This window comes from Pseudomonas sp. GW821-FHT01C01, assembly GCF_059422645.1.
Window position 1 is genome coordinate 1 of the sequence record NZ_JBWKXF010000015.1, and the last position, 55,737, is coordinate 55,737.

At 60.9% G+C, this 55,737-nt stretch carries 55 protein-coding genes (1 of these 55 only partly in view); 32 read left to right on the forward strand and 23 right to left on the reverse strand.

Annotated elements, in window-relative coordinates; translation table 11 throughout:
- Positions 1-65: 65 nt before the first annotated feature.
- Together AC07XF_RS12170 and AC07XF_RS12175 are read right to left on the reverse strand one after the other, a co-directional pair.
- A complete protein-coding gene (locus AC07XF_RS12170; RefSeq protein WP_495026675.1) occupies positions 66-1,640 on the reverse strand; it encodes a phospholipase D family protein in 1,575 nt (524 codons plus the stop codon).
- Positions 1,641-1,700: 60 nt separating this feature from the next.
- On the reverse strand, positions 1,701-3,134 hold the full coding sequence (locus tag AC07XF_RS12175) for an aminotransferase-like domain-containing protein (RefSeq protein WP_495026676.1): 1,434 nt from the start codon (positions 3,132-3,134) through the stop codon (positions 1,701-1,703).
- A 179-nt stretch (positions 3,135-3,313) separates the two neighbouring features.
- Between AC07XF_RS12175 and AC07XF_RS12180 the strand changes: the two genes are divergently transcribed.
- The gene (locus tag AC07XF_RS12180) at positions 3,314-3,559 is read left to right on the forward strand and encodes a DUF1127 domain-containing protein (protein ID WP_495026677.1); all 246 of its coding nucleotides are present in this window, start codon (positions 3,314-3,316) and stop codon (positions 3,557-3,559) included.
- Between the two features lie 144 nt (positions 3,560-3,703).
- On the opposite strand, the gene AC07XF_RS12185 is transcribed toward AC07XF_RS12180, so the two are convergent.
- Positions 3,704-5,008: an NAD(P)/FAD-dependent oxidoreductase gene (locus tag AC07XF_RS12185; protein ID WP_495026678.1), complete on the reverse strand. Its 1,305-nt coding sequence runs from the start codon at positions 5,006-5,008 to the stop codon at positions 3,704-3,706.
- 147 nt (positions 5,009-5,155) lie between these two features.
- Here AC07XF_RS12185 and AC07XF_RS12190 point away from each other — a divergent pair, with 147 nt between their 5' ends.
- A complete protein-coding gene (locus AC07XF_RS12190) occupies positions 5,156-5,509 on the forward strand; it encodes a YkgJ family cysteine cluster protein (protein WP_007975156.1) in 354 nt (117 codons plus the stop codon).
- A 136-nt stretch (positions 5,510-5,645) separates the two neighbouring features.
- Here the strand turns inward: AC07XF_RS12190 and AC07XF_RS12195 are convergent, their stop codons facing one another.
- Positions 5,646-6,134, reverse strand: coding sequence for an Lrp/AsnC ligand binding domain-containing protein (locus AC07XF_RS12195; RefSeq protein WP_007975155.1), 489 nt, complete (start codon positions 6,132-6,134; stop codon positions 5,646-5,648).
- 157 nt (positions 6,135-6,291) lie between these two features.
- Between AC07XF_RS12195 and dadA the strand changes: the two genes are divergently transcribed.
- The 6 genes from dadA to AC07XF_RS12225 all read left to right on the forward strand — a co-directional run bounded on the left by dadA (position 6,292) and on the right by AC07XF_RS12225 (position 12,585).
- The gene (gene dadA / locus AC07XF_RS12200; protein WP_495026679.1) at positions 6,292-7,596 is read left to right on the forward strand and encodes a D-amino acid dehydrogenase; all 1,305 of its coding nucleotides are present in this window, start codon (positions 6,292-6,294) and stop codon (positions 7,594-7,596) included.
- Positions 7,568-7,921 (forward strand): RidA family protein, encoded by a 354-nt coding sequence (locus AC07XF_RS12205; RefSeq protein ID WP_495026680.1) that lies wholly within the window; start codon positions 7,568-7,570, stop codon positions 7,919-7,921. The genes dadA and AC07XF_RS12205 overlap by 29 nt, the downstream gene beginning before the upstream one ends.
- 98 nt (positions 7,922-8,019) lie before the next feature.
- On the forward strand, positions 8,020-9,093 hold the full coding sequence (gene alr / locus AC07XF_RS12210) for an alanine racemase (protein WP_495026681.1): 1,074 nt from the start codon (positions 8,020-8,022) through the stop codon (positions 9,091-9,093).
- A gap of 128 nt (positions 9,094-9,221) precedes the next feature.
- The gene (locus AC07XF_RS12215; RefSeq protein WP_204929726.1) at positions 9,222-9,770 is read left to right on the forward strand and encodes a cupin domain-containing protein; all 549 of its coding nucleotides are present in this window, start codon (positions 9,222-9,224) and stop codon (positions 9,768-9,770) included.
- Between the two features lie 182 nt (positions 9,771-9,952).
- Positions 9,953-10,375, forward strand: coding sequence for a c-type cytochrome (locus AC07XF_RS12220; RefSeq protein WP_495026746.1), 423 nt, complete (start codon positions 9,953-9,955; stop codon positions 10,373-10,375).
- Between the two features lie 278 nt (positions 10,376-10,653).
- Complete coding sequence (locus tag AC07XF_RS12225; protein ID WP_495026682.1) at positions 10,654-12,585, forward strand: acetyl-CoA hydrolase/transferase C-terminal domain-containing protein; 1,932 nt, start codon at positions 10,654-10,656, stop codon at positions 12,583-12,585.
- A 104-nt stretch (positions 12,586-12,689) separates the two neighbouring features.
- Here the strand turns inward: AC07XF_RS12225 and AC07XF_RS12230 are convergent, their stop codons facing one another.
- Together AC07XF_RS12230 and rep are read right to left on the reverse strand one after the other, a co-directional pair.
- A complete protein-coding gene (locus AC07XF_RS12230; RefSeq protein WP_007975145.1) occupies positions 12,690-13,262 on the reverse strand; it encodes a xanthine phosphoribosyltransferase in 573 nt (190 codons plus the stop codon).
- A gap of 55 nt (positions 13,263-13,317) precedes the next feature.
- On the reverse strand, positions 13,318-15,327 hold the full coding sequence (gene rep, locus AC07XF_RS12235) for a DNA helicase Rep (protein ID WP_495026683.1): 2,010 nt from the start codon (positions 15,325-15,327) through the stop codon (positions 13,318-13,320).
- A gap of 265 nt (positions 15,328-15,592) precedes the next feature.
- Between rep and AC07XF_RS12240 the strand changes: the two genes are divergently transcribed.
- Positions 15,593-17,254, forward strand: coding sequence for a putative bifunctional diguanylate cyclase/phosphodiesterase (locus AC07XF_RS12240; protein WP_495026684.1), 1,662 nt, complete (start codon positions 15,593-15,595; stop codon positions 17,252-17,254).
- A gap of 91 nt (positions 17,255-17,345) precedes the next feature.
- Here the strand turns inward: AC07XF_RS12240 and AC07XF_RS12245 are convergent, their stop codons facing one another.
- Entirely contained in the window at positions 17,346-18,740 is a 1,395-nt protein-coding gene (locus AC07XF_RS12245) for a NorM family multidrug efflux MATE transporter (protein WP_495026685.1), read from the reverse strand.
- 158 nt (positions 18,741-18,898) lie between these two features.
- Between AC07XF_RS12245 and AC07XF_RS12250 the strand changes: the two genes are divergently transcribed.
- Positions 18,899-19,819, forward strand: a complete 921-nt coding sequence (locus tag AC07XF_RS12250; RefSeq protein WP_495026686.1) for a LysR substrate-binding domain-containing protein — start codon at positions 18,899-18,901, stop codon at positions 19,817-19,819.
- A gap of 171 nt (positions 19,820-19,990) precedes the next feature.
- Here the strand turns inward: AC07XF_RS12250 and AC07XF_RS12255 are convergent, their stop codons facing one another.
- Both AC07XF_RS12255 and AC07XF_RS12260 read right to left on the reverse strand, forming a co-directional pair.
- Positions 19,991-21,484, reverse strand: a complete 1,494-nt coding sequence (locus AC07XF_RS12255) for a YifB family Mg chelatase-like AAA ATPase (protein WP_495026687.1) — start codon at positions 21,482-21,484, stop codon at positions 19,991-19,993.
- A gap of 241 nt (positions 21,485-21,725) precedes the next feature.
- Entirely contained in the window at positions 21,726-21,986 is a 261-nt protein-coding gene (locus AC07XF_RS12260) for an accessory factor UbiK family protein (protein WP_495026688.1), read from the reverse strand.
- 419 nt (positions 21,987-22,405) lie between these two features.
- Here AC07XF_RS12260 and glnK point away from each other — a divergent pair, with 419 nt between their 5' ends.
- The 4 genes from glnK (at position 22,406) to sutA (ending at position 25,182) form a co-directional block, all read left to right on the forward strand.
- Positions 22,406-22,744: a P-II family nitrogen regulator gene (glnK, locus tag AC07XF_RS12265; protein WP_002555808.1), complete on the forward strand. Its 339-nt coding sequence runs from the start codon at positions 22,406-22,408 to the stop codon at positions 22,742-22,744.
- Positions 22,745-22,779: 35 nt separating this feature from the next.
- Positions 22,780-24,117 carry an ammonium transporter gene (locus AC07XF_RS12270; protein ID WP_116262310.1) on the forward strand — a complete coding sequence of 446 codons (1,338 nt, stop codon included), beginning with the start codon at positions 22,780-22,782 and terminating at the stop codon, positions 24,115-24,117.
- 214 nt (positions 24,118-24,331) lie between these two features.
- A complete protein-coding gene (locus AC07XF_RS12275; protein WP_007989493.1) occupies positions 24,332-24,757 on the forward strand; it encodes a secondary thiamine-phosphate synthase enzyme YjbQ in 426 nt (141 codons plus the stop codon).
- A gap of 101 nt (positions 24,758-24,858) precedes the next feature.
- Entirely contained in the window at positions 24,859-25,182 is a 324-nt protein-coding gene (gene sutA, locus AC07XF_RS12280; RefSeq protein ID WP_150772975.1) for a dormancy-specific transcriptional regulator SutA, read from the forward strand.
- 182 nt (positions 25,183-25,364) lie between these two features.
- Here sutA and AC07XF_RS12285 read toward each other — a convergent pair whose 3' ends face one another.
- Genes AC07XF_RS12285 through lptM form a run of 6 tightly spaced genes read right to left on the reverse strand, consistent with a single transcriptional unit; the run spans position 25,365 to position 29,978 of the window.
- Positions 25,365-26,072: an HAD family hydrolase gene (locus AC07XF_RS12285; protein ID WP_495026689.1), complete on the reverse strand. Its 708-nt coding sequence runs from the start codon at positions 26,070-26,072 to the stop codon at positions 25,365-25,367.
- The gene (gene xerC, locus AC07XF_RS12290) at positions 26,069-26,968 is read right to left on the reverse strand and encodes a tyrosine recombinase XerC (protein ID WP_008015515.1); all 900 of its coding nucleotides are present in this window, start codon (positions 26,966-26,968) and stop codon (positions 26,069-26,071) included. The genes AC07XF_RS12285 and xerC overlap by 4 nt, the downstream gene beginning before the upstream one ends.
- Before the next feature lie 2 nt (positions 26,969-26,970).
- Positions 26,971-27,696 carry a DUF484 family protein gene (locus AC07XF_RS12295; RefSeq protein ID WP_429370613.1) on the reverse strand — a complete coding sequence of 242 codons (726 nt, stop codon included), beginning with the start codon at positions 27,694-27,696 and terminating at the stop codon, positions 26,971-26,973.
- 13 nt (positions 27,697-27,709) lie between these two features.
- On the reverse strand, positions 27,710-28,540 hold the full coding sequence (gene dapF / locus AC07XF_RS12300; RefSeq protein WP_495026690.1) for a diaminopimelate epimerase: 831 nt from the start codon (positions 28,538-28,540) through the stop codon (positions 27,710-27,712).
- A 4-nt stretch (positions 28,541-28,544) separates the two neighbouring features.
- A complete protein-coding gene (gene lysA, locus AC07XF_RS12305; RefSeq protein WP_116262304.1) occupies positions 28,545-29,792 on the reverse strand; it encodes a diaminopimelate decarboxylase in 1,248 nt (415 codons plus the stop codon).
- A 9-nt stretch (positions 29,793-29,801) separates the two neighbouring features.
- Complete coding sequence (lptM, locus tag AC07XF_RS12310) at positions 29,802-29,978, reverse strand: LPS translocon maturation chaperone LptM (RefSeq protein ID WP_007992225.1); 177 nt, start codon at positions 29,976-29,978, stop codon at positions 29,802-29,804.
- A gap of 308 nt (positions 29,979-30,286) precedes the next feature.
- Between lptM and cyaY the strand changes: the two genes are divergently transcribed.
- From cyaY to rnk, 3 genes are all read left to right on the forward strand, one after another.
- Positions 30,287-30,619 carry an iron donor protein CyaY gene (gene cyaY, locus AC07XF_RS12315; RefSeq protein WP_495026691.1) on the forward strand — a complete coding sequence of 111 codons (333 nt, stop codon included), beginning with the start codon at positions 30,287-30,289 and terminating at the stop codon, positions 30,617-30,619.
- Between the two features lie 4 nt (positions 30,620-30,623).
- A complete protein-coding gene (locus AC07XF_RS12320; protein ID WP_495026692.1) occupies positions 30,624-30,842 on the forward strand; it encodes a DUF1289 domain-containing protein in 219 nt (72 codons plus the stop codon).
- Positions 30,843-31,099: 257 nt separating this feature from the next.
- A complete protein-coding gene (rnk, locus tag AC07XF_RS12325; protein ID WP_007992229.1) occupies positions 31,100-31,510 on the forward strand; it encodes a nucleoside diphosphate kinase regulator in 411 nt (136 codons plus the stop codon).
- 7 nt (positions 31,511-31,517) lie between these two features.
- On the opposite strand, the gene AC07XF_RS12330 is transcribed toward rnk, so the two are convergent.
- The 3 genes from AC07XF_RS12330 to AC07XF_RS12340 form a co-directional block, all read right to left on the reverse strand.
- A complete protein-coding gene (locus AC07XF_RS12330) occupies positions 31,518-34,361 on the reverse strand; it encodes a class I adenylate cyclase (RefSeq protein WP_495026693.1) in 2,844 nt (947 codons plus the stop codon).
- Between the two features lie 192 nt (positions 34,362-34,553).
- Positions 34,554-34,799: a TIGR02647 family protein gene (locus tag AC07XF_RS12335; protein ID WP_007992232.1), complete on the reverse strand. Its 246-nt coding sequence runs from the start codon at positions 34,797-34,799 to the stop codon at positions 34,554-34,556.
- A gap of 213 nt (positions 34,800-35,012) precedes the next feature.
- Complete coding sequence (locus tag AC07XF_RS12340; protein ID WP_007992234.1) at positions 35,013-35,297, reverse strand: hypothetical protein; 285 nt, start codon at positions 35,295-35,297, stop codon at positions 35,013-35,015.
- 124 nt (positions 35,298-35,421) lie between these two features.
- Here AC07XF_RS12340 and AC07XF_RS12345 point away from each other — a divergent pair, with 124 nt between their 5' ends.
- Positions 35,422-36,081, forward strand: a complete 660-nt coding sequence (locus AC07XF_RS12345; RefSeq protein ID WP_495026694.1) for a glutathione S-transferase family protein — start codon at positions 35,422-35,424, stop codon at positions 36,079-36,081.
- A 129-nt stretch (positions 36,082-36,210) separates the two neighbouring features.
- Here AC07XF_RS12345 and argH read toward each other — a convergent pair whose 3' ends face one another.
- Positions 36,211-37,605, reverse strand: a complete 1,395-nt coding sequence (gene argH / locus AC07XF_RS12350) for an argininosuccinate lyase (protein WP_495026695.1) — start codon at positions 37,603-37,605, stop codon at positions 36,211-36,213.
- A 462-nt stretch (positions 37,606-38,067) separates the two neighbouring features.
- Here argH and AC07XF_RS12355 point away from each other — a divergent pair, with 462 nt between their 5' ends.
- The 7 genes from AC07XF_RS12355 (at position 38,068) to rsd (ending at position 44,521) form a co-directional block, all read left to right on the forward strand.
- Positions 38,068-38,814: a LytR/AlgR family response regulator transcription factor gene (locus AC07XF_RS12355; RefSeq protein ID WP_007992241.1), complete on the forward strand. Its 747-nt coding sequence runs from the start codon at positions 38,068-38,070 to the stop codon at positions 38,812-38,814.
- A 138-nt stretch (positions 38,815-38,952) separates the two neighbouring features.
- Positions 38,953-39,894, forward strand: coding sequence for a hydroxymethylbilane synthase (gene hemC, locus AC07XF_RS12360; protein ID WP_495026696.1), 942 nt, complete (start codon positions 38,953-38,955; stop codon positions 39,892-39,894).
- Positions 39,891-40,658 carry a uroporphyrinogen-III synthase gene (locus AC07XF_RS12365; protein WP_495026697.1) on the forward strand — a complete coding sequence of 256 codons (768 nt, stop codon included), beginning with the start codon at positions 39,891-39,893 and terminating at the stop codon, positions 40,656-40,658. Before hemC ends, AC07XF_RS12365 begins: the two co-directional genes overlap by 4 nt.
- 16 nt (positions 40,659-40,674) lie before the next feature.
- The gene (locus tag AC07XF_RS12370; protein WP_495026698.1) at positions 40,675-41,835 is read left to right on the forward strand and encodes a uroporphyrinogen-III C-methyltransferase; all 1,161 of its coding nucleotides are present in this window, start codon (positions 40,675-40,677) and stop codon (positions 41,833-41,835) included.
- The gene (locus AC07XF_RS12375) at positions 41,832-43,070 is read left to right on the forward strand and encodes a heme biosynthesis protein HemY (RefSeq protein ID WP_495026699.1); all 1,239 of its coding nucleotides are present in this window, start codon (positions 41,832-41,834) and stop codon (positions 43,068-43,070) included. The genes AC07XF_RS12370 and AC07XF_RS12375 overlap by 4 nt, the downstream gene beginning before the upstream one ends.
- A 263-nt stretch (positions 43,071-43,333) precedes the next feature.
- A complete protein-coding gene (locus tag AC07XF_RS12380) occupies positions 43,334-43,885 on the forward strand; it encodes a disulfide bond formation protein B (RefSeq protein WP_495026700.1) in 552 nt (183 codons plus the stop codon).
- Between the two features lie 177 nt (positions 43,886-44,062).
- Positions 44,063-44,521 (forward strand): sigma D regulator, encoded by a 459-nt coding sequence (gene rsd / locus AC07XF_RS12385; RefSeq protein WP_495026701.1) that lies wholly within the window; start codon positions 44,063-44,065, stop codon positions 44,519-44,521.
- Positions 44,522-44,581: 60 nt separating this feature from the next.
- Here rsd and AC07XF_RS12390 read toward each other — a convergent pair whose 3' ends face one another.
- Entirely contained in the window at positions 44,582-45,247 is a 666-nt protein-coding gene (locus AC07XF_RS12390; protein WP_495026702.1) for an FKBP-type peptidyl-prolyl cis-trans isomerase, read from the reverse strand.
- 192 nt (positions 45,248-45,439) lie between these two features.
- Here AC07XF_RS12390 and AC07XF_RS12395 point away from each other — a divergent pair, with 192 nt between their 5' ends.
- Entirely contained in the window at positions 45,440-46,558 is a 1,119-nt protein-coding gene (locus AC07XF_RS12395) for an AlgP family protein (protein WP_495026703.1), read from the forward strand.
- Here AC07XF_RS12395 and AC07XF_RS12400 read toward each other — a convergent pair.
- Entirely contained in the window at positions 46,555-47,019 is a 465-nt protein-coding gene (locus AC07XF_RS12400; protein ID WP_495026704.1) for a TIGR02444 family protein, read from the reverse strand. The two genes, AC07XF_RS12395 and AC07XF_RS12400, sit on opposite strands and share 4 nt — an antisense overlap.
- Before the next feature lie 50 nt (positions 47,020-47,069).
- Between AC07XF_RS12400 and AC07XF_RS12405 the strand changes: the two genes are divergently transcribed.
- The 5 genes from AC07XF_RS12405 to AC07XF_RS12425 all read left to right on the forward strand — a co-directional run bounded on the left by AC07XF_RS12405 (position 47,070) and on the right by AC07XF_RS12425 (position 53,222).
- Positions 47,070-48,980 carry an ATP-binding cassette domain-containing protein gene (locus tag AC07XF_RS12405; protein WP_495026705.1) on the forward strand — a complete coding sequence of 637 codons (1,911 nt, stop codon included), beginning with the start codon at positions 47,070-47,072 and terminating at the stop codon, positions 48,978-48,980.
- Positions 48,980-49,561, forward strand: a complete 582-nt coding sequence (locus tag AC07XF_RS12410; protein ID WP_495026706.1) for a mechanosensitive ion channel domain-containing protein — start codon at positions 48,980-48,982, stop codon at positions 49,559-49,561. The genes AC07XF_RS12405 and AC07XF_RS12410 overlap by 1 nt, the downstream gene beginning before the upstream one ends.
- A gap of 225 nt (positions 49,562-49,786) precedes the next feature.
- Entirely contained in the window at positions 49,787-50,419 is a 633-nt protein-coding gene (gene rhtB, locus AC07XF_RS12415) for a homoserine/homoserine lactone efflux protein (RefSeq protein ID WP_495026707.1), read from the forward strand.
- Between the two features lie 339 nt (positions 50,420-50,758).
- Positions 50,759-52,657, forward strand: coding sequence for an FTR1 family protein (locus tag AC07XF_RS12420; protein ID WP_495026708.1), 1,899 nt, complete (start codon positions 50,759-50,761; stop codon positions 52,655-52,657).
- Between the two features lie 109 nt (positions 52,658-52,766).
- Positions 52,767-53,222 (forward strand): YaiI/YqxD family protein, encoded by a 456-nt coding sequence (locus AC07XF_RS12425; RefSeq protein WP_495026709.1) that lies wholly within the window; start codon positions 52,767-52,769, stop codon positions 53,220-53,222.
- A gap of 109 nt (positions 53,223-53,331) precedes the next feature.
- Here AC07XF_RS12425 and elbB read toward each other — a convergent pair whose 3' ends face one another.
- Positions 53,332-54,000, reverse strand: a complete 669-nt coding sequence (elbB, locus tag AC07XF_RS12430; RefSeq protein ID WP_150757485.1) for an isoprenoid biosynthesis glyoxalase ElbB — start codon at positions 53,998-54,000, stop codon at positions 53,332-53,334.
- A 115-nt stretch (positions 54,001-54,115) separates the two neighbouring features.
- Here elbB and AC07XF_RS12435 point away from each other — a divergent pair, with 115 nt between their 5' ends.
- On the forward strand, positions 54,116-55,351 hold the full coding sequence (locus AC07XF_RS12435) for a sterol desaturase family protein (RefSeq protein ID WP_495026710.1): 1,236 nt from the start codon (positions 54,116-54,118) through the stop codon (positions 55,349-55,351).
- On the opposite strand, the gene AC07XF_RS12440 is transcribed toward AC07XF_RS12435, so the two are convergent.
- Positions 55,332-55,737: the 3' portion of a DedA family protein gene (locus AC07XF_RS12440; RefSeq protein WP_495026711.1), read on the reverse strand. Its footprint extends 227 nt past the window's final position; 406 of the gene's 633 nt are visible here — the last part of the coding sequence; its start codon lies beyond the right edge, outside the window — the gene reads right to left on this strand; it ends in the stop codon at positions 55,332-55,334. The two genes, AC07XF_RS12435 and AC07XF_RS12440, sit on opposite strands and share 20 nt — an antisense overlap.

Genomic DNA, 55,737 nt, shown 5'->3' on the forward strand with positions numbered 1-55,737 from the left:
TCGTGGGCTCGGAGATGTGGAGAAGAGACAGCGGTTGCGCAGCCGGACGCAGGCTTCGCCAGCTGCTACAGCATCTTCTCCAGCCCGACGGTGTTACTCAGCCAGGCATTGACGCGCCGCCACCAGCTCCCTGGCTCCCTGGTCAGGGTGTGCATTTTTCCATCGTCTTCGGTGGTCCAGACGATCTGACCGTTTTCCATCTCCACCTGATAACTCAGGGCCGGCGCCATACCTTGCAGCGCCAGTTCACGAACCCGTGCGGCCAACTCCGGACTGTCCACCAGCACGCCGACTTCGGTGTTCCACAGTACCGAGCGCGGATCGAAATTGAACGAGCCGATAAAGGATTTCTGCTGGTCGAAGATCATCGCCTTACTGTGCAGGCTGGAGTCGGAGCCGCGATAGGAGCTGCTGGAAAATAGTTGCGGCCCGCTACCGCTGCCGCCGTTTTCACCCGGCTGACGACGCAATTCGTAAAGCTTTACGCCATGTTCCAGCAACGCCTTGCGATAGGGCGCGTAGCCACCATGCACGGCCGGCACGTCCGTGGCTTCCAGTGAGTTGGTCAGCAAACTTACGGAGACGCCAGCATCGGCGCGCCCGGTCAGGTACACCAGCCCCGGTTGGCCAGGCACGAAATAAGCCGAAATCATGATCAGCTCTTTGCGGACGCTCTCGAGTTCAGGCGCCAGTTGCGTGGTCAGCAGCAACTGCGAATCGGGCTCGCCCTTGGCCAGTACCTTGCTCGGCGCGTCCCACAGTGCCTGGTTCCAGGCCCAGATGAGTTCGCGGCGCCAGATGTCCAGGCGCGGATGCGTGGTGAAGGTCATCAAGTGCTTGTAGAGCGCGTGATTCTGTTTGCGCGTTTCCGCCAACGACTCATCCAGCCGGGTGCGAGTGTTTTCCAGGTCCCGGGGGGTGGGTTTGCTCGACAGGAATTCGTCGATCGGCTTACTCAGGGCGCTGTTCCAATATTGGTCGAAACTGTGCCCGAGTTGCTCGGCGACCGGGCCGACGCTGAGCATGTCGATGTCGGTGAAATTCATATTGGGCTTGGCATCGAAATACTCGTCGCCCAGATTGCGCCCGCCGACGATGGCCATGCTGTTGTCTGCCAGCCACAGCTTGTTGTGCATGCGTCGATGTTGTTGCGACAGGTTGAACAGGCGGCCCACGGTGCGCGTCACGCCCGTACTGCGGCCCAGATTCAGCGGGTTGAATACGCGGATCTGGATGTTCGGATGCGCGGCGAGGGTTGCGATGATGCGGTCCAGGCCGTCGCTGGCGGTATCGTCGAGCAGTACCCGCACCCGCACGCCGCGGTCAGCGGCCTTGAGCAATTCCTCGATCAACATGCGCGTGCTGATGCCGTCGTGCACGATGTAGTACTGCAAATCGAGGCTGCTTTGGGCATTGCGGATCAGTTCGGCGCGGGCGGTGAAGGCCTCGGTGCTGTCCGATAGCAGGCGAAAGCCCGATTGCCCCTTGTAAGGTGCGGCTTGTGCCTGGACCGAGCGACCGAATGCGGAGTCTGAAGCCGGCAGCGCCTGGCTCGGTACGCGCTGAACGTCGAAGCTGGAGCAACCGCTCAGGAACGAGGCGAGCAGCAGAAAAGCAAGCAGGGGCTGTCTGACTCTCACGTAGGATCGTTCCGTTTGGCGGCGCAGATAGGCATATGGACGCTGATTCCCGAATAAAAGTCAGTCGCTGAGCTGATCGGTTTCCGCCAGCAGTTTGATCGCTGTCGCACCGACCTTGCGCACCGCTTCTTCGATGAGCGGTGTTGGTTTGGCAGCGTAGTTCATGCGCAGGCAATTGCGGTACTTGCCCGAGGCGGAAAAAATACTGCCCACGGCAATCTGTACGCCCTGGTCGTGCAAGGCGCGATTCAGTTTCAGGGTGTCGAAGCCTTCCGGCAGTTCGACCCACAGCATGAAGCTGCCTTGTGGGCGACTGGCGCGAGTGCCAGCAGGAAAATAGCGAGTCACCCAATCAATCATCACGTCGCGATTGCGCTGGTATTGCGTGCGCATCCGCCGCAAATGCGGTTCGAAGTGGCCACCCTTGAGAAACTCGGCGATGGCGATTTGCGGCTGAGGCGCAGTGGAGCCGGTGCTGATGTACTTCATGTGCAACACCCGTTCCAGATAACGGCCGGGTGCGACCCAGCCGATGCGCAGGCCCGGGGCCAGGGTCTTGGAAAACGAACTGCACAACAGGACGCGCCCGTCCTCGTCGAAGGATTTGATCGTGCGCGGGCGCGGGTAGGTATAGGCCAGTTCGCCATACACATCGTCCTCGATGATCGCCACGTCAAAGCGCTGCGCAAGCGTCAACAACGCACGTTTGCGCGACTCCGGCATGATGTAGCCCAACGGGTTATTGCAGTTGGGGGTCAGCTGTATGACCTTGATTGGCCATTGCTCCAGGGCCAGTTCCAGTGCTTCAAGACTGATCCCGGTCAGCGGGTCGGTAGGGATTTCCAGGGCCTTCATGCCCAGGCCCTTGAGGGTCTGCATCGCACCGTGAAAGCTCGGCGAGTCCACCGCAACAATGTCCCCCGGCTCGCAGATTGCGCGAATGCTGGTGGACAGTGCTTCGTGGCAACCCGTAGTGACCACCAGCTCACTGGCGCCCAACTGACAGCCGGAATCGAGCATCAGGCGAGCGATTTGTTCACGCAGTTCGAGGTTGCCGTGGATGTTGTCGTAATACAGACCGGGCATGTCCTGCCGCCGGCTGATTCGCGCCAGATCGCGCAGCAGCGGTTTCATGGTCGGGCTGGTGATGTCCGGCATGCCGCGTCCGAGTTGCACCACATCTTTGCGCGGCACTGCGCGGATCAATTCCAGCACCTGATCCCATTGCGAAATGTCCACCGGACGCTGGGCCGGGCGGCCGACTGCCGGCAAATCCGGCAATTCGCGGCTGGCCGGAACGAAGTATCCGGATTTGGGCCTTGGCATGGCCAGCCCGTTGTCCTCCAGCACCCGATAGGCCTGCTGCACCGTGCTCAGGCTGACGCCGTGCTCGACGCTCAGCGCCCGTACTGAAGGCAGTCGGTCACCGGGGCGATAGAAGCCCTGTTCAATACGTGTGCCGAGCAACTCGGCGAGGTTGACGTAAAGAGTCATGGTGCAGCCTCGATAGGGGTGATTCGGTTAACCAGTACAGATCAGGCAAAAAATCAGGATTCAGTGGCGGAATCGGCAAAACTGTATTGAGTTAATACAGTTGCATTGAATCTGTATTGCTTTTGCGCGCCCTCGCATCATGGAACCTCTGGCTACCCAAGTAAACAGGAGCATCCAAGATGAACGGTTTGAGCGATGTGCGGCTGACGTTACGCAGTCAGGAACTGGCGGCAGGGCAGAACAACGGCACGCGGGAGGCGGGCATGCGCAATGCGTCGTCCGGCCTGAGTCGCTGGGATCAGTTCTGGCGCCGGCTGCGCACGCGCAAGGCGTTGTTGACCCTGACACCCAACCAGCTCAAGGATATCGGGCTGACGCGGGAGCAGGCGTTGGAGGAGGGGCTGAAGCCTTTCTGGCGGATCTGAAATCCATGGTGATTTTTAGGCCCATTCGCGAGCAAGCCCGCTCCCACATTAGATCTTCAGTGAACACAGATTCTGTGTTCGACACGGATCAACTGTGGGAGCGGGCTTGCTCGCGAAGGCGTCGGTACAGACACCGCCAATCCTTCAGACCAACTCTTTAAGCCGATGCCACAACATCCCCAGTGCCAGCAACGGCGAGCGCAAATGCTTGCCGCCGGGGAAGGTGATATGCGGCACTTTGGCAAACAGATCGAAGCCGCCGCTGTGCTGGCCGCTGATGGCTTCGGCCAGCAGTTTGCCGGCCAGGTGCGTGGCATTCACACCATGACCGGAATAGGCCTGGGCGTAATACACATTCGGCTGGTCCTTGAGTCGGCCGATCTGCGGCAGGCGATTGGCGCCGATGCCGATCATGCCGCCCCATTGATAGTCGATCCTCACACCAGACAGTTGCGCAAAGACTTCGAGCATTTTCGGACGCATGTACGCGGCGATGTCTTTCGGGTCGCGGCCTGAATAATGGCAGGCGCCGCCGAACAACAGGCGCCGGTCCGCCGAGAGCCGGTAATAATCCAGCGCCACCCGTTGATCGCAGACCGCCATGTTCTGCGGCAGCAGGGCGTGGGCCAGTTCTTCGCTCAAGGGTTCGGTGGCGATGATGTAGCTGCCGGCGGGCAGGACTTTGCCGCTGAGTTCCGGGTTGAGGTTATTGAGGTAGGCATTGCAACCCAACACCAGGGTTCTGGCGCGTACCGAGCCCTCTGCGGTATGGACCTTGACCTCGGGGCCGTAGTCGATGCGGGTCACGGCCGATTGCTCGAACAACTGGACCCCCAGTCGTTGTGCGGCTGCGGCTTCGCCCAAGGCCAGGTTCAGTGGATGCAGGTGCCCCGAACCCATGTCGATCAGGCCACCGACATAACGCGTAGAGCCGACCACGGTGTGCATCTCATTGGCTTGCAGCAAACGAGTCTCGTAGCGATAACCGAGGTTGCGCAGTTCTTCGGCATCTTCGGCGAAACCTTCAAGGTCACGGGGCTTGTTGGCGAGGTCGCAGTAACCCCAGGTCAGGTCGCAGGGGATCTGAAAACGCTCAACCCGTTGCCGGACGATTTCCACCGCTTCCAGGCCCATGAGTTTCATTTGCCGCACGCCTTCGACACCGATGACATTGGTGAACTGATCGAGGCCGTGGCCAACGCCGCGAATCAGCTGCCCGCCATTGCGTCCACTGGCGCCCCAACCGATTTTGTGGGCTTCAAGCAACACCACGCTGAGTCCGCGATCGGCCAGCTCAAGCGCCGTGTTCAACCCTGAAAACCCGCCACCCACTACACAGACGTCGGCCAACACTTCGCCTTTGAGCACCGGATGTTCGGGCTGCGGCAGGCTGCTGGCGGCGTAGTAGGAAGCGGTGTGGCTGACAGGCTGTTGAGCACGGGCATTCATGTGCGTGTTCCTGATTCTTGCGTTTAGAAAACTTGACGGAGCATAAGCCGGACCTTCCCGGGCGGGCAACATTGGTCGGCTGGTGCTGTCTGGATCGGGGCTTTTGCGTCAGAATCGCGCTCTATTCCGCTTTGGGTCACCGCTGCAATGAGCTGCAACAGCCAGACAATTCGCACATTGCGACAACAGATTCCCTCGTTCGAGTGCGTGCCCGGTTGCCATGACTGCTGCGGACCGGTGACCACCTCGCCGGAAGAAATGTCGCGCCTGCCGCGCAAGACTCGCGCCGAGCAGGATGCCGCGATGGAAGAGCTCAATTGTGTGCATCTGGGGCCGAATGGTTGCACGGTGTATGACGAGCGGCCGCTGATCTGCCGGTTGTTCGGCACCACCAAGACCTTGCCGTGCCCCAATGGGCGGGGGCCGGTGGAGCTGATTCATCCACGGGTTGAGAAGCAGGTGTTCGAGTACATGGCCAGTACTCGGCAGGTGTTGGTCTAGATAGACCGAGTCGCTGCCTTCGCGAGCAAGCCCGCTCCCACATTGGATCTTTAGTGAACACAAAGTTTATGTTCGACACGGATCAACTGTGGGAGCGGGCTTGCTCGCGAAAGCGGCTGAACAGACACCGCAAATCTCAATCCGGAATCGGCAAGGTCAGGCTCTCTTTCACCTCTTCCATCACGATGTAACTCTTGGACTCGCGCACGTGGGGCAGCTTGAGCAGGATGTCGCCCAGCAATTTGCGATACGAGGCCATCTCGGAAATCCGCGCCTTCACCAGGTAGTCGAAATCCCCTGAAACCAAGTGACACTCCAGCACATGGGGCAATTTCAGCACCGCGCGTCGGAACTCTTCGAAAGTATCGCCGGATTTGTAGTCCAGGCTGATCTCGACGAACACCAGAAGACTACCCTTCAGGTGCTGCGGATTGAGCCGGGCGTTGTAGCCCATGATGATCCCCTCGCGCTCCAGGCGCCGGACCCGCTCAGTGCAGGGCGTGGTCGAGAGCCCGACCTTTTCCCCAAGCTCCGTAAAGGAAATCCGCCCGTCCGCTTGCAGGATCCGCAAGATGTTGCGGTCGATCTTGTCCAGCTCACGTTTGGTCTGAGTGTTGGTACGCATAGGGGATGCGCCTCCGTGAAAAGGGTTTTTGCCGAGAATTGTCGCCAAATATAGGCGCTTATATAGTGAAAAGCACTGGCAAATCTTTTTTACACTGCGCGCATCTAAAGCTCTGAATAACAAACGTCAGCGGTTAGCCGCGATGAGGGATATGAAAATGCGCGTCATGGTCTTGGGTAGCGGCGTTATCGGTACCACCAGTGCTTATTACTTGGCCCGCGCCGGGTTTGAAGTAGTGGTTGTCGACCGGCAGCCAGCTGCTGCCATGGAGACCAGTTTCGCCAACGCCGGGCAAGTCTCGCCGGGTTATGCCTCGCCGTGGGCCGCACCGGGTGTGCCGCTCAAAGCCATCAAGTGGCTGTTGCAGCGCCATGCACCCTTGGCGATCAAGGCCACTGCCGACATCGACCAGTACCTGTGGATGGCACAGATGCTGCGCAACTGCACTGCCAGCCGTTACGCGGTGAACAAGGAGCGCATGGTCCGTCTGTCCGAGTACAGCCGTGACTGCCTCGACGAACTGCGCCTGGAGACCGGCATCGCCTACGAAGGCCGCAGCCTCGGTACCACCCAACTGTTCCGCACCCAGGCTCAACTGGACGGCGCGGCGAAAGACATCGCCGTGCTGAAAGAGTCCGGCGTGCCGTTCGAACTGCTCGACCGCGAAGGCATCGCCCGCGTTGAGCCGGCCCTGGCCAGCGTCACTGACATCCTCGCCGGTGCCCTGCGCCTGCCGAACGACCAGACTGGCGACTGCCAGATGTTCACCACCAAGCTCGCCGAGATGGCCGCGAAGCTCGGTGTGCAGTTCCGTTTCGGCCAGGACATCCAGCGCCTCGACTTCGCCGGTGACCGCATCAACGGCGTGTGGATCGACGGCAAGCTGGAAACCGCTGACCGCTACGTGCTGGCACTCGGCAGCTACTCGCCGCAACTGCTCAAACCGCTGGGCATCAAGGCACCGGTTTATCCGCTCAAGGGTTACTCGCTGACCGTGCCGATCACCAACCCGGCGATGGCACCGACCTCAACCATTCTCGATGAGACCTACAAAGTCGCGATCACCCGTTTCGACAACCGCATCCGCGTCGGCGGCATGGCCGAGATTGCCGGTTTTGACCTGTCGCTGAACCCGCGTCGCCGCGAAACACTGGAGATGATCGTCAACGATCTTTATCCTCAGGGCGGCGATCTGGCCCAGGCTGATTTCTGGACCGGCCTGCGTCCGACCACTCCGGACGGCACCCCGATTGTTGGCGCCACCCCGTTCAAGAACCTGTTCCTGAACACCGGTCACGGTACGCTCGGCTGGACCATGGCTTGTGGTTCGGGTCGTTTGCTGGCTGACCTGATGGCGAAGAAAAAGCCGCAGATCAGCGCCGAAGGCCTCGATATTTCCCGTTACGGCAACAAAACCCAGGAGTCTGCAAAGCATGTCAGTCCAGCGCCAGCTCACCAATGAGCGCATGAGTCAGATCGTCACCCATAACGGCACGGTTTACCTGGCCGGACAGGTCGGCGATGACATGAACGCCGGGATTGAACAGCAGACCCGTGAAACCCTCGCCAACATCGAGCGTTTGCTCGATCTGGCTGGCACCGACAAGCACCATCTGCTGTCGGTGACGATTTACCTGAAAGACATCGACGCGCATTTCGAAGGCATGAACGCGGTGTGGGACCAGTGGCTGCCAAGCGGTGTTGCCCCGGCCCGCGCCACGGTTGAGTCGAAACTGTGCGAGCCGGAAATCCTGGTCGAGCTGTCGGTTGTCGCCGCTCTGCCATAAGCCTGTCAGAAAGATCCCTCTCCCGGTGCTGTTGGCGGTTCACGCCGTCAGCCAGCGCCGGTTTTTTTTCCCGTTAACCCGACCAGAAGTGTGCCGCCATGCGTCCTGCCCGTGCCCTGATCGACCTTCAAGCCCTGCGTCACAACTACCGAATCGCCCGTGAACTCACGGGGGCCAAAGCCCTCGCGGTGATCAAGGCCGATGCCTATGGCCATGGCGCTGTGCGGTGCGCGCAAGCGCTGGAAGCCGAGGCGGACGGGTTTGCCGTGGCCTGCATTGAAGAGGCGTTGGAGCTGCGGGCAGCGGGTATTCATGCACCGGTGCTGTTGCTGGAAGGCTTTTTCGAAGCCGACGAGTTGTCACTGATCGTCGAGCATGATTTCTGGTGTGTGGTGCATTCGCTGTGGCAGCTCGAAGCCATCGAGAAAGCCGCGTTGAGCAAGCCGATTACCGTGTGGCTGAAGCTTGATTCGGGCATGCACCGCGTGGGGCTGCACCCGGCGGATTATCAGGCGGCTTATCAGCGTCTGCTGGCCAGCGGCAAGGTCGCGAAAGTGGTGCTGATGAGTCACTTTGCCCGTGCCGACGAACTGCACGAACAGGCCAGCGCCGAACAGGTGGCGGTGTTTGAAGCGGCGCGTAAAGGTTTGTCCGCCGAAGTGAGTTTGCGCAACTCGCCGGCAGTGCTCGGCTGGCCGCAGATTCCGAGTGATTGGGTGCGTCCGGGCATCATGCTCTATGGCGCCACGCCCTTCGAAGAAGCCAACGAAGTGGCATCACGCCTGCAACCGGTCATGACCCTGGAATCGAAAGTGATCAGTGTGCGCGAGTTGCCGGCTGGCGAACCCGTCGGTTACGGCGCCAGATTCATCACTCCTAAACCGATGCGCATTGGCGTCGTGGCCATGGGTTATGCCGACGGCTACCCGCGCTTGGCACCGACCGGCACGCCAGTGCTGGTGGCCGGGCAGCGCAGCCAGTTGCTCGGTCGGGTGTCGATGGACATGCTCTGTATCGACCTGACCGATGTGCCGCAGGCCGGTCTCGGTTCGACCGTCGAGTTGTGGGGCAAAAACATCCTCGCCAGTGATGTAGCCATGGCTGCCGGCACGATTCCTTACCAGATTTTCTGCAACCTGCGCCGAGTGCCACTGCTCTATTCCGGGGCTTAGTGCGCAGGGCTCCAGACCGGAAGTCGCCTCGCTGAGCAGGATTCAGGTCAAGGTGTTGTAAATACTGAACGCTGTCGCCATGATAACGCTCACTATTTCAACAATCCTGAATCCTGGAGGCGCAAGCTTTGGACGTCGGTGAACGACTGCAATCCATCCGTAGGCTCAAAGGCCTTTCCCAGCGTGAACTCGCCAAGCGGGCGGGGGTCACCAACAGCACGATTTCGATGATCGAGAAGAACAGCGTGAGCCCTTCGATCAGTTCGCTGCGCAAGGTGTTGGGCGGGATTCCCATGTCCATGGTCGAGTTCTTTTCCGAAGAGATCCTGCAGGAAAAACCGACTCAGATCGTCTACAAGGCCAACGAGCTGATCGATATTTCCGATGGCGCCGTGACCATGAAACTGGTCGGTCGGGCCCACCCGAGCCGGGCTATCGCATTCCTCAATGAAATTTATCCGCCAGGCGCCGACACCGGTGACGAGATGCTCACCCATGAAGGCGAGGAAACCGGCATCCTGGTCGAAGGAAAACTGGAACTGGTGGTCGGTCTCGAAACTTTTGTACTCGAAGCCGGCGATAGCTACTACTTTGAAAGTACCAAGCCACACCGTTTCCGGAATCCGTTCGATATGCCGGCGCGACTAATCAGCGCAGCAACGCCGGCGAATTTCTAAGAAAAAAGGCGTCCTGCCAGTATCACCGAGGCGCCCGGGCTGTTTTTCCGCCGCAGCCTAAGACCACTCCGATTTTGGGGTTGTTTCAGTGCGACGGGCTTACCGCTATACTTGCGCCCGCCTGCGAACCGTGGCCGTAGGCGTGACTAGCCACCATTGAGGGTGAACGCGTGAACCTAATTATGAAAATGCTGGCTGCACCAGCAACCGTATTGGCCCTATGGGCTGTCAGTGTCAGCGCTCAAGCTGCGACCAACGACGATATTGCTAAACGCCTTGAGCCAGTCGGTCAGGTTTGTGTTCAGGGTAAAGAGTGCAAGGGCATGGAGGTGGCCACTGCCGCTGGCGGCGGTGGTGGTGCGAAAACTCCGGATGAAGTGATTGCAAAACATTGCAACGCTTGCCACGGCTCAGGCCTGTTGGGCGCGCCGAAAATCGGTGATGCCGCCGCTTGGGGCGAGCGCGCCAAGAAAGAAGGCGGTGTTGACGGCCTGCTCGCCAAGGCGATCTCCGGCCTCAACTCGATGCCGCCAAAAGGCACCTGCGCCGATTGCGCAGACGCCGAGCTCAAAGGCGCGATCCAGAAGATGTCCGGCCTGAAATAAGCCTGAGTCTTCCTGCTGAAAAGCCGCTTTCGAGCGGCTTTTTTGTGCCCGCTGTTTTGTCCTGAAGACAATGAAGAACCCTTTTGGGAGCGGGCTTGCTCGCGAAAGCGGTGTGTCAGTCAACATTGATGGCGACTGACACGGCCTCTTCGCGAGCAAGCCCGCTCCCACAAAGGATCTTCGGTGCTGGCATGATTTGGCGTCTGAGGCTGTTCATTGCAGCCAAGACCCGGCAAGCTCGGTCCAACCCCAATTCATGGAACGTGAGGGAGGATCCGATGGTGCAGCTGTGTTCTATCGAGCAGGCGGTCGATGACGTACTGGCGCGGTTGCCGGTCCACCTTCACATGGGCCTGCCCCTGGGCCTGGGCAAACCCAACCACTTCGTCAACGCGTTGTATCGACGTATCGCGCAACTGCCAGAGCGGCGGCTGACGATCTACACCGCGCTGTGCCTGGGTCGTCCCTCACTGGGTGACGGACTGCAAAAACGCTTCCTCGAACCCTTTATCGAACGGGTGTTCGGCGATTATCCCGAGCTGGATTTCCTCGCCGACCTGCATCGCGACCAACTGCCGGGCAATATCCACATTCAGCAGTTCTTCATGCAGCCCGGCAGCCTGCTCAACAGTGCGGCGGCGCAGCAGGACTACGTCAGCAGCAATTACAGCCATGCGGCGCGGGACATCAATGCTGCCGGGTTGAATCTGGTCGCTCAGTTGGTCGCCAGTCATGCCGGGCAACCCGACCGCTTGAGCCTGAGCTGCAACCCGGACATCACCCTCGATCTGCTGCCGATGATTGCCAGGCGCCGTGCCGCCGGAGAAACCATCCTGATGGTCGGCCAGGTGCACAACGATCTGCCTTACATGCCCGGCGATGCGGAACTCGGTATCGACACCTTCGACCTGCTGATCAATGAGAAAGACAACACCACGCTGTTTTCCACGCCGAACATGCCGGTGGGGTGTCAGGACCATTTCATCGGCCTGCACGCCAGCACCCTGGTGCGTGACGGTGGCACCTTGCAGATCGGCATCGGCTCCATGGGCGATGCGCTGACGGCGGCGCTGCTGGCACGGCAAGCGGACAACGACGCTTACAAGGCGTTGCTGGCCGACGTAAACCTCAGCCACTGGGCGCAACTGATCGAGCGCGCAGGTGGCATCGAACCATTCGCCAAAGGCCTGTATGGCTGTAGCGAAATGTTCGTCAACGGCTTGCTGGTGCTGGCGGATGCCGGAATCGTGCGGCGCAAGGTTTACCCGGACGTAGCAACCCAGCAACAGGCGAATGCCGGCACCCTGGATGAGGCCGCACAAACCGACGGCATTTCTGTGCATGGCGGCTTCTTCCTCGGCCCGCGCACCTACTACGAACGCTTGCGTGAGTTGCCACAAAGCAAGCGACTCGAATTCAACATGACCCGCATCAGCTACATCAACGAGCTCTATGGCCAGGAAGAACTCAAGCGTTTGCAGCGTCTTGATGCACGGTTCATCAACACTGCGTTCACCGTGACATTGCTGGGTGCCGCTGTTGCGGATCAGCTCGAAGATGGACGTGTGCTCAGCGGCGTAGGCGGGCAGTACAACTTCGTGGCTCAGGGCCATGCGCTGCAAGGCGCGCGTTCGGTGTTGCTGCTGCGCAGCTGGCGTGAGTCTGGCGGCGAGGTCAGCTCGAACATCGTTTGGGAGTATGGCCACTGCACGATTCCCCGGCACTTGCGGGACATTGTGGTCACCGAATACGGCATCGCCGATCTTCGCGGCAAAACCGATGCGGCAGTGATTGAGGCCTTGCTCAACATCAGCGACTCGCGTTTTCAGCCGGGATTGATCGAGCGGGCGCAGAAAGTCGGCAAATTGCCCAAGGACTTCCGTCTCGATCCACGCTTTGCCGATAACACTCCGCAACGGTTGCAGGGCATTCAGGCACGGCATCCGCAACTGTTTCCAGAGTATCCGCTGGGGTGTGATTTCACCGAGGTCGAGCGAGATGTATTGCGGGCGCTGAACTGGCTCAAGAGCAAGTTCAAGCTGAGCGAGGTGCTGGAATTGGGCAAGGCGGCGCTGGATGCGCCGGAGGCAGCAGCGTTCCCGGAGCATCTGGAGCGCATGCAACTGGCCAACACGGAGGGGCTGAAGGAGGATTTGTACCAGCGCTTGTTGCTGGCCGGCCTCAAGGCCACCGCACGAAACCCATTGTAGGAGCTGGCTTGCCAGCGAAGGCGGCGTGACATACAACAAGGATGTTGGATGTGATGGCCTCTTCGCTGGCAAGCCAGCTCCTACAGGGGGTTTGCGGTGTGGTGTTATTCGATGAAGGTCACGACACCATCGGCCAGCGACTTCACGCGAGCCAGGGACTCTACGCGATAACCCTGCGAGTCCAGTTCCGCACGGCCGCCCTGGAACGACTTCTCGATCACGATGCCCAGGCCCGCCACGGTCGCGCCGGCCTGTTTGATGATCGAAATCAGCGCCTGGGACGCCTTACCGTTGGCCAGGAAGTCATCGATGATCAGCACGCGGTCGCTGCTGGTCAGGTGGCGCGGGGAGATCGCCACGGTGCTTTCGGTCTGCTTGGTGAACGAGTAAACGGTCGCCGACAGCAGGTTTTCGGTGAGGGTCAGGGACTGGTGCTTGCGGGCGAAAATCACCGGCACACCGAGGTTCAGGCCGGTCATGATCGCCGGGGCGATGCCCGAGGCTTCGATGGTGACGATCTTGGTGATGCCCGAATCCTTGAACAGCGTGGCGAATTCGTCGCCGATCAGCTTCATCAGGGCCGGGTCGATCTGGTGGTTCAGAAAGGCGTCGACCTTCAGGACCTGGTCGGAAAGCACAATGCCTTGTTCGCGAATTTTCTGGTGCAGGGCTTCCATGAAGCTGTCCTCTTTTGGCGCCTGTGCGCCGAAGGTCATATAAAAGTGGTCAATTCTAGCGCTTTAACATCGCGCGTATATCCGCCAATGCGTTGTTGCCTCGCACGGCTTTGACTTCGGTCGGTGTGTCGTCGTTGCCTTCCCAGGCCAGATCGTCCGGCGGCAACTCATCGAGGAAGCGGCTCGGCGCGCAATCGATGATCTCGCCGTACTGCTTGCGCTTGGCGGCGAAGGTGAAGGCCAGGGTCTGGCGCGCGCGGGTGATGCCCACGTAGGCCAGGCGACGTTCTTCTTCGATGGTGTCGGCTTCGATGCTGGAACGGTGCGGAAGGATTTCCTCTTCCATGCCCATGATGAACACGTAGGGGAACTCCAGGCCCTTGGAGGCATGCAAGGTCATCATCTGCACGCCTTCGGCACCGTCTTCCTCTTCCTGCTGGCGCTCCAGCATGTCACGCAGGACGAGTTTGCCGATGGCGTCCTCAACGGTCATTTCGCCGTCTTCGTCTTTTTCCAGGGTGTTCTTCAGGGCCTCGATCAGGAACCAGACGTTGCCCATGCGGTAATCCGCGGCCTTGTCGCTGGAGCTGTTGGTACGCAGCCAGTTCTCGTAGTCGATGTCCATGACCATGCTGCGCAGGGCCGAGATCGGGTCCTCACCGGCGCATTGCTCGCGCACCCGGTCCATGAAGCGTTTGAAGCGCGACAGGCGATCGGTGAAGCGCGAATCCAGGTGTTCGCCCAAACCCATCTCATCGGTGGCGGCGTACATCGAGATTTTGCGCTCGGTGGCGTAGTTGCCCAGTTTCTCAAGCGTGGTCGAACCGATTTCACGGCGCGGCACGTTGATCACCCGCAGGAACGCGTTGTCGTCATCCGGGTTCACGATCAGGCGGAAGTAGGCCATCAGGTCCTTCACTTCCTGGCGTCCGAAAAAGCTGTTGCCGCCGGACAGGCGATACGGCACCTGGTGATGCTGCAATTTCAGCTCGATCAGCTTGGCCTGGTAGTTGCCGCGATAGAGGATCGCGAAATCGCTGTACGGGCGGTCGGTGCGCAAGTGCAGGCTGAGGATTTCCATGGCCACACGCTCGGCCTCGGCGTCCTCGTTGCGGCAACGGATCACGCGGATCTCGTCGCCGTGGCCCATTTCACTCCACAGCTGCTTTTCGAACTCGTGGGGGTTGTTCGAGATCAACACGTTGGCGCAGCGCAGAATGCGGCTGGTGGAGCGGTAGTTCTGCTCCAGCATCACCACTTTCAAGGACGGGTAGTCGTCCTTGAGCAGCATCAGGTTTTCCGGGCGGGCACCGCGCCAGGCGTAGATCGACTGGTCGTCGTCGCCCACTACGGTGAACTGGTTGCGCTTGCCGATGAGCATTTTCACCAGCAAATACTGGCTGGCGTTGGTGTCCTGGTATTCGTCGACCAGCAGGTAACGCACCTTGTTCTGCCACTTTTCCAGGATGTCGGCGTGCTCTTCGAACAGCTTCACCGGCAGCAGGATCAGGTCGTCGAAGTCCACTGCGTTGAACGCCTTGAGCGTGCGCTGGTAGTGGGTGTAGACGATGGCGGCGGTCTGTTCCTTGGGGTTGCGCGCGTTTTCCAGGGCCTGGGCCGGCAGGATCAGGTCGTTTTTCCAGGCGCCGATCATGTTCTTGATCTCGTCGACGCCATCGTCGCCCGAGTATTCCTTCTGCATGATGTCGGTCATCAGGGCTTTGACGTCGGTCTCGTCGAAGATCGAGAAGCCCGGTTTGTAGCCCAGCCGCACATGCTCCTTGCGGATGATGTTCAGGCCCAGGTTGTGGAACGTGCAAACCGTCAGCCCGCGACCTTCACCGGCACGCAACAGGGTGCCGACCCGTTCCTTCATCTCGCGGGCGGCCTTGTTGGTAAAGGTCATGGCGACGATGTACTGGGCGCGAATGCCGCAGTTCTGGATCAGGTGCGCGATTTTGCGTGTGATTACGCTGGTCTTGCCGGAGCCTGCACCGGCGAGCACCAAAAGAGGGCCGCCGACGTAGCTCACGGCTTCTTGCTGCCGGGGATTGAGTCGGGACATAGGTAAATTCAGGAGTCAGTCACAAAATGGGCCGGCATTTTAACAGGCTCAGCGAATTGTGCTGCTCTGTCCGACTTGTGACGTACCGCGCTTTCTGCAATTGCCGGTTTTGTTACTTTCACGCAGGATGCGCAACGAATTTGCGGCTAATGTTCGTAATTCCAGATACAAAGGGCTCGATTTGATGACTGATGTCTTTGGTCATTGGTTATCGGAACGGCATAATGCCCGTCGCCTACATCTTTGCAGAGTCTAGGGAGCTAGCTTGTCTACGCCTGTCGAACCCTTGCGTTTGCTGCTACTGGCCGAAGAGCCAGCGTGGGCAGCGTTGTTGCGCGAGTGTCTGGCTCCGATGGGGAGCTCGGCCGTGCTCATCAGCGCGCCGAGTTGGGAGTCGGTCAGCAGCCTGTTCGATGACAACCGCAGCGCGGTGTTATTGACCATCCCGCAACTTCAACCGGCGCCGGGCCGTTGCAGCCTGCCGACGGTGTTGCTGCTCGACCATGAGCCGCTGACCCCGCCCGACGGTGTAAGTGACTGGCTGGTGCGCGATCATCTCGATCCGGGCATGTTGCGCCGTTGCCTGCGCCATGTGCGCGAACGTGGGGTGCTGGAAAACACCCTGCAACGTCTGGCCGAGCAGGATCCGCTCACCGGCATCGCCAATCGCCAGGGCTTTCAGACCTTGCTGACGGCGCGGCTGGCGGAAAGCGACGGTCGCGGCCTGGCCCTCGGTCATCTCGACCTCGACAACTTTCGTTATGCCAACGATGCCCTCGGCCATCAGGCCGGTGACCGCCTGATCCTGCAAGTGGTGGCGCGGCTCAAGAGCCAGCTTGAGGCCGGCGATCAACTCGCGCGCCTGGGCAGTGATGAATTCGCGCTGCTGATCGACACCCGTCGTGCTCCCCAGCGTGCCGAGTGGATGGCCGAGCGCATCAGCGAAGCGCTGGCCGAGCCTTATTGGGTCGACGGCGAAAGCCTGTTGATCGGCTCCAGCCTGGGCATTGCCCATGCCCGGGCCCAGGCCGGCGCGGATCCGCTGATGTGGCACGCGCACATCGCCATGCAGCAGGCCAAAAGCACGCAAGGTTGCACCTTTCACATTTTTAACGAACGCATCAACCGCAATGCCCGCAGCATCGCCGACCTCGAAACCGAACTGCGCCGGGCGCTGCGCCGCGATGAGCTGGAATTGCACTACCAGCCACGGCTGAACCTTGAAGACGGACAGATCGTCGGCCTCGAAGCTTTGGTGCGCTGGCGGCATGCCGAGCGCGGCTTGCTACCGCCGAGCGAATTCGTGCCGCTGGCTGAGCAAAGCGGTCTGATTGTGCCGCTGGGGTACTGGGTGATTTCCCGGGCCTTGCGCGACATGCAGGCGCTGCTTGAGCTGGGTTTGCCGCCGTTGCACATGGCGATCAACCTGTCATTCCGGCAGTTCCAGGACAGCCAGTTGCTGTCGACCCTGAGTCACCTGATTGCCGAGCGCGGCGTCGAGGCGAAGTGGCTGGAGTTCGAGCTGACCGAAACTGCGGTCATGCGCCGCAGCGATCTGGTCAAGCAGACCATGGACGCCCTCGGGCGCCTCGGTGTGCGCTTCTCACTCGACGATTTCGGCACCGGGTTCTCGTCGTTTGTGCACCTCAACAGCCTGCCGATCACTTTGCTGAAGATCGACAAGAGCTTTGTTGGCGGCATGGAACAGCGTGAGGAGAACCGCAAACTGGTCCACGCGATGATCAACCTGGCGCACAACCTCAACCTTGAAGTGGTTGCCGAAGGTGTAGAGACGCCGGAGCAACTGGATCTGCTGCGCGGGTTCGAGTGCGATCAGGTGCAGGGGTATTTGATCAGCAGGCCATTGCCGCTGGCCGAACTGGTGGAGTACCTGACGTTTGATTCCAGCCGGCAGGCGGTCTTGTAGGAGCTGGCTTGCCAGCGAAGGGGCCATCATATTCAACGTCGAAGCTGAATGTGCCGGCCTATTCGCTGGCAAGCCAGCTCCTACAGGGGTCTCATTCGGTCTGAACGGCCTCGAAATGCTGCGATGACGGCTCCCGCCGAATCATCCGCTTCATTTTCCACTCGAACCCCAGCGTCAGGCTCACCGCCGCGAACGCCAGGCCCAGCGCCAGGCCCCACCAGACGCCCGTTGGCCCCCAGTGCAAGTGGAACGCCATCCACCACGCCGCCGGAGCGCCGATCAGCCAATAGCAACCCAGGCCGACGAGGAAAGTAGTCTTGGCATCCTTGAGTCCGCGAATGCAGCCCATGGCGATGGTTTGGGTGCCGTCAAACAGCTCGAACCACGCCGCCACTGCCAACAGGCTCACGGCCAGGTTGATGACATCGCGGAACGCCGGGTCGTTGTGGTCGAGGAACAAACCGACCAACTGGTTTGGCAGCAGCCAGAAGACCATGGCGAAACACAGCATCGCCGCAGCCCCGAAGGCGATCCCGACCCGCCCGGCCAGACGCGCATCCAGCAATTGCCCGGCGCCGTAATGTTGGCCGATGCGCATGGTGATCGCGTAGGAAATACCTGCCGGGACCATGAACGCCACCGAAACGATTTGCAGGGCGATCTGGTGTGCGCCCAGTTGCGTGCTGCCCATGGTGCCCATGCACAGGGCGGCGAAGGCAAACAGCCCGACTTCCACCGCGTAGGTGCCGCCAATCGGCAAGCCCAGGCGCCACAGTTCCTTCAGATAGTGCCGATTGAGCCGCGACAAACCCTGACACAGCGGATAGGCGTCATAAGCCGGATGCCGACGAATGTGCCACGCCAGCGCAATTGCCATCAGGTTGGCGACAATCGCCGTGACCAGCCCGATGCCCATCAGCCCCAATTTTGGCAAGCCGAACATCCCGGTAATCAATGCATAGTTGAGCAGGAAGTTGGCCACGGTCCCGCCCAGGCTGATAACCATCACCGGCGTCGCACGGCCAATGGCGCTGGTGAACCCGCGCAGGGCCATGAAGCTCAGGTAGCCGGGCAGGGCGAAGGGCAGGAAGATCAAAAACTGCCCGGCCGCGTTGACGTTGCTTTCGGTCTGGCCGAACAGTAGCAGCACCGGTTTGAGGTTCCACAGCAGCAAACCGGCGACCAGCGCCATCAGCCATGCCAGCCACAACCCGGCCTGGGTCAGCCGGGTAGCCCCGAGAATGTCGCCGGCCCCCTGACGGATCGCCACCAGTGTGCCGACGGCAGCTATCACGCCGATGCAGAAAATCGACACGAACGAATAGGTCGCCGCGCCGAGCCCGCCACCGGCCAGCGCCTCGGGACTCAGGCGCGCCATCATCAGGGTGTCGGTGAGGACCATCAGCATGTGCGCCAACTGCGAGGCAATCAGCGGCCCCGCCAACCGCAGGATGGCCCAGAGTTCAATACGTGCTGGATGCTGCATGGTCATCACGCTCGATTATCAAAGGGAACAGGAAAGCACCGATTCTCGGCGCTCTGCGAGGTTTGCACAAAGGGATAAAAAGGATGGATGGCATGATTCAAACTCATGCTGGAGAGTTTCTGCTAGGGTGGACGAACCCCGCACCAGGAGCTTTCCTTATGTCCCGTCGTCTTCCTCCCTTGTATGCCCTGCGCGCATTCGAAGCGGCGGCGCGGCACAGCTCGTTTACCCGCGCGGCCGAAGAGCTGTCGATTACCCAAAGTGCGGTCAGCCGCCATATTCGTACACTCGAAGAACATTTTGCCTGCCGCTTGTTTCATCGCAGTGGCCGCAACCTGCAACTGACCGAGTCGGCCCGGTTATTGTTGCCGGGCATTCGTGAAGGCTTCACCGCGCTGGAGCGCGCCTGCAATACCTTGCGTGCCGAAGACGACATCTTGCGCATGAAAGCCCCTTCGACCCTGACCATGCGCTGGTTGCTGGCGCGCCTCAGTCGCTTCCGTCATCTGCAACCGGGTAACGAAGTACAACTGACCAGTGCGTGGATGGACGTCGATTCCGTGGATTTCAACGACGAGCCGTTCGACTGCGCGGTGCTGTTGAGTAACGGCCATTTCCCTCCGGACTGGGAGGCGAGTTACCTGTTCCCCGAGGAATTGATCCCGGTGGGCGCGCCCAACCTGCGGGGCGATCAGCCCTGGGACGTCACGCGCCTGGCCAACACCGAGTTGTTGCACCCGACGCCGGACCGACGCGACTGGCGTAACTGGCTGGAGCGCATGGGCCTGGCCGAACAGGTGTCGCTCAAGGGCGGGCAGGTGTTCGACACCCTGGAGCTGGGCATGATCGCCGCTGCGCGAGGCTATGGCGTGTCCATGGGCGATCTGCTGATGGTGGCGGAAGATGTGGCCCAGGGGCGCCTCAGTTTGCCGTGGCCCACGGCCGTCGCCAGTGGTGAGAAATATTACCTGGTCTGGCCGAAAACCCGGCCCGGCGGCGAACGCATGCGCCGGCTCAGTGACTTCCTGCAAAACGAAGCCCGTTCCATGGAATTGCCGGATGTCGTGCACTTGAGCTGAAACGATGAAGCCGCCGGAGAGGCTGGCGGCGGTCTTGCGTTCCGAGGTTGACCGCTTTCGTTGAGGTGCGGCTGAGTTAGTCTTCGCGAGCAAGCCCGCTCCCACAGGATAAACGACGCCGAACCTGTGGGAGCGGGCTTGCTCGCGAATGGAGCGACTCGGTTTCGACACTTACTGCGTGGCCGGCCGATATTGCAACGCTTCCGCCAGATGCTCGCGGCTGATCGCATCAACCTGTTCCAGATCCGCCAGCGTCCGTGCCACCTTGAGCAACCGATGCGCCGAACGCAGTGACAGGGTCAGTCGTTCACAGGCGGATTCCAGCCAGTGCTCATCGGCTGTGGATAACTTGCAGTAGCGACGCAACCCCGGCAAATCCAGAAAGGCATTGGCACAACCCTGACGCTTCTGCTGGCGCTCACGAGCCTCAGCGACAAGCACCGCAGCACTGGCGCTGTCCTCTCCTGGCTTCACATTGGGATTCAACGCCGTGGCTTCCCGGGCGACAGTCAGGTGCAGGTCGATGCGATCGAGCAACGGTCCCGAGAGTTTGTTGCGATAACGCTGCACCATGTCCGGCGTGCAGGAGCAGCGCCCGCTTGGCTCGCCAAGATATCCACAGGGACACGGATTCATCGCCGCCACCAATTGAAAACGCGCCGGAAAGCGCACGCGATCTTTCGCCCGCGAGATTACGATATGCCCGGATTCCATCGGCTCCCTCAGGACTTCCAATACTCTGCGTTCAAACTCGGGAAGCTCATCAAGAAACAAGACGCCGTGGTGGGCGAGGGTAATTTCACCCGGCTGCGGTTTCGAGCCGCCACCCACTAAAGCGGGGCCAGAGGCGGAGTGATGGGGCTGGCGAAAGGGGCGCTGTGGCCAGTGACGCAAGGGCACACAACTGGTGACCGATTGAATCGCCGCCACTTCCAGCGCCTCGCTCTCGGTCAGCGGCGGCAGCAGCCCTGGCAAACGACTCGCCAGCAACGTTTTTCCGGTCCCCGGGGGACCACTGAGTAGCAGGTTGTGAGCTCCAGCAGCCGCAATCAGCAGCGCACGCTTGGCCGCCAACTGTCCTTGCACTTCATTCATATCGGGATAAGGTTTGCTGGCGCAGAGCAGTCCATCGGAAGCATAAGGCTCGATCGGTGTATGCCCGTTGAAATGCGCCACTGCCTGCAGCAGATGGTCCACGGCAATGACCTTCAACCCTGACGCCAGGCAAGCCTCCTCGGCATTCGCCTGCGGCACCATCAACCAGCGTCCGGCCTTGCGCGCCGCCAATGCTGCTGGCAGCACCCCGCGGACCGGCCGCACGGCGCCGGAAAGCGCCAGCTCCCCCAGACACTCCACGTCATCCAGTGTCAGCGTCGGCACTTGCACGCTGGCCGAGAGAATCCCCAGGGCAATCGCCAGATCGAACCGCCCGCCATCCTTCGGCAAGTCGGCCGGCGCCAGATTCAGCGTGATCCGCCGCGCCGGAAATTGCAGCCCCGAATTGATGATCGCGCTACGCACCCGGTCCTTGCTTTCCTTCACCGCCGCTTCCGGTAACCCGACCATGGTCAGCGAAGGCAAACCATTGGCTAGGTGAACTTCAACTGTAACGGCAGGCGCCTCCACGCCGACCTGGGCGCGGCTGTGGACGATGGAGAGGGACATGGTCGTTCCTTGAGTTGTACGGGGGCCGCATCCTGCGGTTTCTGAAGGATAGTTGTGAGGATGGGATCTGGCGTGGCGATACCGATGGGAATTTTTGGCAGGATGTTGCGTACGTCAATGGGCGAGCATCGTCTCTGTGGCGAGGGAGCTTGCTCCCGCCGGGCTGCGCAGCAGCCCCAAAAAGAGGGACGGCTACGCCGTCCAGCGGGAGCAAGCTCCCTCGCCACGGGGATGTGTGGCGTTATTCGGTCGGCGGATTCAGCTTCGCTTCCAGCTCCGCGACCTTCGTTTCAAGAGCCTCCAGCCGCGCCCGCGTGCGCGCCAATACAACCATCTGGCTATCGAACTCTTCCCGACTCACCAGATCCAGTTTGCTGAAGCCGCTCTGCAGCAACATTTTGAACTGGCTTTCGATTTCAGCTTTCGGCAGCGGCGTGTCGCCGCTGAAGAGGCGGGAGGCGGTGCTGGTCAGGGCGTCGAGGAAGTCTTTTGGCGCGAGCATGGGCAATGTCCTGGAAACTATGGCGGGCAGTGTATCACGCAGTGTCTATAGTCATTTCCGCGGGCAAGGGGTGCACGCTTTTCGCGCATGGGGACAGAAGGCGTCGCACCGTTGTTGTGCGTAACGTGCCGAGTGTTGTAGCGAAGTTTCCACTCTGCGCTGGCAAAGGCTTGAAAACAGTCAGTTTTGTGGAGATGGCAAGCTTTCTGCTTAGTCCCTCGTGACCCATGCACTGATGCAGTCGCTGTGACGAATGCAGTGCGCCAAGCGAAACACGGGGAGTGCTTCGCAAGGAGCGGTTAGCTGGCGTCGGACGGGCAGGTAAGGCCGACGATGCGTTACAAAGCCAGGCACTGCGCTTAGACTTGAGACGGGTTTGTTTTCCTGGGGCAAGTCCACCAATTCGGGAGAGAGTTTTCATGAAGCTAGTCACTGCCATCATCAAGCCGTTCAAGCTGGACGACGTACGCGAGTCGCTGTCCGAGATCGGCGTGCAGGGCATTACCGTCACTGAAGTCAAAGGCTTTGGTCGGCAGAAGGGTCACACCGAGCTGTATCGCGGCGCGGAATATGTGGTCGATTTCCTGCCCAAGGTGAAGATCGACGTCGCCATCGACGACAAGGATCTGGACCGGGTAATCGAGGCCATCACCAAGGCTGCCAACACCGGCAAGATCGGTGACGGCAAGATCTTCGTGGTCAATCTGGAACAGGCGATTCGCATCCGTACCGGCGAAACCGATACCGACGCTATCTAAGCCGCCACAAACCCAACGCCCCAGGAGAAAACAAAATGACTCTGCGTAAATTCGCAGGGCTAGGAGCCCTGTTGTCCCTCGTAATGCCCGGCCTGGCCATGGCGGCAGACGAAGTGGCGGCCCCAGTCCTCAACTCCGGCGATACCGCCTGGATGATGACCTCGACAGCCTTGGTGCTGTTCATGACCATTCCCGGCCTCGCGCTGTTCTACGGCGGCATGGTTCGGTCGAAAAACATTCTTTCCGTGATGATGCAGTGCTTCGCCATTACCGGTTTGATCAGCGTCCTGTGGGTCATTTATGGCTACAGCATCGCGTTCGACACCACTGGCATGGAGCAGGGCGTCGTCAACTTCAACTCGTTCGTCGGCGGCATGGGTAAAGCATTCCTCGCCGGCATCACGCCAGCCAGCCTGACCGGGCCTGCGGCGCTGTTCCCTGAGGCGGTGTTCGTCACCTTCCAGATGACCTTCGCGATCATCACCCCGGCGTTGATTGTCGGCGCCTTTGCCGAGCGGATGAAGTTCTCCGCGATGCTGGTCTTCATGGGCGTGTGGTTCACCCTGGTTTATGCGCCGATTGCGCACATGGTCTGGTCCGGCAATGGCGGCCTGCTGTGGGACTGGGGCGTGCTGGACTTCGCCGGCGGCACCGTGGTGCACATCAACGCCGGTGTGGCCGGCCTGGTTGCCTGCCTGGTGCTGGGCAAGCGCAAAGGCTTCCCGACCACGCCAATGGCGCCGCACAATCTCGGTTACACCCTGATGGGCGCGGCGATGCTGTGGGTCGGCTGGTTCGGTTTCAACGCCGGTTCCGCCGCTGCAGCCAACGGCACCGCCGGTATGGCGATGCTGGTGACGCAAATCGCTACCGCTGCTGCTGCGCTGGGCTGGATGTTTGCCGAGTGGGTCACTCACGGCAAACCTAGCGCACTGGGTATCGCTTCGGGCGTGGTTGCCGGCCTGGTGGCAATCACCCCAGCTGCCGGTACCGTCGGCCCGATGGGCGCACTGGTAATCGGTCTGGCGGCTGGCGTGGTGTGCTTCTTCTGCGCGACCACCCTGAAACGCAAGCTCGGTTATGACGACTCCCTGGACGCCTTCGGCGTGCACGGTATCGGCGGTATCCTCGGCGCAATCCTGACCGGTGTGTTCGCTGCTCCGTCCCTGGGTGGCTTCGGCACCGTGACCGACATCGCCGCGCAAGTGTGGATTCAGTGCAAGGGCGTGGGTTTCACGGTGATCTACACCGCAATTGCCACGTTCATCATCCTCAAGGTGCTGGATGCGGTCATGGGTCTGCGCATCAACGAAGAAGAAGAAGCGGTCGGCATCGATCTGGCGCTTCACAACGAACGCGGCTACAACTTGTAAGCACGCGCATAAAAAACTTGCCCGGCTTGCCGGGCATTTTTTTGTCTGGAATTTGTCATTGAAGGGTGAGCTAAAAGGTTTTTTCCTACAGGTTTTGCGATGTTTGCTCCGGGTGATTTTGTGCGGTCGAAGGCTTACAGGATTGAAGGAATATTAGGGCCTTTGTTTTTTCCCAGAGCGCGCTAGAATGCGCCCCGAACGTGCGGAGAACTGTATGTGGCAACAGACTCTGATTACCTTGCGGGCGAGGCCCCGGGGCTTTCATCTGGTAACGGACGAGTTACTCGCCGGCCTGCCTGAACTCAAGGCATGTCGGGTCGGTCTGTTGCATTTGTGGCTGCAGCATACCTCGGCGTCGTTGACCATCAACGAGAACGCCGATCCGGCGGTACGTCGCGACTTCGAACGATTTTTCAATCGTCTGATCCCACAAGGAACAGACGGCTATGAGCATAACGACGAAGGCCTGGACGACCTCCCGGCGCACTTCAAGGCCAGCGTGCTTGGCTGTCAGCTCAGTTTGCCGATTTCGGCAGGCCGGTTGGCGTTGGGGACCTGGCAAGGCGTTTACCTGGGCGAGCACCGTGATCATGGCGGTGCCCGTAAAGTCCTCGCCACCGTGCACGGTGAAGGGGCATAACCGCTGGTCAGCAGCGGCCGTTGATTTTTTCCCGGCAGCCTTCGACAGAGGGCAAAGCTGGGCTATAACTAATCTGCTTTTCGCAAGTCATGAGGTAGAACATGAGCGACGATGATCTGGAAAACGACGACCTCGAAGTAGGCGACGACGACGAAACCGAAGAAGGTCTGGAAGCAGCGGCGGAAGACGTCGCTGAAGACGACGGCGGTGATGCGCCGGCTCCGACCGCCAAAGGCAAGGCCAAGGCAGCGGTATCGGTCGATGAGCTGCCGAGTGTCGAAGCCAAGAACAAGGAGCGCGACGCCTTGGCCAAGGCCATGGAAGAGTTCCTGGCGCGTGGCGGCAAGGTGCAGGAAGTGGAGGCCAATGTGGTCGCCGATCCGCCCAAGAAGCCTGACAACAAGTACGGCAGCCGGCCTATCTGAGCCTGCTTCGCGCTTGCTGAAAAAGCCCGCCGTCGCTGCGGGCTTTTTCATGCCTGAGACAAAAATCAAAAGGTCGGCGCAATCCCTTGTAGGAGCCGGCTTGCCGGCGAAGGGGGCCTTGAGCCATGCATGGCCCTTGCGGCCGTCTTCGCTGGCAAGCCAGCTCCTACAAGGTTGTTGCGTCAGTTCAGACCGGTGTTCCACCGCGCCAACAACGTCGGTAACTCGGTCAGACTGCCAATCTGCGCATCCGGCAACCGGTCCGCTTCCCAGGCCTTGCCCGCCGGGTTGAACCAGATTGCACGCAACCCCGCCTGCTGCGCACCGGCAATGTCATCACCCGGATGATCGCCGATATGCACCGCCGTTTCAGCGGTCGCGCCACCGCGCTGCAAAGCCTCCCGGAACAGTCGTGCATCGGGTTTGGCGATGCCGATGTCTTCGGCGCACAACGCAAATTTGAAGTAGTCCGCCAGCCCCAGCCGCCGCACATCGGCGTTGCCATTGGTGACGACGCCGAGGGCGTAATGGTTGGCCAGCAACTCCAGGGTCGGTTGCACCTCCGGGAATATTTCGAGCTGATGCCGGGCATGCAGAAACACTTCGAAACTCTGATCGGCCAGGTCCGACGCCTCGGCATGGGGATATCCGGCTTCTTCCAGGGCCTGGAACAACACGCGCCGGCGCAGGGCGCTGATGCGGTGCTTGAGGTTCGGCTCGATGCTCAGAATGCGCTCGCGAATGGCCCACAAATGTTCCACCGGCACTGCACCCAGGTTGGGCGCATGTTCGGTCAGCCATGCACGCAATACGGCTTCGGCGCTGACGATCACCGGGGCGGTGTCCCACAGGGTGTCGTCGAGGTCGAAGGTGATCAACTGAATACTCATGAATCGTCGCCTTTCATGCGTTTGGCCCGTGGGTGGGCGCTGTCGTAGACCGCTGCCAGATGCTGGAAGTCCAGGTGGGTGTAGATCTGCGTGGTCTTGATGTCCGAGTGTCCGAGCAGCTCCTGTACCGCCCGCAGGTCTTGGGAGGATTCCAGCAAATGGCTGGCGAAAGAGTGCCGCAGCATGTGCGGGTGCAGGTTCTGCCCCAGTTCGCGCTCGCCGGCAGCCTTGACCCGCACCTGGATCGCTCGTGGGCCGAGACGCCGGCCTTGCTGGCTGACAAACACCGCATCGTCCGCCGGGTTGGCCATGGCCCGCAGTGGCAGCCATTGTTCCAGCGCCTCGCGGGCCTTTTTGCCTACCGGCAGCAGGCGAGTCTTGCTGCCTTTACCAAGCACCTGGACCATGCCGTCGGCCAGGTCGAGCTGATCGAGATTGAGCCCCGTCAACTCCGACAGCCGCAGGCCGGAGGAATAGAACAGCTCGAGAATCGCCTGGTCCCGACGCGCCAGAAAGTCATCTTCAACCCCGCCTTCGAGCAGTTGCAGGGCGCGGTCGGTGTCGAGGGTTTTCGGCAGGCGGCGTTCACCTTTAGGCGGCGCCAGGCCGTTGGCCGGATCGTGGTCGCACAGGCCTTCGCGGTTCAGGTAGTGATAGAGCCCGCGAACGGCCGACAGCAGTCGCGCCAGACTGCGGGACGATTGACCCTGGGCGTGCAGGCGGGCAATCAGGCTGCGCAGGCGCTGGATGTCCAGCGCCGCCCAGCTGCCGATATTCTGTTTGACGCACCAGCCCAGCACTTTATCGAGGTCACGGCGATAGGCCGACAGCGTGTGCGGCGACACCTGCCGCTCACTGCGCAGGTGTTCGCAGTAAGCGTCCAGTTGTCGTTCCATGTTCAGCGTACCGAGCGCAGGGAGTTGTTGACCCGTGGCAGCACGCGGCCCATGACTTCAGCGATGTAGCTCAGGAACAAGGTGCCCACCGAGCTTTTGTAGTGCTGCGGATCGCGGCTGGCGATGGCCAGGATGCCGTGGATGCCTTGGTGGCTGATGGCAACCACCGCGGTGGAACCGATCTGCTTGCGCTGTTCTTCGCCGAACAGGAAGTCCAGTTCATGCTCGCGCAGGCTGCCGCTGATGCTTTTTTCTTCCGAAAGCAAGCCGCCAATGGCTACTTGTGCTTCGGCGTGAGTGGCCCAACGGCCGACCGGCATGGCGTTGTCGCCGAGCAGGATGAGGCTGACGAAGGGCACCTGGAACTCCTGGCGCAGGCTGTCTTCGACGCACATCACCACGTCTTCCAGGCTGGCGGCGTCCATCAGCGCCAGGATCAGGCGACGGGTCTTGTCGAACAGCCGGTCGTTGTCCCGGGCCACATCCATCAAGTGCGACAGGCGATGACGCAGTTCAATGTTGCGGTCGCGCAGAATGGTCATCTGACGCTCGACCAGCGACACGGTGTCGCCGCGCCGATGGGGAATACGCAGGGACGGGAGCAGTTCTTCGTGCTCGACGAAGAAGTCCGGATGAGCCTCCAGGTACGCGGCGACAGCCGCCGCCTCCAGGCTTTCGGACGGTGATTCGTCAGCTTGTCGTGCGGGTACTTGAGGCTTGTCGGTCATGGATTTCGCTCACTCAAAGACGCACTTGTCCTTCGTATACGCGCACTGCCGGGCCGGTCATCATCACCGGTTGGCCAGGGCCTGCCCATTCGATGGACAAGCGCCCGCCAGGCAGGTCGATCAATAGCGGCGAATCCATCCACCCCTGGCTGATCGCGGCCACTGCGGCGGCACAGGCGCCGGTGCCGCAAGCCTGGGTTTCCCCGGCTCCACGTTCCCAGACGCGCAACTGTGCGCGGCTCCGGTCGATGACCTGGAGAAAACCGACATTGACCCGTGCCGGGAAGCGCGGGTGATGTTCGATTTTCGGCCCCAGTTCATGCACCGGCGCATTGTTGATATCGCTGACCCGCACCACGGCATGGGGGTTGCCCATGGACACGGCGGCCAGATCGACCGGGGTGCCGTCGACGTCGACCTGATAACTCGTGGCCTGCTCCGGCGCCTGGAACGGAATATCTGCTGGCACCAGGCGCGGGGCGCCCATGTTGACGCTGATCTGGCCGTCGTTGCGCACGTCGAGTTCGATGATGCCACTTTTGGTTTCGACGCGAATCAGCCGTTTTGCGGTCAGACGCTTGTCGAGCACGAAACGGGCGAAGCAGCGCGCACCGTTGCCGCACTGTTCCACTTCGGAACCATCGGAGTTGAAGATCCGATAGCGGAAGTCCACGTCCGGGTTGCTCGGCGCCTCGACGATCAGTAACTGGTCGAAACCGACGCCGGTGTGCCGGTCGCCCCATTGTTTGGCGTGCTTGGGCAGAATGTGCGCGTGCTGGCTGACCAGGTCGAGGACCATGAAGTCATTGCCCAGGCCGTGCATCTTGGTAAAACGCAGCAGCATGGTTTTACTCCGGCAGCAGGCTTTCGCCAGCAAACAACTCGGCTACCGTCTCACGGCGACGCACTTCAAATGCCTGATCACCGTCCACCAACACTTCAGCGGTACGGCCGCGGGTGTTGTAGTTGGAACTCATGACAAACCCGTAGGCACCGGCCGAATGCACGGCCAGCAGGTCGCCTTCTTCCAGGGCCAGCTGACGATCCTTGGCCAGGAAGTCGCCGGTCTCGCAGATCGGGCCGACGATGTCGTAGGCGCGGGCCGCGGATTGACGCGGACGCACGGCAGTGACGTCCATCCAGGCCTGGTACAGCGCCGGGCGGATCAGGTCGTTCATGGCGGCGTCGACGATGGCGAAGTCTTTGTGCTCGGTGTGCTTGAGGTATTCGACCTGGGTCAACAACACGCCGGCGTTGGCGACGATGAAGCGGCCCGGCTCGAACACCAGCGCCAGGTCACGACCGTCGAGACGCTCGCGCACGGCCTTGATGTAGTCGCCAGCCAGTGGCGGCTCTTCGTCGCGATAACGCACGCCCAGACCGCCACCGAGATCGATGTGGCGCAGGTAGATGCCGCAATCGCCGAGGCGGTCGACCAGGCCCAGCAGGCGGTCGAGGGCATCGATGAACGGTGGCAGGGTGGTCAGTTGCGAACCGATGTGGCAATCGACGCCGACCACTTCCAGGTTCGGCAATTGCGCGGCACGCACGTACACGTCTTCGGCGTCGGCGATGGCGATGCCGAACTTGTTCTCTTTGAGACCGGTGGAAATGTACGGGTGGGTGCCAGCATCGACGTCCGGGTTCACGCGCAGCGAAATCGGCGCGCGAACACCCAGTTCGGCGGCGACCACTTGCAGGCGTTCCAGCTCGTCGGTGGACTCGACGTTGAAGCAGTGCACGCCGACTTCCAGGGCGCGTCGCATGTCGTCACGGGTCTTGCCGACGCCGGAGAACACGATCTTGTCGGCGCTGCCGCCAGCGGCCAGTACGCGTTCCAGTTCGCCACGGGAGACGATGTCGAAACCGGCGCCCAGGCGCGCCAGGACATTCAGTACACCCAGGTTGGAGTTGGCCTTGACCGCGAAGCACACCAGGTGCGGCATGCCGGCCAGCGCATCGGCGTAAGCCAGGTATTGGGCTTCGATGTGTGCACGGGAATAAACGTAGGTCGGTGTACCAAAGCGCTCGGCGATGGCAGACAGGGCAACACCTTCCGCGAACAGTTCACCGTCACGGTAGTTAAAAGCGTCCATGAGGTTCCCTTATTGGTAGACGTCGTGCTTGTGTGCTTTCGAGGCAGGCTGCTGTTGCGACGACTTGGCTTGCTCGGCAGGGTCCTGGTCTTCATCGGGCAGGTACAGCGGGCCTTTTTGACCGCAGGCCGACACAAGGCAGGCAACCGCGAGGAGCGCAGCAAGGGAAGAGATCAGGCGCTTCATGGCGAAATCCTTGAAAATGCATTAATTGCGCCGGAGTATACCGGCCACCCGGCAGCTTGCCTATGCAACGGACCGCCCGTCCGGCGGGGCTTGGCCCGATGCCGGTAACATAAGTGCAATCCATTGTGGGAGCGGGCTTGCTCGCGAAAGCGCCGTATCAGTCAATGCAGATGTCGACTGACACAGCGCTTTCGCGAGCAAGCCCGCTCCCACAGACGGCCGCTTGGTCGTTATCCTTTGCAATCGACGGGGCTCGGTCGTATCTTGCGGCGCTTGAGCCTGATCAGACACTTTTTGAGGTTGCCGTAATGAGTTTGTCCGAAGCGCGTTTCCACGACCTGGTCGATGCCACCCAGCAAACCCTGGAGGACATCTTTGACGAGAGCGACCTGGACATCGACCTCGAAAGCTCGGCCGGTGTGCTGACCGTCAAGTTCGAGAACGGCACTTCGCTGATTTTCAGTCGCCAGGAGCCGCTGCGTCAGCTGTGGCTGGCCGCGGTGTCCGGGGGTTTCCACTTCGACTATGACGAAGAAAGTGAGCGCTGGATGTGTGACAAGAGCGAAGAGCAGTTGGGTGAAATGCTCGAGCGTATCGTCCAGCAACAGGCCGGTGTCGAATTCGATTTCGAAGGCCTGTGAGATCGTGACCCAGCCTGCGCCTGTCCGCCCACCGAAGCCGCTCTATAGCAATGTCAGCCCGGCGGTGCCGTCGCCGTGCAGCGGTGTGTGTCGGCTGGACGAGCAAAAAGTCTGCCTGGGCTGCTTCCGCCATGTCGAAGACATCCGCGAATGGCGCTCGGCCGATGACGAGCGCCGACGGGTGATTTGCGCCGAGGCTGCCCACCGCAAATCCTTGGGATAAAGGCTTTTGTGGCGAGGGAGCTTGCTCCCGCTGGGGCGCGAAGCGGCCCTAAAAGCTTGCGGCTGCTTCGCAACCGAACGGGAGCAAGCTCCCTCGCCACAGGGGATCGAACTGACCGTACAGGCCCCTGACTTGTATATTTTTTGAGCTGTGATAGTGTCCAGATACGCCTCAACCCATCGAGGCTTGTGAAAACCCCGCCTTTTTCTGGCGGGGTTTTGCTTTTTTCGTGCAGAAGAAAGGAGTCTGCCCTGATCATGACCGCACCTTCTATCACCCTTACCCGTCTGGACGTTCAACGTCTGGAGCGTCTGATCGACAGCCTGGACGAAACGCTGCCTGGCGTTATCGCGTTGCAAACCGAGCTGGATCGCGCCGATACCGTAGTCGGCCACGATGAAGTGCCCGCCGATGTCGTGACCATGAATTCCCGTGTGCATTGCCGCGAAGAAGGCAGTGGCAAGGACTACCACCTGACCCTGGTGTACCCCAAGGATGCGAATGCCGACGAAGGCAAGGTCTCGATCCTGGCGCCGGTGGGCAGCGCGCTGCTCGGTCTGAAGGTTGGCCAGCATATCGATTGGCCGGCTCCGGGCGGCAAGACCCTGAAGTTGACGCTGCTGGAAGTCGAATCGCAGCCGGCCAATGGTGGCGCGTTCCCGGAGTGACATCCCCTCAGACCTGATCGAGCGCCTCGTTCAATGCGTGCTCCAGGTCAGCTTTGTAGCGCAGGTACAGATGGGTGGAACTCTGTCCTTCGCCGAGCAGGCCTGACAGGTCGAGGTCAGTGATGTAGCAGCGGTAGCGTTCGGTTTCCCGGCGCTGCCCGACGATTTCCCGGGCGACCACGCTGAACAGTTGGTCGCCATGCTCCAGTTCGGAAAACTCCCGTTGATTGCAATACAACGTCACCTGCACCTGACCCGGTGCGGCTTTGCCGACGATCGCCTGCACGTCGTAAAACGGTTTGTTCACCGGCGTCTGCGGCACCGGCCGGGCTTCGATGCGGCGCGCCCGACCAGGGCCTGACGGCAGCAACTGGCAATACAGGGTGTCGAGGTTCAATGGGTGGGCAGCGTCCATCGGCAACAAGGCATCGCGACGGTACTGGATCGATTGCAGGAAGCGCTGCAGTGGCACCAGCAGGCTTTGCTCGTCGTGCCACGGCAGGCGTTGCTGCCACAGGGCATTGAACTCATCGAGCACGTACAGATCAGCCTGATCTTCGTTGACCCGATAGAACACTTGAATGCAGTCCGGCTGACCCATCGGCAGGAATAGCGCGAGGTCGTGGTCTTCCAGTGCCTTCGGGTCCAGGTGCAACGGGCTGTAGCTCGCCATTTCCTCGCCCAGGTAATCGATCAGCGCCGGCAGGGTAGCCAGCGCGATGTGCTGGACCTGTCCCGGCACCAGATCCAGTACGTGGTAGTGCTGCTGGACCTGGATCAGGTAGCGGTGATTGAGCCGGCTCAGCAGCAGGTTCTGCGCGGTATCGAGGATATCTTCCACCCGTTGGGCGATGAACTGCGCGCGGTTATGGCAGAAACAGCGCACCCTCAGCTTCGGCTGTTGCGGTCCGGCCGGCAGGTTGTTGAGGTAGTCGCGGATGCAGTCGAGGAGGGCATGGGGGCCGTCGTAGCGACCGACCAGCACTTCGTTCCAGCTGTTGAGCGTGACCTGGTCCAGCGTCAGCACCAGGTTTTCCCGGACGCCGGCGTAGCTCAGGGAGTCGGTGCGTTCGGTGGTCATGAGGATGTTCAGGTCGCGATGGTGCTTGAGCGGATCGATGCCGACATTCACCAGAATCAGCACTTCATTCGGCACGCTGGCGCGCAGCAGAGGTTCCTCGGCGACGGTGGGCAAGGGCAGGGCGATGGTCTGTTGCAGGCTGCCGAGCAGGTTGAACAGTTCGAATTCGCTCAAGTCGCTGCTGCCGGGGTGCAAGGCCAGGCGGGTACTGCTGTCGATCACGCCATTGCGGTGGCACCAGGTCAGCAGTTCAAGCAAGTGGCGGCTGCGTTTGATCGGCGCGAAATGTTCCCACTCCAGCGCCGTCAGGCTGCCGTTGTACAAGCCCCACTGGCCTTGCCTTGGTTCTTTCTTGTTCGGCGCGTGCACTAGCGTCAGAGTGTCTTCAGCCAGGTCCGGGGCTATACCGGGGTTGATGAACTCGACTTTGCCGGACTTGCGCTCGAAAGCGGCATACAGCCGACGGCCGAGGACACTCAGGTCGCGCTTGTTGATGCGGCTGACGGTTTGTTCGTGACGGGCAAACTGGGTGAGGAAGCGGTAGCTGTAGTTCAGCTCGTTGACCAGGGCCCGCCGCTCGGAACTGACCTGGCGGACTTTCCACTGGCTGCGGCTGTCGAGCAGGGCCAGTTGGCGCCGGTCCCAATGCCATTCATGGGCCAGGCGTTCGAGCAACGAGCGCTGCCAGCTCTGGGTGCGGCTGTTGCCGGTGAGTTTGCGATTGACCTTCAGGTACAACGCGCGACGCACCAGTTCCAGCCGTTCCGGTTCGTTGCGGGCAATCAGGTATTCCTCGATGCGCCGGTACACCACGACGTACGGGTCCAGTTCGTCGAGGTCGAGCCGGTTGGCGAACACCGCTTGCTTGAAGCGCAGGCTCAGGCAATGGACCCTGGGGTGTTCACTGGCGTAAACCTCGGTCAGTAGCAGCTTGAGTACAGATTTGTAGGGCGACTCGATGCCCTTGAACAACTGCCAGAGTCCGGCGCCAATAAATTCGCCGGGCGGGATGTAGGCCAGGTTACCGAGGTCGAGGGTTTCATCGGCACGGATGAAGCGTTTGGAGATCAAGGTATGGGTGTAGCGGTCGTAGCTCGACTCTTCGTAGACCGGCACCAGCCACCAGATCGGTGTCCGCCCGGCGAGCCATATCGCGGTGCGGTAAAACTCGTCCAGCAACAGGTAGTGCTGGGTGGTGCCGCAATCTTCCGAGCTCAGTTGGGTATCGCGCTCGCCACGGACGAAACGGGTCGGGTCGATCAGGAAAAAATGCGCCTCGGCGCCCTGGCTTGCGGCCCAGGCTTCCAGCAACTGGCATTTTTTGCGCAGCTCGGCGAGTTCGTTCTCGGTCAGGTCCGGTCCATGGCAGACCCACACATCCATGTCGCTCTGGTCGGCCTGCGCCAGGGTGCCGAGGCTGCCCATCAGGAACAGTCCGTGAATCGGTCGGGGCGGGTTGCTGCCGTGGCGCGGTTTGTAGGAAAACGATCGGGTCAGGCGCTGGGCTTCAGCGAGGACATTGGCATCCGGTTCGAAATTCGACAACCCGGCCGGCGTACTGCCGGAAACGTAGCCAGGCAACAGCGGGTGATTAACGTGGAAAAACAGCGGCAGCAAGGTCAGGACCCCTTGCTGGCGGGTCGACAACCCTTCCATGGCGCGAGCCATGCGTCCTTCGTTGAGTTTCAGAAAGCGTGCGCGCAGCTGGCTGAGAACCTTGCGGTCGATTCCCTCGTCCAGATCAGGGCGGATTTCATGGGTGCGCGTCATGTCAGCTCAAACCGGCTCGCAGGGCTCGGACGTGGGAGTCTCAGGTGAGGGGCAGTTTAGCGTCTCGGACACGGGACTTTTAAGCTGATTTTGTGTTTCTGGCGTCAGATTTCTATCGCTTGGCGACAACGGGCACCGAAGTGCGCCCGCGGAAATCCTTCAGCAGGTTTTCCGTGGGCGATGCGGGGGAATTCAGGCTGTTTCTTCGGCTTTCAGAATGGTGAGCACGGTTTGCACATTTTGCGCCGCGTCACGACCCAGGCTGGTCAGGTAACCGCCATCTGGCTGGTCGATCAGGTCTTTTTCGTACAGGCGTTTGGCGGCGGCAATGGCTTTCGGGGCAGCGGTCTGATGAATTTTCAAACCTTCCTGGGAACTGTCCAGGTTGAAGAGGGCAAGGACTTCCAGTTCGGCAACCAACTCAGGGGTAAGCGACATAAGGACTCCAGACTTTCTAGGAATTGGACGACAGCGTCCCTAAGGTGAACCCGCTTGTCCGGCATGTCCAGTGCTCGTGACAGGGTTTTTTGCCTCTGTAGGAGCGAGCTTGCTCGCGAAAAACCTGAGAGCGCCACGGGGCAGCTGGTTTTACGCGCCATCGTTGACGACCTTCGCGAGCAAGCTCGCTCCTACAGAGGGGGAGTCGCGGGGTTACTGCTTTTCCGGCGGTAACTCAGGCAATGCGCGCAGCGCAGCTTCGTACCATTCGGTATTGAATGCGCGGTCTTCTTCGAGGATCGCGTCGATTTCTACCGCCAAAACGTGAGCCATCAGGTTGAGGATTTCTTCCCGCTCGTAACCCACCAGGGTCAGCTTGTTGAACGTCGCCTTGGCCGCTGGCGGGTTGTCGCTTTCGATCTGGTTTTCGATGGCCTGGATCAGGGTACTTTCGGCGAACTCTTCTTCGTCGTTGTCGATATCGTTCAGCTCGCTCATGGCAGGCTCCTCAGGGAAAGGTGGCCAGTTTAACCGCATTCAACCGCGTGATGCTGCTGGCAAGAATCCCGGCAGCGTTCTATAAACATGCACCGCCCACCCCGCACGGCCTGGAGGCTTTGTGATGTTTAAACTTTATGGATTCTGTGTCAGCAACTACTACAACATGGTCAAACTGGCGTTGCTGGAAAAAGGCCTGCCGTTCGAGGAGGTCATGTTCGTCCCGACCCAGACCCCGGAGTCATTGGCGATCAGCCCGCGGGGCAAGGTCCCGGTGCTGGGCGTCGAGCAGGGCTACATCAACGAAACCAGTGTGATTCTCGAATACATCGAACAAGCCCAAAAGGGCAAGCCGCTGCTGCCGAATGAGCCGTTTGAGCGCGCGCAGGTGCTGGCGTTGGCCAAGGAAATCGAGCTGTACATCGAACTGCCGGCGCGTGCCTGCTTCCCGGAGGCATTTTTTGGCATGACGGTGCCGGAGGCGATTAAGGAAAAGAGCAAGGCTGAGTTGCTACTGGGGTTTGCCTCCCTGGCCAGGCACGGCAAATTCGGCCCTTATGTGGCTGGAGAAAGCTTGAGCATTGCCGATCTGTACTTCCAGTACAGCGTGCCGCTGGCGTGTGGTGTGGCGCACAAGTTGTTCGACATTGATTTGTTGGCTGAAATGCCGAAGGCCAAGGCGTTGCTGGAGCGTCTGGAGCAGAATCCGAATGTGAAGCGGATCGCGGCGGACAAGGAGGCGGCGATGCCAGCATTCATGGCGATGATTGCGGCCAAGAAGTAGATTTTTGCGGCGTTCTGTCGATCGCCTTCGCGAGCAAGCCCGCTCCCACATTGATCGGCGTGACACACGAAACCAGTGTCTGACACATACCTTTGTGGGAGCGGGCTTGCTCGCGAAGCTTTTGACGATTTAGCGGCTGGCGAGCAATGCCTGGCCGCGAGCCACTGCAGCCTTCACCTGCGCCGGCGCGGTGCCGCCGATATGGTTACGGGCATTGACCGAGCCTTCAAGGGTCAGCACGGCGAACACGTCCTGATCGATCTGGTCGCTGAACTTGCGCAGTTCTTCCAGGCTCATTTCCGCCAGGTCCTTGCCGCTATCCACGCCGTATTTCACGGCATGACCAACGATTTCGTGGCAATCACGGAATGGCAGGCCGCGACGCACCAGGTAGTCGGCCAGGTCGGTGGCGGTGGAGAAGCCGCGCAGGGCCGCTTCACGCATCATCGCGTGCTTGGGCTTGATCGCCGGAACCATGTCGGCAAAGGCCCGTAGCGAGTCGCGCAGGGTGTCGGCGGCGTCGAACAGCGGTTCCTTGTCTTCCTGGTTGTCCTTGTTGTAGGCCAGGGGCTGGCCTTTCATCAGGGTCAGCAGGCCCATTAGCGCGCCGAACACACGGCCGGTCTTGCCGCGTACCAGCTCTGGCACGTCCGGGTTTTTCTTTTGCGGCATGATCGAGCTGCCGGTGCAAAAACGGTCCGGCAGATCGATGAACTGGAATTGCGCGCTGGTCCACAGCACCAGCTCTTCGGAGAAGCGCGACAGGTGCATCATCGCGATACTGGCGGCCGAGCAGAATTCGATGGCGAAATCGCGATCGGAGACGTTATCCAGCGAATTGCCGCCAACCGCGTCGAAACCCAGCAGTTGGGCGGTGAATTCACGATCGATCGGGTAGGTGGTGCCGGCCAGCGCCGCGCTGCCCAGCGGCATGCGGTTGGTGCGCTTGCGGCAGTCGACCAGGCGCTCGTAGTCACGGCTGAGCATCTCGAACCAGGCCAGCATGTGGTGCCCGAAAGTCACTGGCTGTGCAGTCTGCAGGTGGGTGAAACCCGGCATGATGCTGGCGGCTTCGCGCTCGGCCTGTTCCAGCAGGCCTTTTTGCAGGCGGGTGATTTCAGCCAGGATCAGGTCGATTTCGTCACGCAGCCACAGACGGATGTCGGTGGCGACCTGATCGTTACGGCTGCGGCCGGTGTGCAGTTTTTTACCGGTCACGCCGATGCGGTCGGTCAGTCGCGCCTCGATGTTCATGTGGACGTCTTCGAGGTCGATGCGCCAGTCGAACTGGCCGGCCTCGATTTCACCCTGGATGGTCTTCAGGCCATCGATGATGCTGTCGCGCTCGGCATCGGTCAGCACGCCGACCTTGGCCAGCATGGTGGCGTGGGCGATCGAGCCCATGATGTCGTGGCGATACAGGCGCTGGTCGAAAGTGACGGAGGCGGTGAAGCGGGCAACGAAGGCGTCGACGGGTTCACTGAAGCGGCCGCCCCAGGACTGATTGGTCTTGTCAGTGCTCATGAATTCGCTCGTATCGGCTTGAAGTAAAAAGGCGTGGAATGCTGGCGCGGATAATAACAGGGTTGCCAATCCTGTCGCTGACACTGGTCGACACGTTTTTTTCCCGGGGGGCGAGCCCAGGCCCGGGTAAGGCCCGCACATTTTTGCTGAACGATATTTTCCAATTGATCTATATCGTCCCGGCAACCGTCTACAGTTGGACAGTAGGGTCAGCGCACTTCTCGGTGCAGCCGCTGACTATTAAGAAGAGAGGGTGTTCATATTGCGTATCAGCAAACCCTGTGGCGATGTGTCGCCAATGCGGGCCTGGGCCGCCAATCGCCCGGCAGATGAAAATTTAGCCGCCGGACCAGCGGCACTTTTTGACGCTCGCGCTAGTCTTAGCGTGGATCGCGGTGACGGACGTCACTTCACCTGTCTACGCTATCCTTGTGCGAGACTCACGCAGGAATCCAGCGCAATATGAATGTCCTGATCGTTGATGACGAACCCTTGGCCCGCGAGCGCCTGAGCCGAATGGTTGGCGAACTCGAGGGATACAGTGTCCTGGAGCCTAGTGCCACGAATGGCGAAGAGGCGTTGGCACTGATCGACAGCCACAAGCCGGATATCGTGCTGCTTGATATCCGCATGCCGGGTCTCGATGGCCTGCAAGTGGCTGCGCGGTTGTGCGAACGCGAAACCCCACCCGCCGTAGTGTTCTGCGCCGGGCCCGATGAATTTGCCGTGGAAGCCTTACAGGCCAGCGCTGTAGGCTATCTGGTGAAACCTGTGAGAACTGAACAATTACATGACGCATTAAAGAGAGCCGAGCGCCCCAATCGTGCCCAGCTTGCAGCCCTGACCCGCCCTGCTGCCGAAAGCGGCAGCGGCCCGCGCAGCCATATCAGCGCCCGAACCCGTAAAGGGATCGAGCTGATTCCGCTGGATCAGGTGGTGTACTTCATTGCCGACCACAAGTACGTGACCTTGCGCCATGAAACCGGCGAAGTGTTGCTCGATGAGCCGCTCAAGGCCCTTGAGGACGAATTCGGTGACCGTTTCGTGCGTATCCATCGCAACGCACTGGTTGCCCGCGAGCGTATCGAGCGATTGCAACGCACACCCCTGGGGCATTTTCAGCTGTTCCTCAAAGGCCTCAACGGTGATGCGCTGATCGTCAGCCGGCGCCATGTGGCCGGCGTGCGCAGGATGATGCAACAGCTCTAAACAGCTGTCCGCAGGCGAATTTCACACCCGATTGCCGGACATCCGGGGCCAGGGAGGCCGGACAGTATCTGATACAAGTCAAAGTGGATTTGGCTGAGCTGTTATTATCCGCCGTATCTATTCAGTACGGATTGATCCATGTCCTCTCGCCAGATCCGCATCGCCACCCGCAAAAGCGCTCTCGCCCTGTGGCAGGCCGAATACGTCAAAGCCCGCCTTGAAGCGGCTCATCCGGGCCTGCTGGTGACCCTCGTTCCCATGGTCAGCCGTGGTGACAAGCTGCTTGACTCACCGCTGTCGAAAATCGGCGGCAAGGGTCTGTTCGTCAAGGAGCTCGAAACCGCGCTGTTGGAAAATGAAGCCGACATCGCCGTGCACTCCATGAAAGACGTGCCGATGGACTTTCCCGAAGGCCTCGGCCTGTTCTGCATTTGCGAGCGGGAAGACCCGCGCGATGCCTTTGTTTCCAATACCTACGCCAGCCTGGACGAGCTGCCCCAAGGCAGTATCGTCGGCACCTCCAGCCTGCGTCGCCAGGCTCAACTGCTGACCCGTCGCCCGGACCTGGAAATCCGCTTTCTGCGCGGCAACGTCAACACCCGCCTGGCCAAGCTCGATGCCGGTGAATACGACGCCATCATCCTCGCCGCGGCCGGCCTGATTCGCCTGGGCTTTGAAGATCGCATCACTTCGGCTATTAGTGTCGACGACAGCCTTCCGGCCGGTGGTCAAGGCGCGGTGGGTATCGAATGCCGCAGCGCCGACAGTGAAATCCATGCGTTGCTGGCGCCTCTGCATCACCAGGACACTGCCACCCGCGTGACCGCCGAACGTGCCCTCAACAAGCACCTCAATGGTGGCTGCCAGGTGCCGATTGCCTGCTACGCCGTGCTGGAAGGTGATCAGGTCTGGTTGCGCGGGCTGGTGGGCGATCCAGGCGGTGGCCGGCTGCTCAGCGCGCAAGCCCGCGCACCTCGCGGCGATGCCGAGGCGCTGGGTGTGCGAGTGGCCGAAGACCTTCTCAGCCAGGGCGCCGACGACATTCTCAAAGCGGTCTATGGCGAGGCTGGTCACGAGTGATCGGCTGGCGCTTGCTGCTGACGCGTCCCGCCGATGAGTCGGCGGCGCTGAGCAGTCTTTTGGCCGAGCAGGGGATATTCAGTAACAGTCTGCCGCTTTTGGACATCGTCCCCATTGCCACCACTGACACAATGCGCCAGGTGATTCTGGCGCTGGATCAGTTCTGCGCCGTTATCGTGGTCAGCAAGCCGGCCGCCCGGATCGGCGTCGAGCTGCTCGACCGGTATTGGCCAACGTCGCCCGGTGTGAAGTGGTTCAGCGTCGGTGCGGCGACTGCACAGATCCTCGGGGATCACGGGTTGGACGTGAGCTTCCCGGCAGAAGGTGATGACAGTGAAGCCTTGCTCGAACTTTCCCGACTGCGCGAGGCTATCGCGCAACCCGATCCGCGAGTGCTGATCCTGCGTGGGGAAGGTGGGCGCGAGTTGCTGGCGGAGCGTTTGCGTGAGCTTGGTGCTAGTGTCGAGTATCTGGAGCTGTACCGTCGGGCATTGCCGAGTTACCCGCCGACAGCGTTGCTGGAACGGATCCAGGCGGAACGCCTGAACGGGCTGGTGGTCAGCAGTGGACAAGGTTTTGAGCACCTGCATCAATTGGCCGGCGATGCCTGGCCGCAGTTGGCGCGGTTGCCGTTGTTTGTACCAAGCCCCAGGGTTGCCGAGCAGGCGCGTGCCGCCGGGGCCAAAACAGTTGTGGATTGTCGCGGTGCCAGTGCCGCGGCCTTGCTGACGGCGTTACGGGAGCAACCCGTACCCGTTTTCTAATGCAAAGGATGGATACGTGAGCGAAACAGCCTTGCCTAAAGATGACTCGCGACCGGTGCTTGATGCACCGTTTGATGCTCCTGTTGATGAATTGCCGCCGTCACCCGCTGCCGTGCAGCGTCCAGGCAATGGTCTGGCAATCATCGCGCTGCTGCTGGGTGCGGCCGGTGTCGCGGTGGGCGGTTGGGGTGTCTGGCAGGTGCGTCACCTGCAAGCCAATAATCAGCAACAGATGAGCCAGGTACAGGCGTTGAATGACCAGGCGCAAAACCTCAAGCTCAATGAGGAACGCCTGAGCGCACGCCTGGCGCAATTGCCTCCCGCCGATGAACTGGAAGCACGCAGCCGTCTGGTGATTCAACTGCAAGGTGATCAGCAGCGGCTGAACCAGCGGCTGGAAACCGTACTCGGCGCCAGTCGCAAGGACTGGCGCCTGGCGGAGGCCGAGCACCTGCTGCGTCTGGCCAGCCTGCGACTGTCCGCCTTGCAGGACATCAGCAGTGCCCAGGCACTGGTACAAGGCGCCGACGAGATACTGCGCGAGCAGAACGACCCGGGCTCCTTTGCCGCTCGCGAGCAGGTGGCCAAGACCCTGATCGCCTTGCGCAGCACCGAACAGCCCGATCGCACCGGGCTGTTTCTGCGTCTGGGCGCGCTGCGCGAGCAGGTGGCCAGCCTCACCGAGCTGGCCCCCGAGTACAAGGACCGTGGCGATTCGTTGCTGCGCCTGACCGCCGATGGCGACGGCGCCAGTCGCTGGGCGCAGTGGTGGGATCAGATTTCGCGCTACATCCGTATCGATTTCAATGCCGACAAAAACGTTCGTCCATTGCTGGCCGGCCAGAGCCTGAGCCAAGTGCGCCTGGCCCTGAGCCTGGCACTGGAGCAGGCACAATGGGCCGCACTCAATGGTCAGGCTGCGGTTTACTCCCAGGTGCTGGATGAAGCACGGGACATCCTCAGGGGCAACTTCAATCCGGACAACGCGCAAAGCAAAGTCATGCTTGAGCAGGTGGCTGAGTTGAGCAAGCAACCCGTCACCGTAGTCACGCCAGATTTGACTGGCACGCTGAGCGCGGTGCAGGGGTATCTGGAGCGGCGCAACGTCAATGCCGAGGACTCGATCAAGCCAATGACCAGGCCTGCCGCGAACACCGCGCCGGAGGCCACGCCATGAAGCGCCTCTATGTGATCGTGTTCCTCGTTATCGCCGCCGCCGCCGCGCTTGGACTGGCGATTGCCGAACAATCCGGTTACGTGCTGATTGCCTACAAGACCTTCCGCTATGAGTCGAGCCTGTGGGCTACCCTGGCGCTGGTGGCTGTTCTCTGGCTGGTGATCTGGGGCATCAAGTCGCTGGTCGAACTGGTGATGGCTTCCAGTGGCGTGGTCAATCCATGGTCGCGGCGAAACCGCAGCCGTCGGGTGCAGGTGGCGATCGAGCACGGTCAACTGGACCTGGCCGAGGGGCGCTGGGCCAGTGCGCAACGTCATTTGCATCGGGCTGCCGAAGCCGAGCGCCAGCCGCTGCTTTACTACCTCGGTGCGGCCCGTGCCGCGAATGAACAAGGCAATTACGAAGAAAGCGACAACCTTCTGGAGCGCGCCCTGGAGCGTCAACCTCAGGCCGAGTTGGCGATTGCCTTGAACCACGCCCAGTTGCAGACCGACCGCGGTGATTCCGAAGGCGCCCTCGCAACCCTGCAAGCCATGCATGAACGCCATCCGCATAACGCGCAGACTCTGCGTCAGTTGCAGCGCCTGCTTCAGCAGCGTGGTGACTGGTCGGCAGTGATTCGCCTGCTGCCGGAGCTGCGCAAGGACAAAGTCCTGCCGGCGGCCGAGCTCGCCGAGCTGGAGCGTCGGGCCTGGGGGGCGAACCTGTCTCTGGCGGCGCAACGGGAAGAAGACGGAACAGTGGGGCAGCAATCGCTCGAACGTGCCTGGCAGCAACTGACCTCGGCACAGCGTCAGGAGCCGCAACTGGTGCTCGCGTATGCCGAGCAATTGCGGCAATTGGGGGCTCAGGTCGAGGCCGAGGAAGTGCTGCGCACCGCTCTCAAACGCAGCTACGACAGTCATCTGGCACGGCTCTACGGACTGGTTCGCGGCAAGGATCCGGTCCGCCAGTTGCAGGCCGCCGAAGGCTGGCTCAAGGACCATCCGGCCGATCCGGGCCTGCTGCTGACACTGGGTCGTCTATGCCTGCAAAACAGTTTGTGGGGCAAGGCCCGGGACTATCTGGAAAGCAGCCTGCGTGTGCAACGCAATCCGGAAGCCTGTGCGGAGCTGGCGCGGTTGCTGGCGCAAATGGGCGATACCGATCGCAGCAACCAGCTGTTTGAGGAAGGCCTGGGTTTGTTGGATGAGCGCTTGCTCGCGGCCCCTCTGCCAGTACCAATCCGCGCTTGACCCAAGCGCTGGCGCCAGGCTCCGGCGTCTGAGCGATGACCTGCGGCGAAGGCGCAATTGCCCTCGCCGCAATGCGATGATTTGTTGAAATTCAGTCGCCAAACTTCGTCGCAGGCAAAGTCCTACAGCGGACTACTTTTTATCCTCTCGTCTACGTCGGGATTTCCCTACACCTGTGCTGAAGTGTCCGTGGGCGCTTGCCTTGAAAGGCCGCAGCGCTTTCCTCTACCGTAACGGCCTGTCACTACTTTTACGGAAAAGCCATGTCTTTGGCCTGTTCACGCTCCTTGTTTTTCATGGCTTTCATTGCGGGTGCCCTGGCGCTGGGCGTTTCCTACTACCTGGAGTATGCCGTCGGCTTGCGACCTTGCGGTTTGTGTCTCGTGCAACGGTTTTGCCTGGCTCTTTTTGCCGGTGTCTGCCTGACAGCTTCGGTCCATGGTCCCGGTCGCATCGGAAACGTTCTGTATTGGCTGCTGAGTCTTTGCTGCAGCCTGGCCGGTACCGTCACGGCGTGGCGACAGGTCCTGCTGCAAAGTCTTCCGGCGGATCAGGCAGCGACGTGCTCGACCCGTCTGGCGGAACTGTTGTCCAGTACTCCGTGGTTAAGCGTCGTACAGCCAATGTTCAAGGGCGCTGCCGATTGTGGGAGGATTTCCTGGACGCTGTTCGATCTGAGTCTCACGGAATGGAGCCTGCTGTTCTTTGTCGCGATGATGATTCTGGCCGTGTACCAGTCGTTGCGACTGGTCTGGATCAGCTATCAGCGACCACTCAGCGGCGAGTCGTCGCACCGGGCCTTCGCAGGTGATTAAACACTTGTATGAACATTATCGCGTGCGTACCTTGAAGGCAGTGTCGTGCGGGCATAATCTGGCCCGCACGTGTCATTGGAATTATGTTGCTCGATGACGCTCTGCCTGACCGCCCACTGACGTAACAAGAGGCGAACGGGCATAGAGCAGCTGACCCACAAGGGAAGAGAGATCACCATGCTCGAAAGTTGTCAGAATGCTCAGGAACGCTGGGGTGGAGTGCACCTGCTGATCGATCGCTGGTTGCAGGAGCGTAAAGAGCTGATCGATGCATACGACAAGCTCGGTGCCGATCCGCAGGCATTGTCCACGAACCGTAAGCCCTTGCAGGAATTCTGCGGCGTGCTGGTCGATTACGTGTCCGCCGGGCATTTCGAGATCTACGAGCAACTGACGGGGGAGGCCAAGGCCTTCAACGACCAGCGTGGCCTGGAGCTCGCCGAGACGATCTATCCGCGCATCGACGTCATCACCGAAAAGCTGCTCGCGTTCAACGACCTGTGCGATGAGGGCAAGTGTGTCGCCGAGGAGTTCAAGACACTCGGCGGACTGTTGCACGAACGCTTCGAGCTGGAGGACTGCCTGATCGAAGTGCTGCACACCGCTCACAAGGAAACCGATTCGGTTCAGGCCTGAAGCGCTACCCGCAAGATCCGGAAACGGCGTGCCAAGGCACGCCGTTTTTCGTTTGTGTCGTCAGCCGGTGGCACCGCGCAATTCGACTTCGAACACCAGCGGTGTGAACGGTGCGATCACGTCACCGGCTCCGTCGGCGCCATAGGCCTGAGCCGACGGAATCACCAGTCGCCATTTCGCCCCGACCGGCATGTTTTGCAATGCACTGCGCCATCCGGCAATCACGCTGTCGAGACTGAACCATTGTGGCTGGCTGTTCTGATCGAACACCGTGCCGTCGGGCAAGCGACCGATGTACAGCACCTGCACCTTGCCGTTGGGTCCAGCCTTGGCGCCAGTGCCTGGCGTCAACTCGGTCAGCAACACGCCATCAGCCAGTTCGCGCACGCCGGGTTTGGATTTCTCTGCGGCGAGAAAGCGCTGCTCTTTTTCCAGCGCCATTTCGCTTTGCGGCTCGGCTGGCTGCATGGCAATCCGGGCTTCATGCTCGGTCAGAATTTGCTGGATCTGCTCGTCCTTCAGCGCCAGCGGTTTGCCCTGATAGGCCTGCTGCAATCCGTCGACCAGTGCCTGGAGTTGCAGGTCGGGAACCTCCTGGCGCAAGCGTTCGCCAAGACTTGCACCCAGGCTGTAAGCCAGATCGTGGGCTTCATTTCCCTGTGTTTTTTCGGCGGCTTGGGCCACCGAAAAAAACACGCACAGCGATAAAAAAAGGTAGCGCGACATGGTCACTCTCCAACCTGAATTGCGGGCGATTATGCCAGTGAGAATGCGCACAACGGTGAACTGCTTTTGCGCCGATGCAGAAGTTTTTCAATCCTTTGCAACGCGGCGCTTTCGATAGTGTCAACATGCCCTAGCGGCGGTTGCAGCAGAGGTCTAGTATGAGCCGCACTCACTTCAGCCAGGAGGTAAACCATGTCGGCCACCAAGAAGCCAGTAAACACTCCATTGCACCTGCTCCAACAACTCTCGGGCAGCCTGCTCGAGCATCTGGAAACCGCTTGTTCCGAAGCCTTGGCTGATGCTGAAAAATTGCTCGCCAAACTGGAAAAGCAGCGCGGAAAAGCGCAAGAAAAACTGCACAAATCCCGCACCAAACTGCAGGACGCTGCGGCGGCCGGAAAAGCCAAGGCGCAAGCCAAGGCCAAGGACGCAGTGGCCGATCTTGAGGAGCTGCTCGATGCCCTCAAGAATCGTCAATCGGAAACCCGTGGCTACATTCTGCAACTCAAGCGCGATGCTCAAGAAAGCCTGAAACTGGCCCAGGGCGTCGGTCGTGTACAAGAGGCTGTCAGCAAGGCGTTGTCCCTGCGTGCGGCCAAGCCTGCTGCGGCACCTGCGAAGAGGGCCGCTGCCAAACCGGCTGCAGCAAAAGCACCGGCCAGGCCTGCTGCTGCAAAACCAGCCGCTGCCAAACCAGTAGCGAAAACTGCCGCGGCCAAGCCTGCTGCCAAACCGGCTGCGAGAAAACCGGCTGCTGCCAGTGCTGCAAAACCTGCGGCTAAAACCACGGCAGCCAAACCAGCCGCCGCACGACCTGCCGCTGCAAGAGCCGCTGCTGCCAAACCAGCCGTGGCTAAAACCGCCGCCGCTAAACCGGCTGCAAAACCGGCCGCTAAACCAGCTGCCCGCACCGCTGCTGCGAAACCTGCTGCCAAGCCGGCTGCAAAACCTGTCGCTGCAAAACCGGCCGCTAAACCAGCAGCCAAGCCAGCGGCAAAACCTGCTGTAAAAGCGGCTGCCAAACCAGCCGCAAAACCAGCTGCAGCGAAACCAGTCGTTGCCGCCAAACCAGCCGCTGCCAAGCCAGTTGCCGCCAAACCGGCTGCTGCAAAACCTGCTGCAAAACCCGCAGCCAAACCTGCAGTGAAGAAGCCGGTTGCCGCCAAACCAGCCACCGCACCGGTTGCCAAGCCAGCCAACCCGGCTCCGGCAGCAACGTCTGCTTTAGCAGCAGCCACCTCGACAGCCACGCCAGCGCCAACGCCGGCCGCCGCATCGATCGCAGCAACCACCCCAACCAGCGCTTCCTAAGTGCCGGTTACCGCGACGCGCAGCTGATGCAGCGCGTCGCGGTGCAGGTGGGCGGCACCCGCCGTCGCACCTTCCAGCCAGGCCGATAGATCGGTCGCGGCACCTTGCGGCCAACTCTGCGCCGCTCTCTCCAGCCGCAACAACAGATGCCGTTCGGCTTCCAGCTCCAGTGCCTTCACTTGTTCACGCAGGGTATGCAAATCGGCGTCTTCCGTGGCCGCGGCTTTCCATTGCGTGCGCAGGGCTCGCAGCGGCCGCACGACATCGGTGTCCCAGGCGACGGCCACGCTGCGTAGTTGCTGCAAACGCGGCTCATCGCAGGCAACGCCCCGTTGTCCCAGCCACGCCCCACATAGCAAAAGGCACACATTGACCCCCGCCGACTGCAATTGCAGGCATGCCTGCTCAACGCCCGGACGGGCGTAAGTGGTCAGGGAAAAACTCCACAGGTCAGAGGACATAGTGCTACTCGCGCCAGTTGCGAGCGAAGCTGGTAGACTCCGCCGCCATTATGATTCGACTTCAGAACCTGACTTTACAGCGTGGCCCGCAACGTCTGCTAGAAGACGCCGAGCTGACCCTGCACGCCGGCCAGAAAGCCGGCCTCATCGGTGCCAATGGCGCCGGCAAATCGAGCCTGTTCGCCTTGCTTCGGGGCGAACTGCACCCGGACTCGGGTGATTGCTTCCTGCCGGCCGACTGGCGTATCGCCCACATGCGCCAGGAGGTCGACACCCTCGAACGCCTGGCGGTCGACTACGTGCTCGATGGCGACCTGCGCCTGCGCCAGGTGCAACGCGACCTGGCGGCAGCCGAAGTGGCCCATGACGGTGCCGCACAGGCCCGCCTGCATTCGGAACTCGACAGCGCCGACGGGTACACCGCCGACGCCCGGGCGCGCAAGCTGCTGGCCGGGCTGGGGTTCACCAACGAGCAGATGGATCGTCAGGTCGGGGATTTCTCCGGTGGCTGGCGGATGCGTCTGAACCTGGCGCAGGCCTTGATGTGCCCATCGGACCTGCTGCTGCTCGACGAACCGACCAACCACCTCGACCTCGACGCCATTATCTGGCTCGAAGAGTGGCTCAAGAGCTATCCGGGCACCCTGATGCTGATCTCCCACGACCGGGACTTCCTCGATGCCGTGGTCGACCATGTGGCTCACGTCGATCAGCGCAAGATCACCCTGTACCGCGGTGGCTACAGCGCCTTCGAGCGCGCCCGAGCCGAACGCCTGGCCCAGCAACAACAGGCCTACGAGAAGCAGCAGGTGCAACGTGCGCACATGGAAAGCTACATCGCCCGCTTCAAGGCCCAGGCCACCAAGGCCCGTCAGGCCCAGAGCCGGATCAAGGCCCTGGAGCGGATGGAAGAGCTGACCGCCGCCCACGTCGATTCGCCGTTCGACTTTGTCTTCCGCGAATCGCAGAAAATTTCCAGCCCGCTGATCGACCTGTCCGATGCCCGTCTGGGTTACGGTGAGAAAACCGTGCTGGAGAAGGTCAAACTGCAATTGACCCCGGGGGCGCGGATCGGTCTGCTCGGCCCTAACGGTGCCGGTAAATCGACCCTGATCAAGAACCTTGCCGGTGAGCTCTCGCCATTGGCTGGCCGCTTGACCCGTGGCGAGAACACCGTCGTCGGTTACTTCGCCCAGCATCAGCTCGACTCTCTGGATTCCAAGGCCAGCCCGTTGCTGCACTTGCAGCGCCTGGCACCGACCGAGCGCGAACAGACCCTGCGTGACTTCCTCGGCGGTTTCGACTTCCGTGGTGCGCGGATCGACGAGCCGGTACTGAATTTCTCCGGTGGCGAGAAAGCGCGTCTGGCGTTGGCGTTGATCGCCTGGGACCGACCGAATCTGTTGCTGCTCGACGAACCGACCAACCACCTGGACCTGGAAATGCGCCTGGCGCTGACCATGGCCCTGCAGGAATTCAGTGGTGCGGTACTGGTGGTCTCCCACGACCGGCATTTGCTCAAAAGCACCACCGACAATTTCTATCTGGTGGCGGACGGCAAGGTCGAGGAGTTCGACGGCGATCTGGAGGACTACACCCGCTGGCTGGTGGAGTATCGCCAGCGCAATGCCCCGGTCAGCAACACGCCGGTCAACCCGGACAAGACCGACAAGAAAGCCCAGCGTCAGGCCGCTGCTGCATTGCGCCAGCAACTGGCACCGCACAAGCGCGAAGCTGACAAGCTTGAAGCGGAGCTGGGCAAGCTCCACGAAAAACTGGCTAAGGTCGATGCCAGCCTCGGCGACAGCGACATCTACGAGCCGGCGCGCAAGAACGAATTGCGTGATCTGCTGGCCGAACAGGCCAGGCTGAAGGTGCGTGAGGCGGAGCTGGAAGAAGCGTGGATGGAAGCCCTGGAGTTGCTGGAAAGCATGCAGGCGGAGCTGGAGGCGCTGTCCTGATGGACGCCTTCAAGCTGCCGTTGCCGGCGGTGTGGGTCGAGCCGATCTGGCTTGGCGTGCAAATTCTGCTGATCCTGCTCGCCGGCTACTTCACCCAGCGCTTCGTCGCCAAAGGCCTGATCCGTCTCGGTGAGCGTTACCCGTTCCCGCCGCAGTTGATGCTGCCGCTGCGGGGCGGTTTGCGCTGGCTGATCATGGGCAGCGCGCTGATTTTCGTCCTGGAGCGACTCGGTGTATCGGCCACGGTACTCTGGACTGCGTTGTCTGGTTTCGTCGCGGTCGCGGCGGTGGCGTTTTTCGCCATGTGGAGCGTGCTCTCGAACCTGTTGTGCGCGATCCTGATCTTTACTGTCGGCCCGTTTCGTATAGGTGACGTGGTCGAGTTGGTGGACACCACCGACAAGCCCGGCGTCAAAGGCCGGGTGGTGGCGATCAATCTCCTTTACACCACGCTGATCGAAGCTGAAGAACTCGGCACGGGCAGCGCCATGGTGCAGGTGCCCAACAGTTTGTTCTTCCAGCGTTCGGTGCGACGCTGGCGTGGGACGGATGTGTTTCCTTCCAGCGGGTTTGAAAAATAAATTTTCTGCTGCCTGATACACCGCTTTCGCGAGCAAGCCCGCTCCCACAGGTGACCGCGTTCTTATTAACGACTCGGTCTGATGTGGGAGCGGGCTTGCTCGCGAAGAGGCCCTCATGCCGCAAGCGCTGGTCGGCTGTCACCATGTCCCGTAAAAAATCGGTAGTCATCCACCCAAAGCCGCATTAGCTTAGACGTCTGTCACGAGTCTGAGTCGAGGTGTGCAATGGAGCTTCAAACATGGCTGGCGTTTTTTGCCGCCTGCTGGGTGATCAGCCTGTCCCCCGGTGCCGGCGCCATTGCGTCGATGTCCAGCGGCCTGCAATACGGTTTCTGGCGCGGCTACTGGAACGCCCTGGGCCTGCAACTGGGCCTGGCTATGCAGATCGCCATCGTCGGTGCCGGCGTCGGCGCCATTCTCACGGCTTCGGCCACGGCCTTCTACGCAATCAAATGGTTTGGCGTGGCGTATCTGGTCTACCTCGCGATCAAGCAATGGCGTGCGCTGCCCAGCGATATGAGCGATGACGCGGCGGTGCGCCAGATCGGCAAGCCGATGGCCCTGGTGTTCCGTGGTTTCCTGGTGAACATCAGCAACCCCAAGGCGTTGGTGTTCATGCTGGCGGTGTTGCCACAGTTCATCGACCCGCATGCGCCACTGCTGATTCAGTATCTGGTGATCGGCGTGACCATGGTCTGCGTCGACCTGATCGTCATGGCCGGTTACACCGGTTTGGCGTCCAAAGTGCTGCGCCTGTTGCGCACACCGAAACAGCAAAAACGCATGAACCGGACCTTTGCCGGGCTGTTCATCGGGGCGGCAGCGTTCATGGCGACGCTGCGCAGAGCCGCAGTGTAAACCGGCAGAAACCCCAAAAGGCGACCCATGCGGTTAATGCCGATCAGTTAAGCCGAGACCCTGGACCTGTGGCGAGGGAGCTTGCTCCCGCTGGGCAGCGAAGCGGCCCCAAAAATGGGCCTGCTACGCAGTCCAGCGGGAGCAAGCTCCCTCGCCACAGGTTGATCAGCGTTGGTCGATCCCTTAACTGATCGGCATTAACCGCATGGGGCGCCTTTTTCATTGACGAATCAGTACCTTGGAGAACCCGCGATCTCGCAGGAAGGCCCAACAACGCTTGAGCGAAACCCGTTGGGCGTTAACAATATGTAACTTCGTTTTGCAAATTGAGATGCATTCATGATTGCCCCCGCCCGTTTCCTGGCCTGGCTGTTGCTGCCGCTGTTCGCGGCGTGCAGCTTTCAACTGCTGGCTGCCCCCGCCGAAGGTGCGCCGCAGGCGCTGCACTTGCTCGATTACATCAGCGCAGATTACCCAGGCACGGTGCAGGCGGGCAGCATCACGGACCAGGCCGGATTTCGCGCGCAACAAGAATCGGTCGAGACGCTGGGAAGTCTGATGGCGGCCATGCCGGCCAAACCGGAAAAAGCCGCGCTGGAGCAAAGCCTGACCTCACTGGGAAGTTCCATCAGTGCCCGTCAGGACGGTGTCGATGTCACTCGTCAGGCCCGGCAACTGGGCGCGAAGCTGGCCGTGGCCTATGAAGTCAGCCAAGCCCCGGTCATTACGCCGGACCCGTCGCGTGGGGCGCCGCTGTACGCCCAGCATTGCTCGGTCTGCCATGGCGACACGGGGGCCGGCGATGGCCCGGCGGGTGTCGGCATGACGCCACCGCCGTCCAACCTGCGCGATACCACGCGGCTGGATCGCCTGAGCCTCTACGCGATCTACAACACTTTGGGCCTTGGCGCTGAAGGGACTGACATGCCGGCCTTTGCCGACCAACTGGATGATCGTCAGCGCTGGGACCTGGCCACCTATATCGCCAGCTTCAGTGTCGATCTGGCGACGGCCAATGCTGACAAAACCTACAACATCGCCGACCTGGTCCGTCAGACCCCGGCCGAAGTACAGGCCGCCGAAGGCCCGCAAGCCGCTGCGACGTTCCGTGCCCAACGGGCGCAGCCGCCGCAGGTCAAGCGTGGCCCGGCACAACTGCTCGACTACACCGCGGCTACTCTGGACAAGAGCATCGCGGCGTATCGTGCCGGTGAGCATGATCAGGCTTATGACTTATCGGTAGCGGCGTATCTGGAAGGCTTCGAACTGGTTGAAAGCTCGCTGGATAACATTGACGCCAACGTGCGTAAAGACACTGAAAAATCCCTGATGGCTTACCGTCAGTCGTTGCAGGACGGCCTGCCGGTGAGCGACGTCGAACAGCGCCTGGACGTGGCCAAAGCCAAGTTGAAGGCGTCAGCCGGTCTGCTGGGCAACGACGGTTTGAGTTGGTCGCTGAGTTACATTTCCGGCCTGCTGATTCTGCTGCGCGAAGGTCTGGAAGCGATTCTGGTGTTGGCGGCAATCCTGGCTTTCCTGCGTAACACCGGTCAACAGACGGCGGTGCGCAGCGTTAACGTTGGTTGGGGCCTGGCGTTTGTGGCGGGGTTGGGTACCTGGGCGCTGGCAGCCTATGTCATTGATGTCAGCGGATCACAGCGTGAGTTGCTGGAAGGCGCGACGGCATTGTTTGCCAGCGTCATGGTGTTGTGGCTGGGTGTGTGGATGCACGACCGTCGTCACGCGGCGGCCTGGCAGGATTACATCAAGACCAGCCTGGTGGGCGGCGGCGGGCGTTTCGGCTTTGCGATCCTGGCGTTTTTCTCGGTGTATCGCGAACTGTTCGAAGTGATTCTGTTCTACGAAACCCTGTGGTTGCAGGCAGGCCCCGCGGGGCACAACGCGGTGCTGGCCGGCGGGGCCACGGCGCTGGTGTTGCTGGTTGGCCTGGCCTGGGTGATTTTGCGCGGTTCGGCGAAGCTGCCGCTGGCGCTGTTCTTCAGCATCAACGCTGGTCTTTTGTGCGCCTTGTCGGTGGTGTTTGCCGGGCATGGCGTGAAAGCGCTGCAAGAAGCCGGGATCTTCGGCACACGACCGGTACTGTTCTTTGACTTTGAATGGTTGGGAATCCATGCCGATGCGTATTCGCTGAGTGCCCAGGTCGTGGCGATCATTGCGATTGTCGTGCTTTATGGACGTGGTCGGGTGGCTGAGAAGCAGCGGGTGCAGGTTTCTTAAACGGCATTCGCTTCGCTCACTTTCGCGGGCAAGCCACGCGCCCACAGGTTTAGCGTTAACCTGCGGGAGCGTGGTTTGCCCGTGATGCTTTTCAACAGAGGAAAAACCAATGCGTGTGTGGATCGATGCGGATGCCTGTCCGCGGGCAGCCAAGGACCTGGTGGTGAAGTTCGCCCTCAAGCGCCAGTTCGAAGTGGTGCTGGTGGCCGGGCAGCCGCAGACCAAGCCGGGGCTGGCACTGGTCAAGTTGATCGTGGTGCCGAGCGGCCCGGATGCGGCCGATGATTACCTGGTGGAACACGCGGTCCCCGGTGAACTGGTGATCTGCAGCGATGTGCCATTGGCCGACCGTCTGGTGAAGAAGGGCGTGGCAGCGCTCGATCCACGAGGCAAGGAGTTTGATGCGCAGAACATGGGGGAGCGACTGGCCGTGCGCAACCTGTTCACCGATTTGCGTGAACAGGGGCAAATGGGTGGGGGGCCAGCGCCGTTCGGTGACCGTGAGAAGCAGGCGTTTGCCAATGCGCTGGACCGGATTCTCACACGGCTCAGCCGAAAAGCCTGAGCGTCCCCCTGTAGGAGCTGGCTTGCCAGCGAAGGGGCCATACCCTTCAACGCCTATGGTGAAGGTGGGATTGCTTTCGCTGGCAAGCCAGCTCCTACAGTAAATCGTGTCAGGCGTCGTTTTCGTGGGTCAGTTCCAGCACCCGGTCTACCAGCTTATTGATCCCCGATGCCGCTTCGCTGATCGATTGCGCCAGCATATAAGCCGGGGTGCTCACCAGTTTGCGCGCCTTGTCCTCGACGATTTCACTGACGGCGCAATCGGTATGGGTCGCGCCCATCTTGTTCATCGCGGCAGCGGTGTCGGTGTCGTTGCCAATGGTGCAGGTTACGCCGGGGCCGTAGATCTTTGCCGCCAGGGCAGGGGAGATGCACATCAACCCCACCGGTTTGCCGGCCTCGGCAAAGGCCTCGGTCAGTGCCAGGACATCCGGTTGAACGGTGCAGCCGGCGCCTTCGATGGCAAAGTTGGACAGGTTCTTGGCTGAGCCGAAGCCGCCGGGCACGATCAGCGCATCGAACTCATCGACGTTCGCGTCACGGATATCCTTGATGTTGCCCCGGGCAATCCGCGCCGATTCCACCAGCACGTTGCGCGATTCGGGCATTTCTTCGCCGGTCAGGTGGTTGATCACATGCAACTGCGCGATGTTCGGTGCGAAACACTGTACCTGGGCGCCGCGCTGGTCCAGGCGCAGCAGAGTAATGACGCTCTCATGGAGCTCGGCGCCGTCGTACACGCCACAACCGGAAAGGATCACTGCAACTTTTTTGCTCATGGGCTTTTCTCCAGATTCATGGCGTTAAATGTCCACTAATTTGTCACTCGTTGCCATAGGGTTAATTCACGGCTACACATAGCATCTGTCCTCAAGATTCCAATCAGGGCGCGTCATGGACTTCATTCTGTATGCGGTGCCGTTTTTCTTTGTGCTGATCGCCGTCGAACTGCTGGCCGACCGTTGGCGCGGGGTGAGCAATTATCGGGTGGCGGACGCGATCAACAGCATCAGTACCGGCGTGCTGTCGACCACCACGGGTCTTTTGACCAAAGGTGTGGGTCTGGTGACCTACGCCTTTGCCCTCCAGCATCTGGCGCTGTTCGAACTGTCGGCCGACAGCGTCTGGACCTGGCTGTTTGCCTTTGTCTTCTACGATTTCTGCTACTACTGGCTGCACCGCATGGGCCACGAGCGCAACATCCTCTGGGCCGCCCATTCGGTGCATCACCAGAGCGAGGACTACAACCTGTCCACGGCCCTGCGCCAGACCAGTACCGGTTTTTTGCTGAGCTGGATCTTCTATTTGCCGATGGCGGTGTTCGGCGTGCCGCTGCTGGTGTTCGTCAGCGTCGCGGCGCTGAACCTGCTGTACCAGTTCTGGGTGCACACCCGGCACATTCCCAAGCTTGGCTGGTTCGAATGGTTCTTTGTCACGCCGTCCAATCATCGGGCTCACCACGCACAGAACGCTCTCTACATGGATCGCAACTACGGTGGCGTGTTCATTATTTGGGACCGTCTGTTCGGCTCGTTCCAGGAAGAAGACGACAACGAGCCGGTGATCTTCGGCGTGACCACGCCGCTGGCGAGCTGGAATCCTGTATGGGCGAACGTGCAGTTCTACGCGCAGTTGTGGGCCGATGCCCGGCGTGCCGAAAGCACCTGGGACAAGCTGCGGATCTGGTTCATGCGCACCGGCTGGCGTCCGGCGGACGTGGCAGCCAAATACCCGATGAACAAGCCGGACCTGACCCGGTTCCGCAAGTTCGAGGTGCCGCTGGACGGGCGCCAGCAGCTCTACGTGCTGTTGCAGTTCTGCGTCTACATCGCGCTCGGCAGTTACTTGATGAATCTGGAGCCGCGCTTGCCGACCGCCGCCCTGGTGTTGGGCTGGGGAGCGGTGGCGTTCGGTCTGTTTGTGCTGGGCGTGGCCCTGGAGAATCGCCCGTGGGCGTTGAAGCTGGAGCTGGTGCGGCTGGCGTCGAATTTGCCATTGGTATGGCTGGCCCCGGTGGTGGGGCTGTGGCCGGCCAGCACGGTGGGCTGGGTCGGCCTGCTCAGTTACAGCCTGTTGAGCGGCATCGGTCTCTACTGTTGCAGAAACCGCATCACTCGGTTGGCGTCGTAGGGCCTTCGGTATTGGTCCGCGCAGCTTTCAGGGCTTGTTCATCGGCGTAGACCTGCTTGGCCAGGCGGGCATTCTTGAAGCGCCGGCGCAGCCACAGTACGAAGCCCAGGACCAGCAGCGCACCGAGCACCCACAGTTCGTACTTCTTCACACTGCCGAGCATGCCTTCGAGCACTGCGCCGAAATGGTACGCGGCCGCCGCCAGTGCGGCGGCCCAGATCGCCGCGCCAATGCCGTTGAGCAGCAGGTAACGACCCGGCGGATAGCCCGACAACCCGATGGCCACCGGCATGACCGTACGCAAACCGTAAACGAAGCGGAAGCTCAGTACCCAGATGTCCGGATGCTTGCGAATGTGTTCCAGCGCCCGGTCACCCATCATTTGC

Coding starts and splice junctions, on each gene's coding strand:
- AC07XF_RS12345 (WP_495026694.1), top strand. CDS start 35,422: ATGTTTAAACTTTATGGATTCTGTGTCAGCAACTACTACAACATGGTC.
- xerC (WP_008015515.1), bottom strand. CDS start 26,968: ATGGAACGACAACTGGACGCTTACTGCGAACACCTGCGCAGTGAGCGG.
- alr (WP_495026681.1), top strand. CDS start 8,020: ATGCGTCCTGCCCGTGCCCTGATCGACCTTCAAGCCCTGCGTCACAAC.
- glnK (WP_002555808.1), top strand. CDS start 22,406: ATGAAGCTAGTCACTGCCATCATCAAGCCGTTCAAGCTGGACGACGTA.
- AC07XF_RS12435 (WP_495026710.1), top strand. CDS start 54,116: ATGGACTTCATTCTGTATGCGGTGCCGTTTTTCTTTGTGCTGATCGCC.
- AC07XF_RS12355 (WP_007992241.1), top strand. CDS start 38,068: ATGAATGTCCTGATCGTTGATGACGAACCCTTGGCCCGCGAGCGCCTG.
- AC07XF_RS12255 (WP_495026687.1), bottom strand. CDS start 21,484: ATGTCCCTCTCCATCGTCCACAGCCGCGCCCAGGTCGGCGTGGAGGCG.
- AC07XF_RS12425 (WP_495026709.1), top strand. CDS start 52,767: ATGCGTGTGTGGATCGATGCGGATGCCTGTCCGCGGGCAGCCAAGGAC.
- AC07XF_RS12420 (WP_495026708.1), top strand. CDS start 50,759: ATGATTGCCCCCGCCCGTTTCCTGGCCTGGCTGTTGCTGCCGCTGTTC.
- AC07XF_RS12395 (WP_495026703.1), top strand. CDS start 45,440: ATGTCGGCCACCAAGAAGCCAGTAAACACTCCATTGCACCTGCTCCAA.
- AC07XF_RS12230 (WP_007975145.1), bottom strand. CDS start 13,262: ATGGAAGCCCTGCACCAGAAAATTCGCGAACAAGGCATTGTGCTTTCC.
- AC07XF_RS12225 (WP_495026682.1), top strand. CDS start 10,654: ATGGTGCAGCTGTGTTCTATCGAGCAGGCGGTCGATGACGTACTGGCG.
- AC07XF_RS12275 (WP_007989493.1), top strand. CDS start 24,332: ATGTGGCAACAGACTCTGATTACCTTGCGGGCGAGGCCCCGGGGCTTT.
- rep (WP_495026683.1), bottom strand. CDS start 15,327: ATGTCCCGACTCAATCCCCGGCAGCAAGAAGCCGTGAGCTACGTCGGC.
- AC07XF_RS12335 (WP_007992232.1), bottom strand. CDS start 34,799: ATGTCGCTTACCCCTGAGTTGGTTGCCGAACTGGAAGTCCTTGCCCTC.
- rsd (WP_495026701.1), top strand. CDS start 44,063: ATGCTCGAAAGTTGTCAGAATGCTCAGGAACGCTGGGGTGGAGTGCAC.
- lptM (WP_007992225.1), bottom strand. CDS start 29,978: ATGAAGCGCCTGATCTCTTCCCTTGCTGCGCTCCTCGCGGTTGCCTGC.
- AC07XF_RS12330 (WP_495026693.1), bottom strand. CDS start 34,361: ATGACGCGCACCCATGAAATCCGCCCTGATCTGGACGAGGGAATCGAC.
- AC07XF_RS12405 (WP_495026705.1), top strand. CDS start 47,070: ATGATTCGACTTCAGAACCTGACTTTACAGCGTGGCCCGCAACGTCTG.
- AC07XF_RS12260 (WP_495026688.1), bottom strand. CDS start 21,986: ATGCTCGCGCCAAAAGACTTCCTCGACGCCCTGACCAGCACCGCCTCC.
- AC07XF_RS12220 (WP_495026746.1), top strand. CDS start 9,953: ATGAAAATGCTGGCTGCACCAGCAACCGTATTGGCCCTATGGGCTGTC.
- rhtB (WP_495026707.1), top strand. CDS start 49,787: ATGGAGCTTCAAACATGGCTGGCGTTTTTTGCCGCCTGCTGGGTGATC.
- AC07XF_RS12175 (WP_495026676.1), bottom strand. CDS start 3,134: ATGACTCTTTACGTCAACCTCGCCGAGTTGCTCGGCACACGTATTGAA.
- sutA (WP_150772975.1), top strand. CDS start 24,859: ATGAGCGACGATGATCTGGAAAACGACGACCTCGAAGTAGGCGACGAC.
- cyaY (WP_495026691.1), top strand. CDS start 30,287: ATGAGTTTGTCCGAAGCGCGTTTCCACGACCTGGTCGATGCCACCCAG.
- hemC (WP_495026696.1), top strand. CDS start 38,953: ATGTCCTCTCGCCAGATCCGCATCGCCACCCGCAAAAGCGCTCTCGCC.
- AC07XF_RS12205 (WP_495026680.1), top strand. CDS start 7,568: ATGTCAGTCCAGCGCCAGCTCACCAATGAGCGCATGAGTCAGATCGTC.
- elbB (WP_150757485.1), bottom strand. CDS start 54,000: ATGAGCAAAAAAGTTGCAGTGATCCTTTCCGGTTGTGGCGTGTACGAC.
- dapF (WP_495026690.1), bottom strand. CDS start 28,540: ATGCTGCTGCGTTTTACCAAGATGCACGGCCTGGGCAATGACTTCATG.
- AC07XF_RS12390 (WP_495026702.1), bottom strand. CDS start 45,247: ATGTCGCGCTACCTTTTTTTATCGCTGTGCGTGTTTTTTTCGGTGGCC.
- argH (WP_495026695.1), bottom strand. CDS start 37,605: ATGAGCACTGACAAGACCAATCAGTCCTGGGGCGGCCGCTTCAGTGAA.
- AC07XF_RS12195 (WP_007975155.1), bottom strand. CDS start 6,134: ATGCGTACCAACACTCAGACCAAACGTGAGCTGGACAAGATCGACCGC.
- AC07XF_RS12340 (WP_007992234.1), bottom strand. CDS start 35,297: ATGAGCGAGCTGAACGATATCGACAACGACGAAGAAGAGTTCGCCGAA.
- AC07XF_RS12190 (WP_007975156.1), top strand. CDS start 5,156: ATGAGCTGCAACAGCCAGACAATTCGCACATTGCGACAACAGATTCCC.
- AC07XF_RS12410 (WP_495026706.1), top strand. CDS start 48,980: ATGGACGCCTTCAAGCTGCCGTTGCCGGCGGTGTGGGTCGAGCCGATC.
- AC07XF_RS12285 (WP_495026689.1), bottom strand. CDS start 26,072: ATGAGTATTCAGTTGATCACCTTCGACCTCGACGACACCCTGTGGGAC.
- AC07XF_RS12295 (WP_429370613.1), bottom strand. CDS start 27,696: ATGACCGACAAGCCTCAAGTACCCGCACGACAAGCTGACGAATCACCG.
- dadA (WP_495026679.1), top strand. CDS start 6,292: ATGCGCGTCATGGTCTTGGGTAGCGGCGTTATCGGTACCACCAGTGCT.
- lysA (WP_116262304.1), bottom strand. CDS start 29,792: ATGGACGCTTTTAACTACCGTGACGGTGAACTGTTCGCGGAAGGTGTT.
- AC07XF_RS12245 (WP_495026685.1), bottom strand. CDS start 18,740: ATGCAGCATCCAGCACGTATTGAACTCTGGGCCATCCTGCGGTTGGCG.
- AC07XF_RS12375 (WP_495026699.1), top strand. CDS start 41,832: ATGAAGCGCCTCTATGTGATCGTGTTCCTCGTTATCGCCGCCGCCGCC.
- AC07XF_RS12180 (WP_495026677.1), top strand. CDS start 3,314: ATGAACGGTTTGAGCGATGTGCGGCTGACGTTACGCAGTCAGGAACTG.
- AC07XF_RS12270 (WP_116262310.1), top strand. CDS start 22,780: ATGACTCTGCGTAAATTCGCAGGGCTAGGAGCCCTGTTGTCCCTCGTA.
- AC07XF_RS12380 (WP_495026700.1), top strand. CDS start 43,334: ATGTCTTTGGCCTGTTCACGCTCCTTGTTTTTCATGGCTTTCATTGCG.
- AC07XF_RS12250 (WP_495026686.1), top strand. CDS start 18,899: ATGTCCCGTCGTCTTCCTCCCTTGTATGCCCTGCGCGCATTCGAAGCG.
- AC07XF_RS12400 (WP_495026704.1), bottom strand. CDS start 47,019: ATGTCCTCTGACCTGTGGAGTTTTTCCCTGACCACTTACGCCCGTCCG.
- AC07XF_RS12185 (WP_495026678.1), bottom strand. CDS start 5,008: ATGAATGCCCGTGCTCAACAGCCTGTCAGCCACACCGCTTCCTACTAC.
- rnk (WP_007992229.1), top strand. CDS start 31,100: ATGACCGCACCTTCTATCACCCTTACCCGTCTGGACGTTCAACGTCTG.